Origin of the sequence: Nocardia sp. NPDC059177, assembly GCF_042755165.1 — a bacterium.
In the GTDB taxonomy this organism is placed as follows: domain Bacteria; phylum Actinomycetota; class Actinomycetes; order Mycobacteriales; family Mycobacteriaceae; genus Nocardia.
The window spans coordinates 545,010-602,680 of record NZ_JBHZBX010000001.1; the positions used below are offsets into that span (position 1 = coordinate 545,010).

A 57,671-nucleotide genomic window follows, 5' to 3' on the forward strand; every position below is an offset into this window, starting at 1 on the left:
TCGTCGACGACCAGAATCTTGGGCTTCATAGTCCTATGTTGTCATCTCCCAGGCCAGGATCGGGCCGCCACGCCATTAATGGTGTGAACCCGTCGCCGTATCCAACCTTATCCGGCAAAGATTTCCGTGCAGAGGGTGAGTAGCGCGGGCCTGTCGTCATCGGATCGGTATGTCCACCATCGGCCGTACCAATCCCGGTCGGCCAGCTCACGATAGACCGCGCCGGTGCGCTGCTGCAGACCGCCGTCGCGTTCGTAGGCATCCAGGGCGCGGGTGCCGTCGAGTTCGCCACGGCGGCGGGCACGTTCGGCGGCGACCTCGGTGGGCACGTCGAGCAGCACGGTCAGGTCCGCGGGCGGCAGGGCCAGCCTGCCGAACTCCAGATCACCGACCCAGGAGACGATTTCACCGTCGGCGTCCTGTTCGGCGCGCGCGGCCGAATAGGCGGCGTTGGAGGCGACCCAGCGGTCCAGGACGACGATGTCGTTGGCATCCAACAGGTTCGACAGCTCCGCCGAGGCCGCCGAGCGGTCGAGCGCGAACAGGATGGCCATGGCGTTGATCGAGCCGGCCAGGTCGCCGTTGCCGCCGCGCAGGGCCTCGGCCGCCAGGTCGGCGTGCACGGACCGGCCGTACTGCGGAAACGCCAGGCTGCCCGCCCGCAGACCCTTCCCCCGCAGTTCGGCGATCAGGCCGTCGATCAGCGTCCGTTTACCGGCGCCGTCGAGGCCCTCGACCGCAATCAATACGCCCATGCGCAGCAGATTACCCGCCCTGGACGACCGGGCCCCGCCGACCCGGAGGTCGACGGGGCCACCGCCGTTCGGGGCACTCAGTAGCGGTAGTGCTCCGGCTTGTACGGGCCCTCCACGTCCACGCCGATGTACTCGGCCTGGTCCTTGGTGAGCTTGGTCAGCGTGCCGCCGAGTGCCTCGACGTGGATGCGCGCGACCTTCTCGTCGAGGTGCTTGGGCAGGCGGTAGACCTCGTTGTCGTACTGCTCCGGCTTGGTCCACAGTTCGATCTGCGCGATGACCTGGTTGGAGAAGCTGTTCGACATGACGAACGAGGGGTGGCCGGTGGCGTTGCCCAGGTTCAGCAGGCGGCCCTCCGACAGCACGATGATGGCCTTGCCCGAGTCGAAGGTCCACAGGTCGACCTGCGGCTTGATCTCGAGGCGGGTGGCGCCGCAGCGCTCCAGGGCGGCCATGTCGATCTCGTTGTCGAAGTGACCGATGTTGCCGAGGATGGCCTGGTCCTTCATCGCCTTCATGTGCTCGAGGGTGATGATGTCCTTGTTGCCGGTCGAGGTGATGACGATGTCGGCCTGGCCGATCGCCTGCTCGACGGTGACCACGTCGTAGCCGTCCATCAGCGCCTGCAGCGCGTTGATCGGGTCGATCTCGGTGACCTGCACGCGCGCGCCCTGGCCGGCGAGGGACTCCGCGCAGCCCTTGCCGACATCGCCGTAACCGCAGATCAGCACCTTCTTGCCGCCGATGAGCACGTCGGTGCCCCGGTTGATGCCGTCGATCAGCGAGTGGCGGGTGCCGTACTTGTTGTCGAACTTCGACTTGGTGACCGAGTCGTTGACGTTGATCGCCGGGAACACCAGCTCACCCGCGGCGGCGAACTGGTAGAGCCGCAGCACGCCGGTGGTGGTCTCCTCGGTGACGCCCTGGACCGAGTCGGCGATGACGCTCCACTTGGTCTTGTCGGCCTCGAGGCTCTCGCGCAGCAGGTTGAGGAACACCTTGTACTCGGCCGAGTGGTCGTCGTCCTCGGGCGGCACGACGCCGGCCTTCTCGAACTGGGCGCCGCGCAGTACGAGCATGGTCGCGTCGCCACCGTCGTCGAGGATCATGTTGGCCGGCTCGTTCGGCCAGGTGAGCATCTGCTCGGCCGCCCACCAGTACTCCTCCAGCGTCTCGCCCTTCCAGGCGAAGACGGGGGTGCCCTTGGGCTCGTCGACCGTGCCGTGGGGCCCGACGACGATGGCGGCCGCGGCGTGGTCCTGGGTGGAGAAGATGTTGCACGAAGCCCAGCGCACCTCGGCGCCGAGGGCGACGAGGGTTTCGATCAGGACGGCGGTCTGCACCGTCATGTGCAGCGATCCGGAGATGCGCGCGCCCTTCAGCGGCTGCACCTCGTGGTATTCGCGGCGCAGCGCCATCAGGCCGGGCATCTCGTGCTCGGCGAGGCGGATCTCCTTGCGGCCGAATTCGGCCAGCGAGAGATCTGCCACCTTGTAATCGATGCCGTTGCGGACGTCAGCGGTGAGCTCGGTGCGCGCGGGAAGTTCTGAGGTCGTCATCAGCCTCTCCTGGTTGTGAGTACCGAGGCAAGGCTACCGTCTGTGGGCGCGCTCGTTCCCCGGTCGTCGGTGGCCGCGGCTCAGGCCGCGGCGCGGTTTCGGGCCAGCAAACGTCGCGGCTTGGCGGGCGCGACATTGGCCAGGGTCAGGTCGCCACCGTAGTGGGCGGCCACCCGGGGATCCATCACGGCCCGCCACAGCGGCGGGACGGCGGCGAGCAGGATCATGGTGGCGTAGCCGGCCGGCAGCTGCGGTGATTCGCTGCTGCTGCGCAGCGTCTGATAGCGGCGGCCGGGGTTGGCGTGGTGGTCGCTGTGGCGCTGCAGATGGAACAGGAAGATGTTGGTGACCAGGCGATCGGAGTTCCAGCTGTCGCGCGGGGAGCAGCGCTCGTAGCGGCCGTTGGGCTTGCGCGCGCGCAGCAGTCCGTAGTGCTCGACGTAGTTGACGGCTTCGAGCAGCGAGAAGCCGATGACCGCCTGCAGCGCCAGCCACGGCACGATCGATGGCCCGAAGGCCAGGATCAGCGAACCGAACAGCACCGCGCTCATCGCCCAGGCCTGCAGGATGTTGTTGCGGGTGCTCCACCAGCCGCGACCCTGCCGGTGCAGGCGCGCGCGCTCGAGGTACAGCGCCGAGGAGAAGCCACCGATCACACTGCGCGGCAAGAACTCCCACAGCGACTCGCCGAGCCGGGCACTGGCCGGATCCTCGGGCGTGGCGACCCGCGCGTGATGGCCGCGATTGTGTTCGACGAAGAAGTGCCCGTACCCCGACTGGGCGAGCGCGATCTTCGACAGCAATCTTTCAGCACGTTCCACCCGGTGGCCCAATTCGTGGGCCGCGTTGATGCCGATGCCGCTGACGAAGCCGACCGTGGCGGCCAGCCCGAGCTTGTCGACGACGTCGAGATCGTCACCGGCCCACATCGCGCAGGCGATGCCGAGCCCGAGCAGCTGGACCGGCAGGAACAGGTAGGTGCACCACCGGTAGTACCGGTCGTTGGACAGTGCCTCGTAGTCCTCGTCGCGCGGATTGTTGCCGTCCTCGCCGACGATCCAGTCCAGCACCGGAATGGCGATGAGCACGATGACCGGGCCGATCCACCAGAACACCTCGGCGCCGGTGCGGTACACGAGCTGGGAAGGCAGCAGCGCGGTCGCCGGGGCGATCAACCCCAGCGCCCAGAGATACCGTTTGGGATCTCGGAAACCCCCCGGTTTGCCAACCGTTTGCACACACGCTCCGCTGTAAAAAGACCATTCGCCGACCGAGTGAAATACTGACAGACCGTAGGCGCGTTACACAGCGGCAGCTTCGCAAACGTGGTGATGGTTACACAGTGGCGAATCAGAGCTCATGAGATGTCTCAGTGATCCCGTTCACCACTTGGGTCGCGCATTCCCCGTACCTGCACGATCGCCTCGACATATGGGCTGAGCAACGCGCTCATCTCCGCGGGGGCGTCGCGCTCGGGCACCGGCGGGTTCGGGATGTAGCTGAGCGCGAGCCGCACCAGCGCGTGGGCCAGCACATCGCTCTCGTCGTCGGTGGCGTCGACCCAGCTGTGCTGGAAGATCCCGGCCAGTCGCGCGGTGGCGTGTTCGAGCAGCGGGCCCGCGTCGAGGGTGATCAGGCGCAGCAGGTCCGGTTTCATCTCCCCGCCCAGCAGCGAGCGGACCAGCGGGTCGGCCGCGGCGGCCAGGAAGAAGCCGGTCATCCCGACCCGGATGGCGGCGCGGGCGTCACCGATATTGGCGTCGAGGGCCTCACGGACATGGTCGACCAGTTCGTCGGCCAGTCGCATGGCGTAGGCCTGGGACAGGCCGGAGCGCGAGCCGAACTCGTTGTAGAGCGTCTGCCTGCTGACTCCGGCCCGCGCCGCGACGTCACCGAGGGTGATCTTGGACCAGTCCCGTTCGGTGAGCAGTTCGCGCATCCCGTCCAGTACCGAGGTGCGCAGCAGTTCGCGTGCCGCCTCCTGGTACGGGATGCGCTGACCCGTCCGCGGCGTCCCCGCCACACTCACGAACGTTCGATCTCGACCATGAAGAAGTCCGACTTGGCGGCACCGCAGTCCGGGCAGGTCCAGTCGTCGGGGATGTCGTCCCAGCGGGTGCCCGGCGCGATGCCGTCGTCGGGCCAGCCCTGTGCCTCGTCGTATTCGAATCCGCACTGGGCACACTGGTAGAGCTTGTATTCGGTCACCGCGAAACTCCTACTGCCTCGAAGTCGATCTTCTCCCGCACCCCGCAGTCCGGGCAGCACCAGTCGTCGGGCACCGAAGCCCACGGCGTGCCCGCCGGAAATCCCTCCCGCGGGGCTCCTTTCGTCTCGTCGTAGACATAATCACAGACGGGACACCTGAACGCACTCACGGCTGCTCCTCCGTTCCGTACCGCGCCAGCACCTTCGCCCGGCGCTTGGGCTCGATATTGGCGCGGGTGACATCGCCGTCGTAGTGGGCGAGCACGCGCTTGTCCATCACCCGCCGCCAGATGGGCGGGAAGTAGCCGATCAGGATCATGCTGGCGTAGCCGCTGGGCAGGTTGGGCGCGCCGTCCCAGCTGCGCAGGGTCTGGTAGCGCCGGGTCGGGTAGGCGTGATGGTCGCTGTGGCGCTGCAGGTGGTAGAGGAAGATGTTGGTGACGATGTGGTCGCTGTTCCAGCTGTGCGTCGGCGCGGGCCGCTCGTAGCGTCCGCTGGGCGTCTTCTGCCGGACCAGGCCGTAGTGCTCGAGGTAGTTCACCGATTCCAGCAGGCTGAAGCCGACCACCGCCTGCAGGATCAGATACGGCAGCACCTCGATGCCGAACACCGCGATCAGGCCCAGCCACAGCACCACCGACATCGCCCAGGCGTTGAGCACGTCGTTGCGCAGTGTCCACGGGCTCTTGTCGAGCCGGGCCAGCCGTTCTTTCTCCAGATGCCAGGCCGAGCGCAGGCTGCCCCAGACGGTGCGCGGCCAGAACGCCCAGAAGGTCTCGCCGAGACGGGAACTGGCCGGGTCCTCCGGTGTGGCGACGCGGACGTGATGGCCGCGGTTGTGCTCGATGTAGAAGTGGCCGTAGAAGGACTGGGCCAGCGCGACGCGCGAGAGCCAGCGCTCCAGCTCGACCTTCTTGTGGCCGAGTTCGTGCGCGGTGTTGATGCCGATGCCGCCGATCATCCCCACGCTGATCGCGATGCCGATCTTGTCGACCACGTTCGCCCCGCCGGGGAAGCCGAGCCAGTGCAGGTTGTCGGCGGTGATGATGTAGCAGGCGAAGATCAGCGAGGCGTACTGGAACGGCAGGTACAGGTAGGTCAGGTAGCGGTAGTACTTGTCGTTCTCCAGGTACTCCATCACCTCGTCGGGCGGGTTGTCGCCGTCGGGGCCGAAGAACAGGTCGGCGACCGGGATCACCAGGTAGACCAGCACCGGGCCGAGCCAGAACGGCACTTCGGCCAGGCGATGCCAGCCGAGCTGGTTGAGACCCCAGATGAGTGGGATCGCGATCGTGAACAGGCCGGTCGGGGCGAACAGGCCCCACAGCCAGAGATAGCGCTTGGAGTCGCGCCACTGCGGCGGCGCGACCCGCTGCTCGGACGCGTTGGCATCGGTCGACATCGTCGTCTCCTTCTGAGGCACATCTCACAGCTGTGATGTGCGTTACTCTCTGTCACAGACGATATGTCCTGAATTGTCCGGCGTCTAGACAAATTTCCGGATTTGTAAAGATGCAACGGTGGGATAACGAAAAGACGGTCGCGCCCGGGTGGGCGCGACCGTCTTCCGGTGCCGGTCAGCGGCTGGTTACGAAACGAGCAAGACGTCGGCGCCGGCCGGTAGCCCATCCACCGGCCACCAGCGCAGATCCGTCGATTCGGCACTGCGGACGGGGACCGCGCCGGGCGGTGCGACGATCTCGAACAGCAGGTCCAGATGCCGGGTCGGCACCCCGAGCGAGCAGGTGATCGGATGCGCCTGCGCGCCGTAGAGCCCGGGCCGCAGCTCGAGATCGGCGATGCCGGACTCCTCCACCGCTTCGCGCAGCGCGGCGTCGGCGACCGACTCGTCGCCCGGCTCGCAGTGCCCGCCCAGCTGGATCCAGCGCCCGACGCGCGGGTGCAGTGTCAACAGCACTTCACGCCGATCGTGCGAGAAGACGATGGCCGAGGCGGTGATGTGGCCGGGCGCGTGTTCGCGCAGACAGCCCATCGGGGCCGAGCCGAGGAAGGCGAGCATCGCCTCACGCAGCGAACGGTCCTGGCCCGCCTCGGGTTTCCACGCGGTGAGCAGTTCGGTCGCCGAGGCGTGCAGCGATTCGGCACTCATCGCACCACCCGCCCGGTCGCATCGCACGCGTGCACAGCTCCGCGGACCGGCGCCGGCGCAAGGCGGGCCGTGTCGCGCGTGCTCACAGCTCCACCAGGCCAGGGCCGGGCGCACCCATCGTGCGCGGGGTGGGTTCGTCGAGTGGATGACCGATCGCGATGGCGCCCAAGGGGTTCCAGTCGGCGGGCAGGTCGAGGACCTCGCGGGTGAGCTCGGGGGCGAAGATCGTCGAACCGATCCAGCAGCTGCCCAGACCGTCGGCGGCCAGTGCCACCAGCAGGCCCTGCACGGCCGCGCCGACCGCGACGGTGAACATCGTCCGCTCGGCGGCCTGCCGTCGCGCGTCGGGGTAGTCGTGCGCGCCGTCGGGCACGCAGAACGGGATGATCACTTCCGGCGCGTCGAACAGGATCCGGCCGCGCGCCACGCGGCGCTCGACTCGCTCGGGGTCCAGGCCGTCGGCGGTGAGGTCGGCACGCCACTTGCCGGCCATCGCTTCGAGCAGCGCGGCGCGCTTGTCCGCGTCACGCAGCCAGACGAAGCGCACCGGACGGGTGTGGTGCGGCGCGGGCGCGGTCAGGCCTGCCGCGACAGCTGCCCTGATCCGCTCCGGGTCGACCGGCTCAGCGGCGAAAGCGCGCACCGAACGACGCAGGGGCACAGCCTCTTTGCGGCCCATCTCGATCGACTCGGCGGTGCCGAGCCAGAACAGGTCGTCGATGCCGCCGCGCAGCAGCGCCGCCGCGCTCGACCCGTCGTCGTCGATCGGCAGCCCGCGCACCACCGCCACCGGGACCCCGCCGAGCTTGCCCTTGACCAGGTCGGCCGCGGCGGCCAGCTCGTCGGCGATCGCCACCTGGGTGACGAACAGTTCGTTGCCCTGCCCGTCGACCGCGCCGGCGTAGTCGTGCAGCACCCGCAGACCGGCGGCGCCGATGGCCGCGTCGATCTGGCCGTTGCGCCAGGCCCGGCCCATGGTGTCGGTGATGACCACAGCCACGTCGACCCCGAGCTTCGCGGCGAGCGCGGCGCGCAGCGCCTTGGCGCTGGCGTCCGGATCGGCGGGCAGCAACACCAGCTCGCCCTCGGCCACGTTCGAGCCGTCGACACCGGAGGCGGCCTGCACGATGCCGAGCCGGTTCTCGGTGATGAGGGTGCGGCCCTTGCGCGCGAGCACCCGCACCGCTTCGGAGTCGACGAGCTTTCGCCGGGCGGTGTCGCGCTCCTCCGGGTCGGTCGGCGCGGTGACGATCTGCCCCTCGGCCTTGGACACGATCTTGCTGGTCACCACCACGACGTCACCGTCGGCGAGCCATGGCGCCTGTGCCGCAAGATGTTCGGCGATATCGTCACCCGGCCGGAACTCCGGCAACCCGGTGACCGGCAGAATCCGCAACTCCCCCGCCGCGTGATCAGGCAACACACTCATGCTGTGCACATCCGGCATGCTCGGGCGGCCTGCGTGGTCACGCTCCGCTGCCGCCTCCGGCCGCTGACCGCTCATGCCTTCACTCCCGCCAGTTCCAGTGCGGCGCGGGCCATTTCGGCCGTCGCCTCGGGATCGGTCATCAGCAGCGGCACACTGCGCACCTCGACGCCGGGCACCTCGGCGGTGTCGGTGGAGTGCACCAGCCAGCCGTCGAGGATGCCGGTGGCCGAGCGGGCACCGTAGTGGCGGCCGATCGCCTCGGCGGTGGATTCCACGCCGATCACCGACAGGCATTCATCGGCCATGCCGCGCAACGGCTTTCCGTCGATCACCGGCGAGAGCCCGATGACCTTGGCCTCGGTGGTGCGCAACGCGCCCCGGATGCCGGGGACGGCGAGGATGGCGCCGATGCTCACGACGGGGTTCGAGGGGGCCAGCAACACCGCGTCTGCGGCACTTATGATTTCGGTCACATTCGGGGCCGGAGCGGCCTGTTCGGCGCCGATCGAGGCGAATCCATGGGTCGGCAGCGCCGCGCGATACCGTACCCACCACTCCTGGAAGTGGATCGCGCGACGTTCGCCGGCATTGTCGGGATCGCTGACCACGACGTGGGTTTCGCAGCGATCATCGGTCGCCGGGATGAGTGTGACGCCCGGCTGCCACCGCTTGCACAGCGCCTCGGTGACCGCGGAGAGCGGGTATCCGGCGCGCAGCATCTCGGTGCGGATGAGGTGGGTGGCGATGTCACGATCGCCCAGCCCGAACCAATCGGGCTGGGCGTTGTACTCGGCCAGCTCCTCTTTCGCGTGCCAGGTCTCGTTCGCGTGGCCCCAGCCGCGCTCGGTGTCGATGCCGCCACCGAGGGTGTACATGCAGGTATCGAGGTCGGGACAGATCCGCAGACCGTGCATCCACACGTCGTCGCCGACATTGACGACAGCGGAGATGTCGGCGTCGGGCAGCAGCTGCCTGACACCCTGGAGGAACCGTGCACCGCCGACGCCGCCGACCAGAACGGCGATCTTGGGCTCGCGCACCGCGTGTTGTGCAGTCACGAGCACAGCCTAGTGAGTGGGCGCCGACCGATATCCGGCGGCGAGGACAAGCGAAGTTGCTGGTCATTTGCCACAGCACATAACAAGATCAAAACGAAAGGCAGGTCCGGAGTGTAACGGAAGGGTGACGGCGGGTTGACCACGCGCAAGTGCGGCGTGTCTAATCACAGACATGTCATTCCGGTCACCGCGAGAGGGCATGACGCGGGGGCGTTTGCGAGAGGGTGTTGGCTCGCCGAATGACAGGTTCGGGGAAGCCCGCGGGACTACGTCGCGGTGTTGGGCCGTCGGGATTCGAGTTCGTCCGGCGGAAAGAATCATTCTGCGCTAACACATAGTGAGGAGGCGGAACGATGACCGAAGAAGACATGGTCTCGCCGACCGATTCCACAGCAGGCGCAGCTCATGCTGTCTGCGCCGAAGCGAGCTGGCAGGAACCGGACGTAGTCACCGAAGTAGCGGCACCCCGGTTGAGCCTGATCGTGACGGGCTTCGACGAGATGTTCGAATCCATCGAAGAGCAGTGGCAGGAACGTGCACTGTGCGCTCAAACCGATCCCGAGGCGTTCTTCCCCGAAAAGGGCGGCTCGACACGGGAGGCCAAGCGCATCTGCATGGGCTGTGAAGTACGTGACCAGTGCCTGGAATACGCACTGGCGCACGACGAACGCTTCGGAATCTGGGGCGGTCTCTCGGAACGAGAACGCCGCAGGCTGAAGCGCGGAATCGGTTAGCGAATAGTTCGAAAGTAGACTCTGAGGCCAGGCCCGGAGCACACGCAGGCGCAGTACGTCGGTGTCTCCGGGCGAACGCCCAGCAGTCGCGTCGCAGGTCTTCGGCGCCGGCGCGGGTACCACCAGTACACGCGAGAGAGGCGGCAAGACGATGGCACGCTCCCGGCGTCATCTCCCGGCACCCACCGCACGATCGGTGACCCGCCGCGGCCGTGGTGTCCGAGGTCCCATGCTCCCGCCGACAGTGCCCGCGTGGCGCACCAGGGGGCAGAAATTCGACCGGCTGGTGCTCGAGGCCTTCGCACCGCTGGACACCCGCTGGCACGACCGGCTCACCAAGCTCGATATCGCCGTCGACGACGTGCCGAAAATCCGTCCGCTGCATCCTGATTCGGTCACCTGGCCGGACGAGGTGGTCGCCGACGGGCCGGTCCCGCTCTCGCGGCTGATTCCCGCCGGTGTCGACCGGCACGGCGCGGCCACCCGCGCCCGCGTCGTCCTGTTCCGCAAACCGCTGGAATTGCGCGCCGCCGATCCGGACGACCTCGTGGAATTGCTGCGCGAAGTGCTCGTCCAGCAGATCGCCACCTATCTCGGTGTCGACCCCGATCTGATAGATCCGGAACCCGAATAAGGGCGTGTCCATATCCCCTTTTACCGGCCGGAGGGTTAACCTCGACGTCGTGATCCCCATGCGTCGTTGCTGCCGACCCGGCTGCAAGAACCCGGCTGTAGCGACGCTGACGTATGTGTACTCCGACTCGACCGCCGTCGTCGGACCACTGGCCACCGTCGCCGAACCGCATTCCTGGGATCTGTGCGAAACCCACGCCTGCCGCATCACCGCCCCCAAGGGCTGGGAACTGGTCCGCCACGAAGGCGGGTTCTCCTCGAGCACCCCCGACGACGACGATCTGACCGCGCTGGCCGAAGCCGTCCGCGAAGCCGGCCTGCGCCGCCGCCCCGCCGACCCCGACCAGCCGGGCTACAGCGAGACCGCTCCCCCACGCACCGGCCGCACCGGCCGCCGCGGTCACCTACGCGTGCTGCCCGACCCGTAGCCGGCGTCCGCGCGAAATGCGCTCGGGTGGGTGCCTGGTCACTATCAGGTCACTACGCCGTTTAGGCTAGGTGTCATGACGACTGTCGCGCGCTCCAGCGAACTCGTGAACGCCGTGATCAAGGCTTATGACGTCCGCGGGGTGGTGGGCGAGCAGATCGACGCGAGCTTCGTCGCCGATGTCGGCGCCTCCTTCGCCCGGTTGATGCGGGCCGAGGGCGCCACCAGGATCGTGATCGGCCACGACATGCGCGAGTCGTCGCCGGAGCTGTCGCAGGCCTTCGCCGACGGCGTGCAGGCCCAGGGCCTCGATGTGGTGCACATCGGCCTGGCCTCCACCGATCAGCTCTACTTCGCCTCCGGCAGGCTCGGGTGTCCCGGCGCGATGTTCACCGCCAGTCACAACCCGGCCCGTTACAACGGCATCAAGCTGTGCCGCGCCAACGCGCTGCCGGTCGGGCAGGACACCGGCCTGGCCACCATCGCCGCCGAGATCGTCGCCGGCGTGCCCGCCTACGACGGCGCACCCGGCACCGCGACCAGCACCGACCTGCTCGCCGACTACGCGAGCTTCCTGCGCGAGCTGGTGAACCTCGACGAGATCCGCCCGCTGACCATCGCGGTCGACGCGGGCAACGGCATGGGCGGCCACACCGTGCCCGCCGTGCTCGGCACGCTGGGCCCGGTCACCATCGTGCCGCTGTACTTCGAGCTCGACGGCTCGTTCCCCAACCACGAGGCCAACCCGCTCGACCCGAAGAACCTGGTCGACCTGCAGGCGCTGGTGCGCCGCAGCGGCGCCGACATCGGCCTGGCCTTCGACGGCGACGCCGACCGCTGCTTCGTCGTCGACGAGCGCGGCGAGCCGGTCTCGCCCTCGGCGATCACCGCGCTGGTGGCCCAGCGCGAGCTGGCCAAGGAGCCGGGCGCGACGGTCATCCACAATCTGATCACCTCGCGCGCGGTGCCCGAGCTGGTCGAGGAGCTGGGCGGCAAGCCGGTGCGCACCCGCGTCGGGCACTCGTTCATCAAGCAGGAGATGGCCTCGACCGGCGCGGTGTTCGGCGGCGAGCACTCCGCGCACTACTACTTCCGCGATTTCTGGGGCGCCGATTCGGGCATGCTGGCCGCGCTGCACGTGCTGGCCGCGCTCGGGGAAGGGCAGCGCCCGGTCTCGGAGCTGATGGCCGCCTACGACGTCTACGCGGCCTCCGGGGAGATCAACTCGACCGTCGCCGACGCCGCCGAGCGCACCGCGGCGGTGCTGGCCGCCTTCGCCGACCGCACCGAATCGGTGGACCGGCTCGACGGGGTGACCGTGGATCTGGGCGCGCACGCCTGGTTCAATCTGCGCGCCTCGAATACCGAACCGCTGCTTCGGCTCAATGTCGAGGCCGGATCGCAGGCCGAAGTAAACGCCATCGTGACCGAGATCCTGAGCATCGTTCGCGCCTGACTGGGAAAATGGAACCAGTACAGGTGGAATCGCATGGTCGGTCCCGGGAATCTCACCATCGTCCGCGCCTGACTGCAATAGTGGAATCACAGACGAGACGGCGCGATGAGGGGAGGTGGACTCGGCGATGATCGCTGGAACACCGGTATTCGACCTCGACGATGCCGCGTCGCTGGAGGCGGCCGACACCGGCGGTGCGCTGCGGTCGGCGGCGTCGGGCGGTGCGCAGGTCCGCGCGACGGCGGCCGCGGTCGCCGAGGCCGCGCTGACCGAACGGCTGGGCGATCTGCGGCCGCGCAGTCTGGTGCTGGTCACCGGCTCGGGGCGGGCCGCGCGGGCCGCCGGGCTGCTGGTCGCCACCTTGGGTGACCGCGCCGGCCTGCCGATCGTGCCCGTCACCTCGCTGCCGCCGTGGGTGGGACCGCTGGACGTGGTGCTGGTCGCCGGCGACGACGCGGGCGACCCACGCCTGATCGACGCGGTGGACCGCGCGCTGCGCCGCAGCGCCGAAGTGGTGATCGCCGCGCCCAACGAGGGACCGCTGCGCGCGGTCGCCGCGGGTCGCGCGATCGTGCTGGAGCCACGGGTGCCCGTGCTCGACTACAACCGGCTGCTGCGCTTCCTCGCCGTCGGCATCGCCGTCCTGCGCGCGGTCGACGCCCAGCGCAGCGTGCCCGCCACGCCCGAGCTGAGCGCGCTGGCCGACATGCTCGACGCGGAGGCGCTGCGCGACGGCCCGCACAACGAGGTCTTCCACAACCCGGCCAAGACCCTGGCCGCCCGCATGCACGGGGTCGGCGTCGTCCTCGCCGGTGACTCCCCCGCTGCCGTCGAACTGGCCGGCCACGGCGCCGAGGTGCTGCTGCAGTCGGCGGGCAAGCTCGCCGCGGCCGCCGACCTGGCCGATGCCGTCGCCGCGGCAGGCCGGCTCACCGAGGCCGCGGGCACCGCGGCGCCCGGCTTCGACCCGCTGTTCCACGACGAGGAACTCGACGGGCCCGCGCCGGTCGACCGGGTCCGGGTACTGGCCTTGAGCGTGCACCCCGACCAGGCGGCCGCGCGCCGCAAACTGGCCGTGTTCGACGGTGCGGGCGCCGGTCTGGTCGACGCCGATCTGGTGCACGCCGATGTCGACGTCCTGCAGTCCCAGCTCGCCGAGCCCGGCGCGGCCCCCACCCAGGACAGCGGCGCGGCCACTTCCGCCGCCGGCGGCGGACACGGCAGCGAGATCGAGCAGCTGGCCGTGCTGGCCTTACGCCTGGACATGGCCGCGGCCTATCTCCGGCTCCTCGGTACGCGCGGCGCGACCGCGCCCGACCCGGACCGATTCCACGACGGGGGACGCTACTAGTGCAGGAACTCGTTGGTGCGCTGCGTTCTTACGCTTGGGGATCGCGCACCGCGCTCGCTCAGCTGTGCGGCAGGCCGGTGCCCTCGGCCCATCCCGAGGCCGAACTCTGGTTCGGCGCGCACCCGGCCGACCCCGCCCACATCAAGACCACCGACGGCAACCAGTCGCTGCTCGCGGTGGTCACCGCCGACCCGATCCGCGAGCTCGGTCCGGTCGCCGACACCTACGGCACCCGGCTGCCGTTCCTGCTGAAGATCCTGGCCGCCGAGGAGCCGCTGTCGTTGCAGGCGCATCCCAGTTCGGCGCAGGCCAAGGCCGGGTTCGAGCGGGAGAGCCGCACCGGGGTGCCGCTGGACTCGCCGATGCGCAACTACCGCGACGACAGCCACAAGCCCGAACTGGTCGTCGCGCTGGACCGGTTCGAGGCGCTCGCCGGGTTCCGCGACCCCCATCGCACCGTCGAGCTGCTGCGCGGCCTCGACGTGCCCGGCCTCAATGTCTACGCCGAACTGCTTGCCGCCCAGCCCGATTCGGCCGGGCTGCGCACGCTGTTCACCACCTGGATCACGCTGCCGGCCGCCGCGCTGTCCACCCTGCTGCCCTCGGTGCTCGAAGGCTGCGTGCGGTATCTGTCGGCGCCGGGCCCGCGCGCCTTCGCCGCCGAGGTACGCACCGCGCTGGAACTGGCCGAGGTCTACCCCGGTGACGCGGGCGTGCTCGCCGCGCTGCTGCTCAACCGGCTGACCCTCGAACCCGGCCAGGGGCTGTTCCTCGATGCCGGCAATCTGCATGCCTACCTGCGCGGGGTCGGCGTGGAGATCATGGCCAACTCCGACAATGTGCTGCGCGGCGGGCTCACTCCCAAGCACGTCGACGTGCCGGAACTGTTGCGCGTACTGGACTTCGAGCCGATCGACCTGCCGGTGATCGAGCCCGAACCCGGCACCGACGGCGCGGTGCGCTACCGCACCCCTGCCCCCGAATTCGCGCTGTGCCGTTTCGATCTGGCCGACGGCGCCGAACCCGTGGAACTCGCCGACGCCGGACCGGGCATCGTGCTGTGCACCGCGGGCACCGTCGAGCTGTACCAGGACGGGCGCATACTCACCGTCGCCTGCGGCAGCGCGGCCTGGATCTCGGCGGCCGACAGCGATATCCGCGCTCGCGCGATCCGCGGGCCCGCGCAGCTGTTCAGCGCCTGCGTGGGTACCGCGCCCTGAGCCGGGGCGCGCATTCCGGCGCGCGCCGCCTAGGCTGTTGCGGGGCACGAACGTGTTCAGCAGAGCGGAAGGGCGGGCGACATGTCGGCTGGTGGTGGTAAGAAGGCGATCGTCGCCGCGTTGACGGCCAACGCGGGCATCGCGGTGGCGAAGTTCGTCGGTGCGGTGATCACCGGATCGGCGTCGATGATGGCCGAGGCGGTGCACTCGGTGGCCGACACAGCCAACCAGGGTCTGCTGCTGTTCGGGCAGCGCGCGGCCGCCAAGGACGCCGACGAACTGCACCAGTTCGGGTACGGGCGCAACCGTTACTTCTACTCCTTCGTCGTGGCCCTGGTGCTGTTCACCCTCGGCTCGGTGTACGCGATCTACGAGGGCATCCACAAGGTCCAGCATCCCGAGGAACTGAGTCAGCCGATCGTCGCGATCGTCATCCTGGCCATCGCGATCGGGCTGGAGACCTACAGCTTCCTCACCGCGGTCCGCGAGTCCCGGCCGCTCAAGGGTTCGGCGAGCTGGTGGCGGTTCATCCGCAACTCGCGCAGCCCCGAACTGCCGGTGGTGCTGCTCGAGGACACCGGCGCGCTGATCGGTCTGCTCATCGCCTTCGCCGCGGTCGGGCTGACGGTGCTCACCGACGACCCGATCTACGACGGCATCGGCACCCTGGCCATCGGTGTGCTGCTCGGCATCATCGCGATCGTGCTGATCGTGGAGATGAAGAGCCTGCTCATCGGCGAGAGCGCCACACCGGACGAGGACCGCGCCATCCGCGAGAACCTGGTCGACGGCACGCTGATCACCTCGGTGATCCACGTGAAGTCGGAGTACATCGGCCCGGAGGAGCTGCTGGTCGCCGCCAAGGTGGCGATCGCGCCTGACCTGGATATCGCCGGGATCGCCGGGGCGATCGACGCGGCCGAGATGCGGGTGCGCGCCGCGGTACCCAACGCCCGCCTGATCTACCTGGAACCGGATCTCTACCGAACGCTGTGACATGGCGGCTGGTGCCGCGGTTCTCGGCCTTTAACCGCCGTCTCTTCCCTCCCTCCGGGCACTCCTTCGTCGCACCCTCCGGTCAGTCCAGAGACGACGGGCGGGCCGAGAACGACACACGATCAGGACCGCCCGGGTAGGGGTGCGTGGCGGGTAGCGTGCCCGGTATGGCCGAGGGTGGAGACAGCCGGATCGCGATCCTCGCCGCGCTGGGCGCGAATACCGGCATCATGATCGCGAAGTTCGTGGGCGCGTTCATCACCGGCTCGTCGGCGATGCTGGCCGAGGCGGTGCACTCGGTGGCCGACACCGGCAACGAGGCGCTGCTGCTGCTCGGGCGCAAACGGGCCGATCAGCCGCCGGACACGCTGCATCCGTTCGGATATTCGCGCAACCGGTACTTCTATTCGTTCGTCGTGGCGCTGGTGTTGTTCACGATGGGCTGCCTGTTCGCGGTGAACGAGGCGATCCACAAGATCCGGTTCCCCGAGCAGCTCGATTCACCGTCGGTCGCGATCGTGATCCTGCTGGTCTCGATGGTGCTGGAGGGTGCCAGTTTCCGGACCGCGCGCAAGCAGTCGGCGCCGCTGAAGGGCAAGCAGTCGTGGTGGCATTTCATCCGCCACACCCGCAATCCGGAACTGCCGGTGGTGCTGCTCGAGGACGCGGGCGCGTTGATCGGGCTGGTGTTCGCGCTGGCCGGGGTCGGGCTGACGATGCTCACCGGCAATGCGGTCTGGGACGGTGTCGGCACCCTGCTCATCGGTGTGCTGCTCGGCTGCAACGCGATCGTGCTGATCGTGGAGACCAAGAGCCTGCTCATCGGCGAGGGCGCGACCACCACCGACGACACAGTGATTCGCGCCGCGCTGCTCGCGGACGCGCGGATCGTGCGGGTGGTGCGGATGCAGACCCAGTACCTCGGCCCCACCGACCTGCTGGTGAACGCCAAGATCGCGATGCGGCCCGGCCTCGACATCGCCGAGGTGGGCGCGGTCGTCGAGGCCGCGGGCGGACGCATCCGGCGTGCGGCGCCGGTGGTGTGCGCGGTGTATCTGGAACCCGATGTCGTCCGGCCCGAGAACGCGGGCGCGCCTTCCTGATTCGCCGGTCAGCGGGTGCGGCGATAGGCGGGGGCGGCGCCGCGCAGCAGGTCGAGGGGGTCGGTGACGATGCCGAAGCGGGTGCGCAGCATGTGCCGGGCGGCGTGCAGTCCGGCCATGCCGTGCACGCCGGGGCCGGGCGGGGTCGACGAGGAGCACAGGTAGGCGCCGGGGATCGGGGTGGCGTAGGGGTTCCAGCGGGCCAGCGGGCGGAAGGCGGTCTGTCGCAGGGTCATCGCGCCCGCGGAGATGTCGCCGCCGACATAGTTGGCGTTGTGGTCGGGCATGAACGCGGCCGGACGCACATGGGTGGCCAGGATCAGCTCGCGGAAGCCGGGGGCGAACCGTTCGACCTGGGCGATCACGGTGTCGCTGATATCGCGGCCGGAGCCGTTGGGCACGTGGGCGTAGGTGTAGAAGGTGTGCTGCCCGGCGGGCGCCCTGGTGGTGTCGACTACGCCGGGCTGGATGGCCAGCACGTACGGGCGGTCGGCGAATCGTCCTGCGGCGACCTGTTTTTCGGCGTGCATCGCTTCCTCGCGGGTGCCGACCAGGTGCAGGGTGCCCGCCAGCTCGGCGCCCCGCGCGGTCCACGGCACCGGGCCCGACAGCGCGAAATCGACCTTGCAGGCGGCCCCGCCGTAGCGGAATCGGCCGAGCGCGGTCCGGTAGCGCGCGGGCAGGCGGTCACCGGCGATCCGGAGGAACTCTGCGGGCGAGGTGTCGAACAGGACGGTGCGGGCCTTGGCGAGTTCGGCGAACTCGTCGACGCGGTGGCCGGTGATCACCTCACCGCCGAGCCGTTCGATCTCGGCGATCAGCGCGTCCGGGATCGCCTGGCTGCCGCCGCGCGGGATGACCCAGCCGCCCGCGTGCGCGAGCGTGCCGAGCAGCAGACCCGCGCCGACCGCGGGCAGCGCGCGCGGCTGGGTGATGGCGTGGGTGGCGACGCCGGTGAGCAGGGCGGGCGCGACCGGTTCGCGAAAGCGGTTGTTCCACAGCGGGGATCCCTGTTCCAGCAGCCGCAGCCCGAACCGGACGGCGGTCGGGATCCGGACCGGCGGATGCCGCAGGTCCGACATGGCCAGCTCGACCACCTCGGGCCAGTGCTCGACCAGTGGGGCGAACAGCGCGCGCCAGGCCGGGCCGTCCACGCCGAGATCGGCCACGGTGGATTCGAGGTTGCGCCAGGCGAGTCCGGCGCTGCCACCGTCGAGCGGATGGGCGTAGGAGATCGTGGGCGCGAGCAGTTCGACGCCGTGCGCGGGAAGGTCGAAGGCACGGAAGAAGGGCGAGGCCAGGGCCATCGGGTGCGCGCCCGCGCACACGTCGTGATGGAAACCGGGCAGGGTGAGCTCGGCTGTACGCGAGCCGCCGCCCGCCTGTTCCTGGGCTTCGAGTACGCGCACCGACAGGCCGGCGCGCGCCGCGATCACCGCGGCGGCCAGGCCGTTCGGACCGGACCCGACTACTACGACCTCCGCCATCGCCGTCCTTCCGCCATCGCGCCTGCTGCTGTCTCCAACCTACGCGGGGACCGCCGCCGCGCCGAGGAGTTGTGGATCACCCCTCAGGACAGCGCCGACCACATGTCGACCAGTAGTTCGATGCGGCGCTCGCGCAATTCGGGCCGCAGCCGGCCTGCCCGGTCGAGGGTGACGATGCCGTGCAGGGCGCTCCAGGCGTCCTCGGTGCGCGCGCCGAGTTCGTCGCCGGTGGCGTTCGGGCGGAACATCACCTCGAGGCAGGCGAAGGCCTCGCGCAGCGGCTGGGGTGCGTCCAAGCCGAAGGTGAGGTCGGTGGTGAGCACGAACATGGCGTCGTAGCGGGCGGGGTTGGCCGAGGCGAAGTCGAGGTAGGCGCGGGTGACGTTCTCGATCACCGCGCGGTGCGTGCTCGCGGCATCGTGGGCGCGGCGCAGTTCCTCGGCGAGGTCGACGCAGCCTTCCAGCGCGACGGCGCCGACGATGGCGGCCTTGCCGGCGAAGTGGCTGTAGAGCACCGGCTGGCTGTATTCGATCTTGTCGGCGAGCTTGCGGATGGTGACCGCGTCCCACCCGTCCGCCTCGGCGAGTTCCCGGGCGGCGTCGACGATGCGCTGCCGCCGCTGCGCCCGTTCCCGTTCCTTGCGCAGTTGCGTACTCATGCTCGTAATTCTAGCAGCGCTAGAGATCTTTGGGCATTCGGCGGGCAACGGGGCCATTATCGACACGGAGCGTCGCGATGCAGTACCAGTGGGTAAGGTCGCGTTTCGAGTATGTCGAGGAACGAGGTCGGACGCACGATGCGACGAGGACGGCTGTCGCTCGCTGGGCAGGCCTTCGTCTGGCAGCTGGTGGTGCTGGCGCTGATGATCGGCACCGGAGCGGTGCTGGCGGTGCTCGATGCCCGCCACGACCACGATGTGGCCACCGAATTGCAGGTCAGAGACGTGGCGGTGACGGTGGCGCGAGCACCGTCCACACTGGCCGCGGTGAACTCGCCCTACCCGAGCGGGCTGCTGCAACCGACCACCGAGCGCATCCGCGCCGACACCGGCATGGACTTCATCGTGGTGATGGCCCCGGACCGCACCCGCTTCACCCACACCACCCCCGAGATGATCGGCAAGCAGTTCATCGGCAGCATCGACAAGGCACTGGCCGGGCAAACATTCACCGAGACCTACACCGGAACGCTCGGGCCCTCGATTCGCGCGGTCACCCCGGTGATGGACAACGGCCGGGTGGTCGCACTGGTCTCGGCCGGGGTCACCCGGGCCCGGATCGGCACCCAGGTCACCTCGCAGATCCCGGTGATCCTCGGGGTGTCGGCGGCCGGGCTGGCGCTGGCGGCGTTCTCCTCGTTCCTGCTCAGCCGCCGGTTGCGCCGCCAGACCCACGGACTGGCGCCCGACGAGCTGCGCTCGCTCTACGAACACCACGACGCGGTACTGCACTCCGTGCACGAGGGGCTGGTGGTGTTCGGGGAGATCCTCGGCCCGGCCGAGGTGGTCAACGACCAGGCCCGCACCCTGCTCGACCTGCCCGACGGGCCGGTGCACCGCAGCGACCTGCCGACCTCGCTGCGGCAGATGCGCTGGGGCGTGGTGCGCGACGAGACGCACGTGACCACCGACCGGGTGCTGCTGGTCAACCAGGACGTCGTCACCTGGGAGGGCAAGGCCATCGGCACCGTGCTCACCATCCGGGACCAGACCGAACTGCGTGCGGTGCTCGGCGAGCTCGATTCGGTGCGCGGCTTCGCCGAGTCGCTGCGCGCGCAGGCGCACGAGGCGGCCAACCGGCTGCACACCGTGGTCACGATGGTGGAGCTGGGCCGGCCCGAGGAGGCCGTCGCCTTCGCCACCGCCGAACTTCAGCTCTCGCAGGTACTGATCGACCGGCTGCTGGCCGCCGTCGGCGATGCCGCCCTGGCCGCGCTGTTGCTGGGCAAGGTCGACCAGGCCGCCGAGCGCGGGGTGAGCCTGGCCATCAGCGAGGACACCGCGCTGGACTCCACCGATCCGCTCTCGGCCCAGGAGACCGTCACCCTGGTCGGCAACCTGGTCGACAACGCCATCGACGCCGCCGCGGGGACCGTGGACAAGCGCGTCGAGGTGTCGGTCTGTCACCGCGACGGTGACCTCGTCGTCCAGGTCGCCGACAGCGGACCCGGCATGTCCGCCCAGATGTTCGTGCGCGCCGCCGAACGCGGCTACACCACGAAGTCCGACCATGCCGGGCTCGGCCTGGCGCTGGTGCACCGCCTCGTCGATCGGCACGGCGGCGCCATCACCACCACGGCCGCACCACACAGCGCGGTCATCGTCGAGATTCCGCTGAGGGAGACCCCATGATCCGCGTCCTGATCGTCGAGGACGAGCCGTTGATCGCCCAGGCCCACCGGGCCTATCTGGAACGCCTCGACGGTTTCGTCACCGGCGGGGTCGCCCACACCGGCCACGACGCGCTGACCCTGGCCGCCGAGGCCATCGCCGACGGCAAGCCGTTCCACCTGGTGCTCATGGACATCGGGCTGCCCGATATCAGCGGACTCGAGGTCGCCGCCGCGCTCAACAGCCTGGAACCGCGACCGGATGTCATCGCGATCACCTCCGCGCGCGAGCTCACCATGGTGCGCAACGCGGTGGCGCACGGCGTCGTGCTGTATCTGCTCAAGCCGTTCACCTTCGCCGCCTTCCGCGAGAAGCTCGAGCGCTACCGCGATTTCGACACCGCGCTCCCCGCCGGCGAGGCCGCGCTGTCGCAGTACGACATCGACCGCGCGCTCGGCGCCCTGCGCACCGCCGATCAGCGCGCGGGCGCGCCCAAAGGCGTGGTGCAGCACACCCTCGAGGAGGTGTCGCGGGCGGTGCGCTCGGCCGAGTCCGGGATCACCGCCACCGACGCGGCCGCGGTTGTCGGCGTCTCCCGCATCACCGCGTGGCGCTACCTGGAGAAACTCGCCGACGACGGCCTGGCCGAGCGCCGCGCCGACTACGGCCGCGCGGGCCGCCCGAAGACCCGCTACCGCTGGCGCGCCGGCGCGTAGTTCCGCGCGCACTTCACCGCCGAGCTACGAGCCACCCCCGAGTCCGCGTCAGGCCGGTTGGGCGGAGTCGGCGAGGTCGTCGGGGGCGCTGGTGCGTGTGACCGGGCCCAGGTCGACCGGCATGTGTTCGTAGCCGTGCAGTGTGAACAGCTTTCGCCGCACCGGCGTCCCGCGCAGGCGCAGGTCGGGGAAGCGGGTGTAGAGCGCGCGCAGGGCGTACTCGGCTTCCATGCGGGCCAGGCTCGCGCCGAGGCAGGCGTGCACGCCGCTGCTGAAGGCCACGTGGTCCTTGGCGTTCGGGCGGGAGATGTCGAAGCGATGCGGGTCGGGGAAGACGTCGGGATCACGGTTGGCGCCGGCCAGCGACACGATGATCGTCGCGCCCGCGCGTAGCCGCACGCCGTCGAGTTCGAGTGGCTCCAGAACCTGGCGGGCGGTGGTCTGCACCGGTGGGTCGAAGCGCAGGGTCTCCTCCACCACGTCGGCCCAGCGGTCGGGATCGGCCTGGGCGATGGCGAGCTGGTCGGGGTGGGCCGAGAGCGCGGCGACGGCATTGCCGATCAGGTTGACCGTGGTCTCGAAACCGGCGCCCATCAGCAGACTCGCGCTGGCCTGCAGTTCGGGCAGGCTCAGATCGCCCGAGCGCACCAGGGTGGACAGGATGTCCTCGCCGGGTTCGCGGCGCAGCTTCTCGATGTGGGCGGCCAGGTAGTCGTCCATCACCTCGATGGCCGCCATCGCGGCCTTGAAGGACTTCCACGGGGTGCCGATGTCTAGCAGCGGGGTCACCTTGTCGCCCCACTCCAGGAACAGTTCGCGGTCGGCGGCGGGGAAGCCGAGCATCTCGGCGATGATCGCGATCGGGACCCGGGCGGCGAAATCGGTGATCAGGTCCACTGATCCGTTCGACGGCATCGCGTCGAGCAGTTCGGTGGTGACCACCTCGACCCGATCACGCAACCGGCCGATGGCGCGCGGGGTGAACGCCGAGGCCACCGGTTTGCGCATCCTGGTGTGCTCGGGTGGATCGAGCACCAGCATCGACGGCGGTTCGACCGGGTTGGGCGGCACCGGCACCCGCTCGGCGGCCATCCGCACCGGGACGGGTAGTTCGTCGCCGATGGCGGGGCGCACGCCGAAGCGGCTGTCGCGCAGGATCGAGCGCACCAGCGCGTGGTCGAAGGACACGTAGGCCAGCGAGGTCTTCTGCAGTCCGCCCGGCCCGCGCAGCTGATCGATCAGCGGATACGGATCGTGCAGGCCCTGCTGCCCGTTGAGCAGGACGGCGAACGGATCGCGGCGCCGGACCTGCCAGCGCAGCACCGCCCGTGGTGTTCCGTGTTCGCCCGCCCAGCGCATCCAGTACCGCGGAATCATTCGCCACCCCTTTGTGCCGCTCTGCCGAAGGTCCACTTCCACAGTACGGACCGGCTGTGACACGCGACACGTGCCCGGGACGGACGACGGTCTCCTACCGCGGTAGGAGACGCCGCGCTCAGCGCCGGACGGTCACCCGCTCGGTGGCGACCCGATGCTCCACCGCGCCCGGATCGGGATTGACGACCTGCACCAGCGACGCACCGGCGGTCAATACCGCGATGTACCCGTCGATCAGTTCGGCCACCGATTCCCACGGCGTACTCGACAGCACCCGGTCACCGGCGGAGATCCCCTGCAGCTGCGCCGATTTCCGGGCCGCGTCGAGCACCTCGCCGACCGAGAGCCCGTCCAGGGCCGCCCGGAAACCGCCGGGCAGGAACTGATCTCCGTGCACGCGCACCGCGGTCGCGAAATCGGTGACACCCACCGGCAGCTCACGCACGGGGGTGCCCATCGCGTCCAGTGACAGCACCGCCACCTCGCCGACACCGTCGGCGTCGTCGAGCCGGTCGGGGGTGACCAGCGCGAGATCGGCGTCGGGGTCGGGGGTGAGTACCACCTCGGTGCCTGCCCACCAGCACCCGAGCAGCACCGCGGCGGTCTGCCAGTGCGCGGGCAGCAGCACCGCGACCCGGGCGCCGGGGCTGAGCGCGAACTCGTCGCGGATCAGGTTGGCGGTCTTGGCCGCCCAGTTGGCCAGCGTCAGCCCGGACAGTTCGATCCGGGCGCCGGTCGCGTCGTCGTACCAGGTGACCCGGGGTCCGGCGGGTTCGCGTTCGAGGATCGGGTCGAGAAGGGCGTCGGTCAGCGTCGAATTCGGCTCACGCATTGATCAATTCACACATTTCGGTCCGTTCTGGCCTGCGTCGATCGGCGGGGCGGGCGGTACCGGCGTCGCGGTCGCCGAGGACGAGGAGTCGAAATCGAACATGCCCGCCGCGGTCGAGCCCGGACCAGAATAGTCGCTCGCCAGGACAACGCTCACCGTATCCGCCGACAGTGACGAATCCGCGACGACGGTGAGACCACCGAGTGCCTCGGCCACCGCGGCGGCCTTCGGGTCGCCGGAGTCGGCGGCGAGCACGCGGCTCGAGCTCACGCTGCCACCGGTGTAGTTGGCCACGGTGCCCGCGCCGAAACCCTTGCCCACCAGGGCCGTGGACACCTTGCCCGCCAGTCCGGCGCTGCCGCCTGCGTTGTACACGTCGACGGTGACCGTCGACGGGTCGAGCTTCGGCGCCTGCTCGGCGGGCTCGTCGTCCTCCTCGCCGACCAGCCCGCTCACATAGGCCTGCACGGTCTTGGGCTCGACCCGCACCACCGATTCACCGGCCGAGGTCATGCTGTTGAGATCGGCGACCGGGATCGTGTCGAATTCCACCTCGCCGCCGGAGAGATCCTTGAGCTGCTGCAGGAACGCCAGCACGTCCCAGTCCTCGTCGAGCACGACGGTGCGCCCGACCGCCTCGCTGATATCGCTGAGTTTGCCCGGGTTGGCCAGGATCCTGGCGTTGAGCAACTGCCCGACGAGCTGGGCCATGAACACCTGCTGGCGCACGATCCGGTCGATGTCGCCGCGCTGGAGCCCGTGGCGCTGGCGCACGAAGCTCAGCGCCTGCTGCCCGTCGAGGCGCTGCTGCCCCGCGGGGAAGTCCGCGCCCGACAGCGGTTCGTCCACCGCCTCGTTCAGGCACACCTCGACGCCGCCGACGGCATCGGTGAGCAGCACGAAGCCGAGCAGGCTGACCTCGGCGTAGTGGTCGACGGTGATCCCGGTGAGGGTGGCGACCGACTTGATCAGCGCCTGCCTGCCCGCTTTGGTCGACGCACGTTCGGCCTCGGCCTGGGAACTGCCCTTGTCCAGCAGTTTCGCGCGTTCGGTCTCTTTGGTGGCGCCGTAGGCGGAGTTGATCTTGGCCTTGCCCTGGCCCGGCACGTCGACATAGGAGTCGCGCGGGATGGAGATGGCGGTGGCCGAGCGGCCGTCGTTGGGCACCCGGACCAGCACGATGGTGTCGGTATTGGTGCCGACTTCGTCACCGGCGTGCAGCATGTTGCGTTCGGCGGTGGTGAGCGGATTGCCGTGCGCGTCGGTGCGGCTGTCGACGCCGACGAGCAGGATGTCGACCGCGCCGTCGCGTCCACCACCCAGGCCGAGATCACCGATCCGGTCGATATTGGCGATCAGGTTGTCGACACTGCGCCAAGCGAATCCGGTGAGCGCCAGCACCAGCACCGCCGAGATCGCCACCATGAGCTTCGCCGGACCGACCGTACCCATGGGCGTGCTGACCGCCGGTGACCGTGTCGACTCTCGCACTCGTGCATCCTCTCGACGAACTCCGCGCCCGGTTCCGCACCATCCTCAGAAGTGAAGCTAACCAACAGTTACCACAGTCGAGCCGGACTTCGGGTGCCCCGGCGTGCCAGACTGGCCGCGTGAACGCCGATTTCCCCGCCCCCGCTCGCCTGATCGTAACGGGCGCAGGTGGTCTGCTGGGTCGAGAAATACTGCGACTCGCCCCCGAGTCGGTGGGTTTGGGACGCAGCGAACTCGACATCACCGACCGGGCCGCCGTCGATGCCGTGCTGACTCCCGGTGCGGTGGTGCTGAACTGCGCGGCCTACACCGCCGTCGATGCCGCCGAGACCGACCGCGACGCCGCCTTCGCCGCCAACGCGACCGGCCCCGCCGTGCTGGCCACGGCCTGTGCGGCGGCCGGCGCGCGACTGATCCACGTCTCCACCGATTACGTCTTCCCCGGCACCGCGCGCACGCCCTACGAACCCGGCGACCCGACCGGTCCGGCCACCGTCTACGGCGCGTCGAAGCTGGCGGGCGAACAGGCTGTGCTCGCCGCGCACCCGGGCGCGCAGGTGGTGCGCACAGCCTGGGTGTACTCCGGTGTCGAGGGGGATTTCGTCGCGACCATGCGCCGCCTCGAACGCGAACGCGACACCGTCACCGTGGTGAACGACCAGCTCGGCTCCCCCACCAGCGCCGCCGATCTGGCCGCCGCGCTGCTGGAACTGAGCACCCGCCCGGATGCTCCGCGGGTGCTGCACGCCACCAATTCCGGCGCCGCGACCTGGTTCGACCTGGCCGTCGCGGTGTTCACCGAGCTCGGCGCCGACCCGGCCAGGGTGCTGCCGTGCGACTCCAGTTCCTTCCCCAGTCGCACGCCGCGCCCTTCCTATTCGGTGCTCTCCCCGGCCGCCTGGAACGCGGCCGGGCTCACCCCGCTGCGGTCCTGGCGGCCCGCACTCACCGACGCACTCGGCCGCTTGTCCGGCTAGGCTCCGCAGTCGTGAACGCAGCCGACGCAGCCGATTCTCCAGCCCCCGCGAGCCTCGCGGTCGTCACGGTGACCTATTCGCCGGGCGAGCACCTCGAGCACTTCATCACCACCCTGGCCGACGCCACCAGCGAGAAGCCGCAGGTGATCCTGGCCGACAACGGGTCCACCGACGGTGTGCCCGAGCTCGTCGCCGAGGCCAACGCGCACGTGCGACTGCTGCCCACCGGCGGCAATATCGGCTACGGCGGCGCCATCAACCGCGCCGTCGCCGAGATCGACCCCTCGATCGAATTCGTGATCCTGGCCAACCCGGACATCCGCTGGGGCGTCGATTCCATCGACAAGATGCTCGCGGCGGCCCAGCGCTGGCCCCGCGCGGGCGCGATCGGGCCGATGGTCCGCGAGCCCGACGGCAGCATCTACCCGTCGGCGCGGCGCGTCCCCGGCCTCGCCGACGGCGCGGGCCATGCCGTGCTGGGCAGCATCTGGCCGAAGAACCCCTGGTCGGTGCGCTACCGCCAGGAGAACGAGCAGGTCTCCGAGCGGATCGTTGGCTGGCTGTCGGGCTCGTGCCTGCTGGTGCGCCGGGCCGCCTTCGACACCATCGACGGTTTCGACTCCCGCTACTTCATGTACATGGAGGATGTGGACTTCGGTGACCGCATGGGCAAGGCGGGCTGGCACAATGTGTTCGTCCCCGACGCCGAGGTGACCCACGCCAAGGGTCACGCCGCGGGCAAGCACCCGGAACTGATGCTGCCCGCCCACCACGCGAGCGCCTACCGCTTCCAGGCCGACCGGCATCCGCACTGGTGGCAGGCGCCGTTGCGGGGCGCGCTGCGCGCCGGACTTGCGGTTCGCTCCAGGATTGCGGTTCGATCGGCGCTGCGCGAGAAAGCGCGAACCAACTCCTGAGTAGGGGTCGGTCCACTGTGAACAGGGGAAACTCGATGGCAGGCAATGCAGGCACCGACGCGGTCATCCTCGTCGGCGGACAGGGCACGCGGCTGCGTCCGCTCACCCTCTCGGCGCCCAAGCCGATGCTGCCGACGGCCGGGCTGCCCTTCCTGACCCACCTGCTGGCCCGCATCGCCGAGGCCGGGATCACCCATGTGGTGCTGGGCACCTCGTTCAAGGCCGAGGTGTTCGAGGAGCACTTCGGTGACGGCGCCGAGCTCGGGCTCGAGCTCGAGTACGTCACCGAGACCGAGCCCCTCGGTACCGGCGGCGGTATCCGCAATGTGCTGCCCAAGCTGCGCGCGGACAATGTGATGGTGTTCAACGGTGACGTGCTCGGCGGTACCGACCTGGGTGCGATCCTCGACACCCACGAGAAGTCCAACGCCGATGTCACCCTGCATCTGGTCCGGGTCAGCGACCCGCGTGCCTTCGGCTGTGTGCCGACCGATGCCGACGGGCGGGTCACCGCGTTCCTGGAGAAGACCCAGGATCCGCCGACCGACCAGATCAACGCGGGTTGCTATGTGTTCCGCCGCGAGTACATCGAGAAGATCCCGACCGGTCGCCCGGTCTCGGTCGAGCGCGAGGTCTTCCCCGCGCTGCTGGCCGAGGGCGCGCGGGTGCAGGGCCATGTCGACGCCTCCTACTGGCGCGATATGGGCACCCCGGAGGACTTCGTGCGCGGTTCGGCCGACCTGGTGCGCGGCATCGCGCCCTCGCCCGCGCTGCCGGGCCAGCGGGGCGAGTCGCTGGTGCATCCCGGTGCGGGTGTCGCGCCGGGCGCGCTGCTGATCGGCGGCACGGTGGTCGGACGCGGTGCCGAGATCGGTGCCGGTGCGCGGCTGGACGGCGCGGTGATCTTCGACGGCGCGGTCGTGGAGGCGGGCGCGACGGTCGAACGCTCGATCGTCGGCTTCGGTGCCCGGATCGGTCCGCGCGCGCTGGTGCGCGACGGCGTCATCGGTGACGGCGCCAATGTCGGCGCGCGCTGCGAACTGCTGCGCGGGGCCCGGGTGTGGCCGGGTGTGGAGATCCCCGACGGCGGCATCCGCTTCTCGACCGACGTGTAGCCGGCCTCAGACCGGAGTGAGCCGCGCCGCGACGGCGCGGTGGTCGGGGCCGGGCAGGCGCAGCACCGACGCGGTGCCGACCGCGAAGCCACGCACCAGGATGTGGTCGAGGCGGGTCAGCGGGAGCGCGGCGGGCCAGGTGAAGTTCGCGCCGGGGGCGGCGATGTCGAGGGTGCGCTGGTAGCCGGGGGCGAAGCCGGGCCAGTTCCGGTCGGTGCTCGCGGTGTTGAAGTCACCGGCCACGATCACCCGCGCGGCCGGGTCCGCGTCCAGTTGCCGGGACAGCGTGCTCAGTCCCCGGTCGCGGGTGCCGGTGTCCCACGGGCGGATCGAGGGCAGGTGCACGACATAGACCGCCAGCTCACCGTCCGGTATCCGCACCTGGGCGCGCAGCCCGCGATCCCAGTCCAGGCCGACGTCGGCGACGCTCGTGCCGGTGATCGGGTATCTGCTCCACAGCGCGACGGTGCCCACCTCGGTGCGATGCGGGTAGGCCGCGTCGAGTACGCGGCGTACCTCGTCGCGGCTCTCGCCGGTGAGTTCCTGCACGCCGATCAGGTCGGCGCCGGTGGCGGCGAGGGCGTGCGCGGTGGCGGCGGGGGAACCGTTGGCGGCGAACAGGTTCTGGGTGACCACCCGGATCTGTCCCGGCTCGGGTGCCGCGCGGACCGCGGGCGCCACCCACGCTCCGAACAGCTGCGCCCAGGCCAGCAGCGGAATCACCAGGGCGGCCACCCCGCCCGGGCAGCGGCACACCAGGGCGACCAGCGCCAGTAGCGCGACCGGGATGCCGAGCCATGGCGCGGCGATGGCCAGCACGACGCCGAGGCCTCCGGGCACGACGCCGTACCCGAGCAGCGCGGCGGTGCACAGCGCTGCCACACCGGCGAAGGCCAGGGTGCGCGGTGATCGTCTCGTTCTCATGATGCTCACGCTGGTCGGCGCGGATGAGAGCTGGATGAGAAAAGCGCAGGTACGCGCGCCGTATGATCCGGAACGTGCGGGTACTGGTGGTCGACGACGAAGCCGCGGTGCGGGACGCACTGGTCCGGGCGCTGACCGCCGAGGGATACCAGACGCGCTCGGCCACCGACGGCGGCGCCGCGCTGGAGACGATCGCCCGATGGCTGCCGGAGGTGGTGGTGCTCGATGTGGCGATGCCCTTCACCGACGGGCTGAGCACCTGCCGGACCCTGCGGGCGCGCGGCGACCGGACCCCGATTCTCATGCTGACCGCCCGGGACGCGGTGGCCGACCGGATCGCCGGTCTCGACGCGGGGGCCGACGACTATCTCGTCAAACCCTTCGACCTGGACGAACTGCTCGCCCGGGTACGCGCTCTGGTCCGCCGCACCTATCCCGAGGACGACGCGGTGCTGTCCGCGGGCGACCTGGTCATGGATACCGCCGCGCATACGCTGCGCCGGGGAACCCGCGACATCGACCTCAGCCGCACCGAATTCGCGCTGCTCGAGGTGCTGTTGCGCAATGCCGGGCAGACGCTGGCCCGCGAAACGCTCATCGACCGCGTCTGGGGCAGGCAGTCCTCCAATTCGCTCGAGGTCTACATCCGCTACCTGCGCCGCAAGGTGGAAGCCGAGGGTGAGCCGACGCTCATCCACACCGTGCGCGGTGTCGGCTACCGGCTCGGTGGCGGATGAGGCGGCTGGGCCTGCGCGGCCGCATCGCCGTGTTCTTCGTGCTCGCCATGACGGTCGCGCTGGCCGGGATGGGGGTCGCGGCCTATGTGGTGGTCGGGCACGAACTCGACAGTGCGGTGGATCTGGGGCTGCGGCGCCAGGCCACCCGCATCGTGCGGCAATATCCGGTGGAGCCGTCGGTGGCGGCCATGCCGGACTCGTGTCAGTACCTGACCGCGCCCAGCTGTGTGCAGGTGGTGGCCGCGGACGGCACCATCGAATCCGCGGGCGAGCCGGGATTCACGCTGCCCGTCGACGCCGGAACGCAGGCGGTGGCGGCGGGGACGGCGCCGGCATTCTTCACCGATATCACCCTCGACGGCCACCGCATGCGCATGTACACCACCGCCCTGGCCCCGGGCAGCGCGGTCCAGGTGGCGCAACGTTCGGAGACGGTCGACACCGGGCTGCGGCGAGTCGGTATCGCCCTGCTCGCCGCCGCGGCCGCGGGCACGCTGCTGGCGGCGGGACTCGGGCTGATCCTGGCCCGGCGCGCGCTCGCGCCGGTCGTCACGCTGACCGAGGCCGCCGAGCGGGTGGCGCGCACCAGGGATCCGCAGCAGCACATCGCCGTCTCCGGCGCCGACGAGGTCGCCCGGCTCGGCGCCACCGTCAATACGATGCTCGATGAGCTCGACGCGGCCCTCACCGCCGAACGCGACGCGCGCGCGGCCCAGCGGCGGTTGATCGCCGACACCTCCCACGAACTACGCACCCCGCTGACCGCGCTGCGCATGAACATCGACCTCCTGCGCCGGACCGAGCCCGCCTCCGAGACGACGGCCGCGCTCCGCGTGCAGGCCGAAGAACTGTCCGGCCTGGTCACCGACCTGATTGACCTCGCCCGCGCCGACGACCCGGCCGCCCAGCGGGAGACCCTCGAGGACCTGCGCCTGGACACCCTCGTCGAGGAATGCCTGTCCACCGCCGGCAGACATTGGCCCACCGTCGATTTCCGGACCCAGCTCGAGCCGACCACCGTGCGCGGCGCCGCGGCACGCCTGTCGCGAGCCGTCACCAACCTGCTCGACAATGCCGCCAAGTTCAGCCCATCCGGCGAGCCGGTGCGCGTGCGGCTGACCGACCGCAGGCTCACCGTCCGCGACGCCGGACCGGGCATCCCCGCCGCCGACGCGCCGCACGTCTTCGACCGCTTCTACCGCTCCCCCACCGCGCGCACGACTCCGGGCCACGGACTGGGTCTGGCGATCGTCGCCCAGGTCGCCGAGCTGCACGGCGCGCGCGTCGGCGTCGACTCCGTGCCCGGTGACGGCGCGGAGTTCTTTCTCGCGTTCCCCGACCTCAGCTGAAGCCGACCGCCTGATCGCCCCAGGCCGAGTGCAGGTCGGCGTCGGGGTTGTCGACGACGCGGTCGATGGTGTCGATGAGCAGGGTGGTCCGGTCGGCGGGGCGGTAGTGCGGCCAGTGCTTGGAGCCGTCCAGGGCGGCGGGCACGCCGTGTTCGGCGAAGGCGAGCCAGCGCCGCTGCATCCGTCCCGACACCGCGACCGAGGCCTTGCGCCCGCCGAGCCAGAAGGTCGGGTCGTGGTTGAGGGTGCCGAAATTGCCGAAGACGTACGGCAGTTCGGTGGCGTGCCCGGCGCCGACGCGGGCCGCCTTGAGCATCGGCGTGGCGTAGTCGAAGCGGTACATCCAAGTCGGTGAGTGCTGGGCGTGCGCCTCGGCCACCCAGGCGGCAGGCATCCGGAAGGCCGCGTCGGTCGACATTGCCAGCGCGCCCCGGGTTTTCGTGAGATCCGGGTAGGCGGAGGTGATCTCGGCGATCCGCTCGGGTCCCAGCTCCGGATGCGAGGCCGCGACATCGCGCAGCATCGCGTTCACCGCGTCGGGTGTCACCGGCATGATCGGCGAGCGCAGCACCCGGAACAGCGAGGCTTCGTCGCGATTGGTCCCGATCAGCAGCGGCACCCGGTGCGAGCGTCCCTGCTGGAAGCGGTCGATCGGATAGCCGGGCAGCAGCTCACCGTCGACGACCGGCGCGGCGGCGAGCCTGCCCGGTTCCTTGATCGGTACCTCGTCCAGCAGCACGGCACCGATCTCGACGAGCCGCTCGACCGGCAGTTCCAGCAGCCGGTCGACGTCGCCGGGACCGAGTTCGAGCAGTTCCAGATACCGCTGGGCGACCAGCGCGGCCCGCTCCTGCCCGAACACCGTGGTCGCGGGCGGGCTCTGCGCGATGGCCTTGTGGAACAGGCCGGCCGCGGCGGGCGCGGTGAGCAGGGCGGTCACGCAGCCCGCGCCGGAGGATTCGCCGAAGACCGTCACATTGCCCGGATCACCGCCGAACGCGGCGATATTGTCGCGAACCCAAGCCAGTGCGGCGAGCTGGTCGTGCAGGCCCAGATTGGCGGTGAACCGGTCACCGAACGACGACAGGTCCAGGAACCCGAAGACGCCGAGCCGGTAGTTGACCGAGACCACCACCACCTCGCCCGCCTCGGCGAGTTTGCGGCCGTCGTAGATGGTCTGCGCGGCGGTGCCCAGGCAGTAGGCGCCGCCGTGCAGCCACACCATGACCGGGCGCGGTTCGGCGTCCGGATCGGGCCGCGGCGACCAGACATTGAGCCACAGGCAGTCCTCGCCCATCTGCAGATCCGAGTCGACGGGCACCATCGCGCCCATGGCCTGCGGCGCGATGTCACCGGAGACCACACAGTCGCGCACGCCATCCCAGGGCTGCGGCGCACGGGGCCTCGCGAAACGGTGCGCTCCGGTGGCCGGCGCGGCGTAGGGGATGCTGCGCCACACCGCGACCGGGCCGTCCCAGCTGCCACCGACCGTGCCGTACTGGGTGCGCGCCACCGGGTCGGACTCCCTGGACTGGACCTCGGGCTCGATATCGGGCTGAATGCTCATCGCACACCTCCTCGCCGGCGCGACCACGCGGGTACCTGTGTATTTGCTCCCGCAGGTCGCAGCACCTGGTGACTCACTACGAGCGTACGTGCGCCCACCCCCGATAGGCCCCCAACGCACCATTTCCGCAGGTAACAGTTACTCCGTGGAACACCCCGAAGCCGCTGGACACGACGCTGCCCAGCGGTCACGAAGTGGATTCGGCCACCCCTGCCCGCGGCGCCGGTCCCCGGACGGCGACGACCTCGGCCGAGGCCCGGAAGCGCCTCCGGGCCTCGGCCGATGCATCGAGAGTTAGCTGGATATGCGCTGTGTCTCCGCGCCGACGTAGGCGGTCCACAAGCGCCGGTACGGGCCGTCCACGGCGAGCAGCTCGGCATGGGTACCGACCTGCACGAGCGTGCCCGAACCGACCACCGCGATCAGATCGGCGTCGGCGGCGGTGGCCAGGCGATGCGCCACCACGATGGTGGTGCGACCGGCGGTCAGCACGTCGACGGCGGCGCGCACCCTGGCCTCGGTGGCCAGGTCGAGGGACGCGGTCGCCTCGTCCAGGATGAGGATGTCCGGGTCGATCAGCTGGGCCCTGGCCAGCGCGAGCAGCTGCCGCTGCCCGGCCGAGAGGCTGCGCCCGTGCGCGCCGATGGACTGCTGGTAGCCGTGTTCGAGCGCGGCGATCATCTCGTGCGCGCCGACCGCCCGCGCCGCCCACTCGATCTCGGCGGGCTCGGCCCCGGGACGGCCGTAGGCGATGGCCTCGCGCACGGTGTCGCCGAACAGGAACGGCTCCTGTGGCACCACGCCGAGCCGTGTGCGGTAGTCGCGCAGCCGGAACTCCCGGATGTCGACACCGTCGACGAACACCGCGCCCTCGGTCGGGTCGTAGAACCGGGCGAGCAGCTTGACCAGCGTCGACTTGCCCGCACCGGTCTCACCGACCAGCGCCACCTTCTGCCCGGGCGCGATCCGCAGGTCGATGCCGTCGAGCACGGTGCGCTCGCGTGCGGCGTAGCCGAAGCTCACCCTGCGCAGCTCGATCTCGCCGTCGAGCCGGGTGACCGGGCGTGGCTCGGCGGCCTCCGGTGTGTCGACCGGGGTACGCAGCAGCTCACCGATCCGGTCGACGCCGACCACCGCCTGCTGATAACTGTCGAACACCTGCGAGAGCTGCTGGATCGGGGCGAACAGCAACTCGATGTAGAGCAGGAAGGCGATGAGCGTGCCCGCGGTGAGCAGGCCGTCGCGGACCTGGTGCACGCCGACAGCAAGTACCGCGGCGGTGGCGAGCACCGACATCAGCTCGATGCACGGAAAGAACACCGCCATCAGCACCTGCGAGCGCAGCCGGGCCGTGCGGTAGGCCCAGGACCGGCGTTCGAACTCGGACTGGTTCACCGCTTCCCGGCGGAACGCCTGGGTGACGGTGATGTTGTCGACGTTCTCCTGCAGATAGGCGTTGACCGCGCTGACCCGTTCCCTGGCCAGGTTGTAGGCCGGCACCGACGCGCGCCGGAAAGCCACAGTCGCCACCGCGAGTACCGGCAGCAGCGCGAGCACCACCAGGGCCAGTCCCGCATCGATCACCAGCAGCGCGGCGACCACGCCGGCGATGGTGACGGTGCTGGTCAGCGCCGTGGCCAGGCCGGTCTGCAGAAACGCCGACAGCCCGTCCACATCGGTGGTCATCCTGGTCATGATCCGGCCGCCGAGCTCGCGCTCGTAATACTGCAGGCCCAGGCGTTGCAGATGCGCGAAGGTCTTCACGCGCAGCCCATAGAGCAGCCGCTCACCCGCCCGCCCGGTGACGCGCACCTGGGCGACACTGATCGCCCAGTCGAGCACCACCACCGCGATGGCCAGCGCGGCCGCGCCCAGCACCACGTCCCGCGCGCCGGCGAGCACGCCGTGGTCGATGCCGTAGCGCACCAGGAACGGGATCAGCACCTGGGCGACGGCGTCGAGACCGACCAGGCCGAGCCCGGCCAGCAGCGGCCAGGTGAACGGCCGCAGCAGCCGGGGCAGCGAGAACGCGGTGTCGGGAGTGTGTGAGAAGGACTCGTCGACCTCGGGTTCGCCGGTGGCCGGCGGCAGCTTGTCCAGCAGCGCGACGATGTCGCCGCTGGGTGGTGCACCGGCCAGCATGCCACCGCCCGCGCCACCACCCGGTCCGGCCGGTGCGCCCGCCGACCGGCGGGCGAACGCCTTGGCCAGATGTTCCATGGTGCGGTCGTCGTCTTCGTCGACCTCCGGCGCCACCCACAGTTGCGCGGTGGCCACGCGCGCGGTGCCGGGCTGGGGGTCGGCGCCGATGCCGACCACTTCCGGTGGGGTGAACAGCGCGCCGAACAGTTCGCCGGAGTCCTGGAGTTCGCGCAGCGTCCCCAGTTCGGCGACGCGGCCGCCGTCGAGGACGGCGACCCGGTCGGCCAGGGCCAGCGTCGAGATCCGGTGCGCGACCACGAGGGTGGTCCGCTGCCGCAGTTCGGCCCCGATGCGCTGGTAGATCAGTTCCTCGACCTGGGCGTCGATGGCGGAGGTGGCGTCGTCGAGTACCAGCACCGGCGCCTCGGTGAGCAGGGCGCGCGCGAGGGCGATGCGCTGGCGCTGGCCACCCGAGAGCCGTTGTCCGCGTTCGCCGATGGGGGTGTCCAGGCCGTGGGGCAGCGCGGTGACGAACTCGTCGGCGGCAGCCAGATACAGCGCGTGCCAGACCTGGTCGTCGTCGGCGTCCGGCCTGCCGTAGGCGACATTGGCGCGGATCGAATCGGCCATCAGATGGGTGTCTTCGAAGACCATCGCCACCTGGGCGCGCGGATCGGGCAGCGCGCGCAGGTCGATGCCGTCGAAACGCACCGCGCCCGAGTCGGGGTCGAGCAGGGCGGGCAGCAGGGAGACCAGGATGGTCTTGCCGCTGCCCGCGCCGCCGGCGATGGCGACGGTCTCGCCGGATTCGATCCGCAGGTCGAGCCGGTCCAGGATCGGGGTGGCGTCGAAACCGAAGCTGACCGAGTCGAATTCGATCGATGGCGGCGCATCGGGGAGGTCGGTCGTCGGGCTCTGCGGCGCGTTCCGAAGACCTTCGGCATGGGTGTCCGGCACGACGCCGGTGCTGCGGCTCGGGAGCACGCCGCCGCCCGGTGCCGTCTGGGCCCGCCCAGCGGCGCCCGGAGTACCGGCCGCCGGTGGCACCGAATCGGTGGCGGGCGCCTCGATCACCTCACGCACCCGGTCCAGCGACGCCTTGCCCTGTTGACTCACGGTGAGCAGCATCGAGAACTGCCGCACCGGCCCGACGAACGCGCTCAGATAGGTCATGAACGCGAGAAACGTGCCGAGCGTGATGGCCTGACGCAGCGCGAGCAGGCCGCCGACGATCAGGATCAGCGCCTGCCCGGCCGCGGGCACGGCTTGCACGAGCGGGGTGAACCGGCTGGTGATCCGGGCCACCCGCAATCGCGACCGGTACAGCACCCTGGCACTGGCGCCGAGCTGGTCGAGCTCGTAGCTCTCCTGCCCGAAACCCTTCACCACCCGCACCCCGGCGACCGCGGCCTCGACCCGCATAGCCACCTCGGCCGCGCGCGCCTGCGCGTCCCAGTTCGCCGGGAACAGCTGCCGCTGGCTGCGCCGGGTGACGATCCACAGTCCGGGCAGTACCAGCAGCGCGATCACCGTCAGCGCCGGCGACATCGCCGTCATCAGTACCAGCACCGCGGCCAGCAGCGCCACATTGCCCGCGATCATCGGGATGAGCTGCAAGAACATCTGGATCAGCGTCACATCGGTGATCGCCCGGCTGACCACCTGCCCGGTGCGCAGCTGCGCCTGCTCGCGCCCGTCCAGGCGCAGCAACGCGGCGAACAGGTCACGGCGCAGGTCGTGCTGCACCCCCAGCGACAGTTCCGAGGACGCGACCCGCCGCGCGAACGACGCCGCGAAGCGCGCGGCGCCGAGCACCAGCAGGATCGCCACCCACGGCGCCACCGACGCGGCGGTGGCGCCGAGGGTGTCGACCACATGGCGCACCACCAGCGGCAGCGCCGCGGTGAGCAGCGCCGCCGCCAACGCACCGGTGTAGCTGACGATCACCAGCCGCCGGTGCTCGAGACAGCGCCGGACCAGGTAGCGCAGCCAATCCGAGCTCATCGGGCGGCCACGAGCGTGTCCGCGGTGTCGAATTGGTTGGCGGGCCGGGCGAGACCGTAGTGGCCGCGCAGGGTGGTCTCGGTGTAGTCGGTGCGGAACAGACCGCGTTCCTGCAGGATCGGCACCACCTCGTCGACGAAGCGCTCGAGCCCTGACGGCAGTACGGCTGGCATGATGTTGAACCCGTCGGCCGCGCCCTGGCGGAACCAGTCCTCGATGGCGTCGGCGACCTGCGTCGCGGTGCCCGCGAAGGTGCGGTGCCCGCGACCGCCACCCAGTCGCGTGATCAGTTCGCGCAGCGTGAGACGTTCGCGGCGAGCCAGATTCACGATGAGGGTGAAGCGGCTCTTGGCGCCCTCGATGTCGTCCTCGGTGGGCAGATCCTCGGGGAGTTCGCTGTCCAGGTCGAGCTCGTCGATCGACAGTTTGAACCGTTCGGCGAGCTGCTTGCGCGCGTACTCCGGCGAGATCAGGCGGGCCAGTTCGGCGTCCAGGGCCTTGGCATCGGCCTCGGTGTCACCGATGATCGGGACGATGCCGGGCAGGATCTTGATGGTCTCCGGGTCGCGGCCCGCGGCGACGGTGCGGGCTTTGAGGTCGGTGTAGAAGGCTTTTGCGTCGTCGAGGGTCTGCTGCGCGGTGAACACCGCCTCGGCGTAGCGGGCGGCGAACTCCTTGCCGTCCTCCGACGAACCCGCCTGCACCAGCAGCGGATACCCCTGCGGCGAACGCGGCACATTCAGCGGGCCGTCCACCCGGAAGTGCTCACCGTGGTGGCCGATCTTGCGCACCTTGGCCGCGTCGGTGTGGATGCCGAGTTCCTTGTCGGCCAGCACGGCGTCGTCGTCCCAGCTGTCCCACAGTTTCGTGGCGACCTCGACGAACTCGGCGGCCTTCTCGTAGCGCAGCCTGTGCTCGGGGGTGTCGTCGAGGCCGAAGTTGCGCGCGGCGTCACCGCCCGCGGTGGTCACGATGTTCCAGCCGGCCCGGCCGTGGCTGGCCCAGTCCACCGAGGAGAACCGGCGGGCCAGATTGTAGGGGTCGTTGTAGCTGGTCGAGGCGGTGGCGATGAGACCGATGCGGCTGGTCTGCACGGCCACCGCGGTCAGGATGACTGTCGGTTCCAGTTTGCCGCTCGGTCTGCGGCCCGGATCGCCCATCAGCACCGGGCTGTCGGCGAAGAAGATCGAATCGAGCTTGCCGCGCTCGGCGGTCTGCGCGAGCTTCACGTAGTAGTCGATATCGGTGTGCGCGTGCGGGTCGCTCTCGGGCAGCCGCCAGGCCGCCTCGTGGTGACCGACCGACATCAGGAAAGCGTTGAGGTGCAGGCGTTTCGACATGAATGTGCCTTTCGGGCCGCGCCGTCGAACGATCAGGCAACGGTGGCGGTTTCGAGAACGGCGTCGTCGGCGACGCCGAGCGCGGTGAGCAGGGTGCGGCGAATGTGCTGGAAGCCGGGCAGACTCGGATCGCGGCGGCCGGGCAACTCGATCAGCGTGTCGACGGCGAGCTTGCCCTCGTCGAGCACGATCACCCGGTCGGCCAGGGCCACCGCCTCGTCCACATCGTGGGTGACCAGCAGTACGGTCGGGCGATGCCGGGCGATCAGATCGCGCAGCAGTGCGTGCATCTTGATCCGGGTGAGCGCGTCGAGCGCACCGAACGGCTCGTCGGCCAGCAGCAGATCGGGCTCGCCGACCAGCGAGCGGGCCAGCGAAACCCGTTGCTGCTCACCGCCGGACAGCTCGCTCGGCCAGGCGCGTTCGCGACCGGCCAGGCCGACCTCGGCGAGCACCTGTTCGGCGGCGGGCCTGCGCGAGCGCGGCTGCCCGTAGAGCACATTGGCCAGCACCCGCTGCCAGGGCAGCAGCCGCGAATCCTGGAACACCACCGAGGTTTTCGCCGGCACCCGCAGCGTGCCGCCGCCCTCGACGTCGTAGTCCAGCCCGGCCAGCGCGCGCAGCAGAGTGCTCTTGCCCGAGCCGCTGCGTCCGAGCAGGGCGACGAACTGGCCGGGCGGAATAGTCAGGTCGATGCCCTGGAGCACGGTGCGGTCACCGAACCGGCGGGTCAGCGAACGGACCTCGAGCCCGGTGACTTCGGGGGCGGCGGGCTTGTCTACCCCGCGATGGTGCGTCGCCATGACAGAACCTTTCGTTCCAGCAGCCGGATCAGCGAATCGGAGATCAGGCCGAACACGCCGTAGACGACGAGCCCGACGAGAATCACGTCGGCCTGTCCGTAGTTCTGGGCATTGGTCATCATCTTGCCGAGACCGTCGGTGGCATTGACCGTCTCGACGACGATCAACACCAGCCAGGCGCTGGTGACCGACAGCCGCAAGCCGAGGAAGAAGCCGGGCAGCGAACCGGGGATCACGACGCTGCGGATGAACTCCGCACGCGAAACCCCTTGGATCTCCGACAGTTCCACGAGTTTCTGATCGATGGTGGTGAGCGAGGCGTGGGTCTGGATGTACATGTGCACGATCACGCCGAGGGTGATCAGCACGATCTTGAACTGCTCGCCGATACCGAGCACCAAGATCAGCAACGGGATCAGGGCGAGGGTCGGGATGGCGCGCTTGACCTGCACCGGGCCGTCGATGATCGACTCACCGAGCCGGGAGAGCCCGGAGATCAGCGCCAGCGAGGTACCGATGACCAGGCCGATGACCAGGCCGGTCATCGCCCGTTGCAGGGACACACCGAGGTCCGCGAGCAGCGGGCCGTCGACCAGCAGCTCCCACCCGGTCTGCAACACGGTCCACGGCGCGGCCAGCTTGCGCGGATCGATGAGGTCAGCGGCGGACCCGATCGCCCAGGCGGCGACCACGAGCCCGACGCCGAGCAGGCGAGCCGCCGGAATGGCTTTGCGCAGACCGAGCCTGCGCAGCGTGCGGCGTTCGGTGAAGCCGTCGTCGGTGGGTGCGGCCACCGTGACCGCCCCTCGGGGCAAGGCGATGGTCATCATGCCCCCTTGTTCCGGTACGGCGCGGCGACGGCGTCGAAGGCGATCTTCTCGAAGCGGCGGTCGAACAGGTCCTCGGCCGGGAACGAGTTTCCGAAGAAGCCGGCGCTGGTCACCAGGTCGATCGTCTCCTGCTCCCACGCGATGGCCTCGTCCCAGTTCTGCGGGAAGTACGGCTGTTCGACCGTGGTCAGGATGCGCTTGCCGTCCTCGACCGATACCGCCTGGTCCTTGACGTAGTAGGCGTCGATCCACTCGTCGGGATGCTCCCAGGCCCAGGTTTCCCCGCGCGCCCAGAACTTCACGAATTCGACGATCGCCGCGGTCTTGCCGGGATCACGCAGGATCTCGGTCGGTGCCCACAGCACGCTGAGCGCGTCGACGGCGGGGGTGACCACACCGTTCGCGCCTTCGGAGGCGTACTGGTCGAGGTACTTGGTCAGTGTCGGCTCAGCGAGCGGGGCGACATCGAGTTCCCTGGCCTGTAGCGCGGTCAGGAATTTGGTGCTGGGCAGTTCGACGAGTTGCACCTCGTCGGTGCCGATCCCCGCGGCCTTCAGGGTGCGCAGCACGACCAGCCCCTGCGCCTGGCCGGGCGAGAAGGCGATCTTCTTTCCGCGCAGGTCATCGAGGCTGTCGATACCGGAACCGGGTGCGGTGGCCAGCTTGTACAGCGGCGTGGTGCGCACCTTGACACCGACGATCTTGGCGTCGAACCCCGTGGCGTGGGCGTGAATCGGCGGGATACCCGCATTGGTGGCCAGGTCCACGGAGCCACCACGGAAGGCCTGGATGACATCGGGACCGGCGGAAACGGCGGGCCAGGACGAGACGGTGAACGGCAGCTTGCCCAGCTCACCGGAGGCGGTCAACGCCACCTTGGCGGTATTGGCCGCGATGGTCAGCGCGACACCCGGCGGCACCTCGGCAGGCAGCGGGTCGGTCAGCGCGGCGCCGCCACCCTCGTCGGTGGCGCAGGACACCGCCAGCAGCGATGCCGCCGCGGCGAGCAAAGCTATTCGTCGAATACTTTTACGCATGATGATTTCCCGGATCGAATCGAAGGACTGATGCTGAGCGAATTCGAACCGCGACAACACCGGCCCGGCATATCCCGGACGAGGCCGGTGTGCATTGTGTTCATGCCAGTAACTATCTCTTTCCACGACTGTTCCGGTCAATATTCGACCGCTTTAAAATAACCACGAATGAAACCGCGGGAACTACGCGCCCTTGGTGCGGTAGGCGGCGGGCACGGCGTCGAAGGCGATCTTCTCGAAGCGGCGGTCGAACAGCGCCTCGGCCGGGAACGGGTCACCGAAGTAACCCGCGCCGGTCACCAGGTCGATCGTCTCCTGTTCCCAGGCGATCGCCTCGTCCCAGCTCGCCGGGAAGTACGGCTGTTCGGTGGTGGTCAGGATCCGCCGGCCGTCCTCGACCGATACCGATTGGTCCTCGACGTAATAGGCGTCGATCCACTCGTCGGGATGCTCCCAGGCCCAGACCTCGCCGCGCGCCCAGAACTTCACGAATTCCACGATGGCCGCGGTCTTGCCGGGGTCACGCAGCACCGCGGTCGGCGCCCACAACACACTGAGCGGGTCGACGGCGGGGGTGTCCACCGCCGTCGCGCCTTCGGAACCGTATTTGTCGAGATACTTCGTCAGGCTCGGCTCGGTCAGCGGGGCGACGTCGATTTCCCTGGCTTGCTGGGCGGTGAGGAATTTCGGGGTGGTGAGGTCCACCAATTCCACCTCGTCGGCCCGGATACCCGCTGCTCGCAGCGTGCGCAGGACCACGATGCCCTGCGCCTGGCCGGGCGAGAAGGCGATCTTCTTACCGCGCAGGTCAGCCAGACTGTGGATATCGGTGCCGGGCGCGGTGGCCAGCTTCAGCAGCGGCTTCGTGCGGACCTTGACCGCGACGATCTTGGCGTCGAAACCCGTGGCGTGGGCGTGAATCGGCGGGATACCGGCATTGGTGGCCAGGTCGACGGACCCACCACGGAAGGCCTGGATGACATCGGGGCCCGCGCCCACCGCGGGCCACGACGACACCGTGAACGGCAGCTTGCCGATCTCGCCGGAAGCGGTCAGCGCCACCCGCGCGGTATTGGCCGCGATGGTCAGTGCGACACCTGGGGGCACCTCCGTCGGCAGCGGGCCGGTCAGCGCTGCCCCGCCGCCGTCACCGGTGGCGCACGATACCGCCAGCAGCGAGGTGGCCGCGGTGAGCAGAACTGTCCGTCGAATACTTTTACGCATGATTATTTCCCGGATCGAATCGGTGGAATGACTGCTATTAATTCCCGCCGGGACAACACCGCAGGCCAATTTCTTTCATGCCGATTACTGTCGCTTTCCGAGCCCGGTCCGGTCAATATTCGACCGTATTGAAATAACCACGAATCAAACCGCTCGGGCGATCGGCGTGGCCAATGGATCACCGAACAGCTCGTGCAATACCACCCCGGCCGCCGACATCGACAGGATCTGGCCGGTGAATGCCGACGGGGTGATCAGCTCGACCGGATCAGCGCCGGTCACCGAATGCGCGCGCACCGCGTCGTCGTAGGCCTCGCGCAGACCGGCGAGCCGGCCGAGGCCGCGATCGACGAGCACCAATGCCTCGGGATCGAACAGGTCGATCAGCGCCGCCGCGACCGCGCCCATCAGCGCGGCCCGTTCGAGGAAATACGCGCCTTCCGGCGCACCGGCCGCCACGGCGTCGAGTAACTCGGGCACGGTGCCGTAGGCGCCCGCCCGGGTCAGCAGGGCATGGTCGCCGAGCTCGTCCAGGGCCGTCGCCGAACCCGTGGTGGCACTGAGCAATCGGGCGATGGAGCCCGCGCCGGAGTGCGGTCCGTAGTGCACCCGCCCGTGCACGGCGAAGGCGGCGTCGATGACATTGCCGACGAACAGCACGATCGAACTCGTCGTCCCGCGCAGCCGGCCGTAGAGCTGTTCGGCGTGCATGAGCGCGCGGGTATGACTGTCCACCCGCGTCGGCAAACCGGTTCGGGTGGCGAAGTATTCGCGGAGGGGGACATCGCGCCAGCGCAGATAGGAGTGATCGACGACCGAGCCGGTGGTGTTGTCCACGCGGCCGCCGATCGCCACGCCGAGGCCGCGCACCCGCACATCCGGGTCCAGGCTCGCGGCCACGGCGTTCACCCGCTCGACCGCGGCGTCGAGGATCTCGTAGGGCGCCCGGCTGCGATGCGGGAGCTGCTCGGAACGGAGCACGGTGCCGGCGATGTCGACCACCGCCACGGTGCTCTGCGCGGCCGCGATGTGCACGGCGAGCACCACATTGGCCGCGCTGTCCAGCGCGATCGGGCTGTGCGGCCGGCCGACGCCGCCGGGCCCCGCCGTCTCCGGGAGTTCCCGGAGCAAGCCCGCCTCGAGCAGTGCTTTGCTCTGGCAGGTGACCGTCGCCGGGGACACCCCCGCGCGCTTGGCCACGATGCTGCGAGGTGCCGGACCCAGTGCGAGTACCGCCTGGAAGACCGCTCCCGCACTGCTGTTCGTCATCTGCCACACCTCGCCGTCGTACTGACCGATCACGCTACGGAGCAGGCCCCGCCAGGCGAAGGCTTCAACGCACGCTGATCGGAACCGGTGCTTACACTGGGCCGATGCCGAACTACAGCTTCCGCTGCCGCTCCTGCGGCGACACATTCGAGGTCAGCCGCCCGATGGCGCAATCCTCGGACCCAGCGTCGTGTCCGGCCGGTCACGCCGACACGGTCAAACTGCTCACCACCTTCGCCGCGGTAGGCCGCAGCACGGCCCCCGCACCCGCACCCCGCCCCGCCGCCGGCGGCTGCTGCGGTGGCGGCGGGTGCTGCTGAGAGTACGTCCGGCTACACCGCGAAACACCGGCTGGAGCTGCCGCGCGCGGTGATGTCATGGCGGGGGTGTCAGTCGCGACGGTGGTGTCAGCCGCGACGGCCAGACCAGCCACGACGGAGGCGTCAGCCACGACGGCCAGACCAGCCACGACGGAGGCGTCAGCCGCGGCAGCCAAGCCAGTCACGGCGGGCGCGCTAGCCACGGCAGGCGTGTCAGCCACGGCCGCCAGGCCACACGGCAGGCGTGTCGGGCGGGGCGGGCGTTCAGTTGCGGCGGCGTGTCATTCGCGGCGGTCGACGTGGCCGAGGTCGCGGTCCGGGGCTATGCGGTCGCGGACACGCTGCTTGAGGACGGCGATATCGGGAAAGCCGCCGTCGGCTTTGCGTTCCCAGAGCTGCTCCCCGTCCAGGGTGATCCGGAAGACCCCGCCCTCACCAGGCACCAGCGCGACTTCCCCCAGCTCGGTGGCGAAAGTGCTCAGCAACTCCTGCGCCATCCAACTCGCGCGCAGCAACCACCGGCACTGCGTGCAGTACTCGATCGCGATCCGCCTCATCCGAGCAGTATCCCCCACCTTGTCCTGGACGGTTGATCACCAGGCCATGAGGGAGATCGCCTCTCGGCAGTTGTCTCCCTCATGGCCTGGTGATCACCTGTCCAGGCGGCTGGGGGGTCAGAAGGTGCCGTCGAGGTAGACCCAGGCGTTGTTGTGGCGGGTGAAGGTGCTCACTTCGTGCATCTCGTCGCGGGTGCCGTGGAGTTTGTAGTGGGCCACGAATTCGACGATGCCGTTGTCGTCGAACGGGCCACCGCGTTCGGTGCGCACGATTTCCAGGAACAGCCATTGCTGCCCGGGATCGAGCGCCAACTCCTCAGGGCGCGTGCCGGGGTGCCAAGAACGCAGCAGGTAGTCCACGTCACCCATCACATAGGCGGTATAGCGCGACCGCATCAATGTCTCGGCAGTCGGGGCCGACCGCTCCCCCGCCAGAATCGGACCGCAACAGAGGTCGAACTGTTCGCCCCGCCGACACGGACACGGTTTCGGATCACCCATGGTGGTCATCCTGCCCGGTCCGGCCGCCGGTGCGTCGCGCAGCCTCCGGGATACCGCTCACCCGCGCGGTCTCACGGTCAGCCGAATGGCTGGTGGGCCAAGGGGACCAGTTCGAGGGCAGCGGCGAGGGCGGCGGTTTGTTCACGCCAGCGGCTCAGGTCGGTGACGCTGGGTGCCATCTCGTAGTCGAGGTGGTGGGCGGCCCTGGACAGCGCGGCCCACAACGCACCCACCTGACCAGCGGTTTCCGGTCCGGCATAGACGCGCAGTGCGAGCAGCTGGGCCCGCATCGGGCAGCGCATGAGCTCCGGGGCGATCTGGGCCCACAACTCGTCGACCGCCTGTTCGAGCGCGAGCCGCAGAATCCACGCCACCGCCCGCGACCACACCCCACCGGCATCCGGCACCGCCCCCGACAACAGATGCTCGGCCGCCTCCAGCCGCTCGGCCACCGACGGCCGCCGAGTGAACCTAGCCCGCCGCGACCCACCCCGGCGGTTCACCGATACCCCGAGCCAGCCGAAAGCCCCGCCACCACCGCCGCAAAGCCATACGCGACAGACCACAACAGAACAGCGAGACCCTGCGGCACAACAGACCCCAACGTCGACCTGTCACCACCGAACACGGATCGCGGGACCTCAGCACCACCCCGCGACCCCCGACACCGCGAGAGCACGACGGCGCTCGAATGCGCACAGCCGCCGCCGGATCGAGTGACCACAGCCCTACCCCGCAGCCCGCAAGAGCACTGGAACATGAAGGCGCTCACGCGCACACTGTCATCCTCTGATCGCGCGAACACAGCATCACCCGCGGCCCGCGACTCCGCGACGGCGCTCGAATGCGCACCGCCACCGGCGGATCGAGTGAGCACAGCCCACCCCGCGACTCGCTGGACCACTGGAACACGAAGGCGCACACTGTCATCCCCTGATCGCGCGAACACAGCACCTCTGCGCAACCCGCGAGACCGTTGGATCGTGACGGCGTTCATGTGCGCACCGTTGCCGGCTCGTGTTCGCGGAGCCAGGTGATGAAACGTTCGGTGTCGCTGATCAATTCGCGCATGGGGCGGTCGATGGGAACGTGCGCGCCCGCGGTGGCGTCGCGCAGGACACCGACGAGCCAGCGTCCGCCGACGGTCGTGAGGTGTTTGTTGAGGTCGTCGACGCGGGCGCGAGGGCCCATGATCGCGAGAGTGAGCATGGCGCGGGTGGTGTGGGCATTGCGGACGCGGCGCTCGACTTCGGCATGGTCGAGACCGCGGGCGAGCAGTTCGTAGCGGGCCTTGGCCAGCCCGGCCGCCTCGATGGCCGAGCGGCAGCAGGTGGCGACGAGTTCGTCGGCGATGGCGGGCGGCAGCTGCGGGGTGCGGACCAGGGAGCGGGCGTCGTCGAGATAGCGGCGGACCGGGTCACCGGTCACCCTGACCTCGACCAGCGAGCGTTCCCGGCGCTGCACCTCGAGCACGGTGGCGTCGAGTTGCATACGCCGCACCGCTTCGGCGAGACGCTCGTCGTGGGTGAACACCACCACCTGGCGAGTGGCCGCCACCTCGGCGAGCACGCGCGCGAGCCCGTCGACCTTGGCCGGGTCCATCGCCTGCACCGGGTCGTCTATCATCACGAACCGGAAGGGACTGTGCGCCACCGTTGCTCGTGGTAGGAACAGCGAGAGTCCGAGCGCGTGCAGCTCTCCCTGGCTCATCACCCCCAGCGCGGCGCCGTCCACCTCGTCGACCGTCACGTCCAGCAGCACCCGCCGCGCCGTCCCGGCACTCCCCTGCAACCGGATCGCCCCGAGCTCGACATTGCTCTGCTGACGCAGCGTGCTCCACACCCACCGCGCCGTGCTCTCCAGCGGCCGCATCCGCTCACCACGAATGGTCGCGGTCGCCGACTTCAGCCAGTCGGCCGCCCTTTTCACCACCCGCAGTTCCTCCGCGTCGGCCGACACGGCACGCGCCGGATCGAGCCAGGCGAGAATCCGCGGCACCAGCGGCGACCACACCGTGTCGAGGCGGTCGAGCTCGATCCGCGTATCGCGTTGCAGAGCCGCCAATTCGGTGGACAGCCGCGCGTAGGTTTCGCGAATTTGCACGGCGACAACGTCACCGCTCGCGGGCCGCGCACCGGGCCCGAGGTCACCCTCTCGCACTGCCGGACCATCGACTCCACCGAGTTCGGCCCACACGGCCCAGCACCGCCGCACTGTCGCGAGGCGCGTGCGAAGACCGACGTTTCCCTCGCCCCGACCGGGCATTTCGTGGTCGCCCCTGATCACATCACGCACCGAATCCGGCACGGCTGGACCACTCGATGCGGTACCTCGATCCGCGGGAACAGAGGCTGCGCAGTACGCACCACCACCCTCAGCGACGAGACCCACGGCACCGCCACCGATCTCAGCTCGACCCACCGGGCCCGCGCCCGGAATCGTATCCACGTTCTTGGGCAGGCCAGTCGCGCCGTGCGCCTCGCCGGCCATTACAACGGCGACATCGCCAGCAGCAGCAGCCGCCGCATCACCCCGCTCCATCACGGCAGCATCGCCCGGCACAACCACAGCAGCACCGCCCCGCACCACCGCAGCAGCATCGCCCGGCACCACCGCAGCAGTATCACCCGGCGGCACCGCAGCAGTATCACCCGGCGGCACCACAGCAGCACCGCCCCGCACCACCGCAACAGCACCGCCCGGCACAACCGCAGCAGCATCACTACCTGCCGCCTCACCAATCGCGACGGCGGCATCGTGCGGTGATGCCTCAGCAGCGGCGACCAGCTGTGTCGCCACTGGATTCGGTTCGGCGAGTTCAGCCGGTATCGGTGTGAAGAGCGCGCGTGCGGCGACTTGGGCCGCGTCGAATTCGGTGCGGGCGGCGCGGAAGGCGGCGAGTTGGGTACTGCGGTGGGTGATCTCGGTGTCGGCGGCGGTCAGCCAATCGGGGTCGAGGGTGCCGCTGCCGCAGACGGGGCATGGGCAGGTTCCGCTCGCGGTGACGTGGTCGCGGGCTCGGGTCAGCAATTCGAGGACGCGCAGGTCGGCCTCGGCGTCGGTGGTCGCCCGGCGGGTCAGGTCGGTGGCGGCCTCGGCTAGCCGGTCGGCCGCCACGGCGACCTCCGAGGGGTCGGGCAGGGTCAGGCGCAGGATCGCCCGCAGGCCGTCGGGTCCGTCGACGCCGAGTACCGAGCCCGCCACGGCGGCCGCTATCGCGTCGAGATCGGGTTCCGGGGTGTCGAGGAGAGCGGCGACACGACGGGCGCGATCGTCGTCGACGTCGGCGAGTTCGGCTAACAGGTCGGTGCGGGACTGCCGCGAATCCTTCACGGCGCGTTCGAGTTCCAGTTTGCGCAGGCGGATGCGTTCGGCGGCGGCGGCCAGTTCGTCGAGGCCGAGCAGGCGGTGCAGGGCGTCGAACAGGTCGCTGGGTTTGCCGTCGACGAGGGCGCCGAGTTCGCTGTAGGACAGGAACGGCCGGTACAGGTCGAGGCGCTGTCTGCGGGTGCGCGGGTCGATCGGGGCGGGCGCGCCGGTGCCGCGGCGTTCGGTCCAGCGGGCGGCGGACAGGTCGGCGCCGGGCGCCCAGTAGGTCGCGATCGTGCGATCCGGTTCCTCGCCCGCGGTGAGCAGATCCACCTCTATCCGGGCCAGGTCCGGCTCGTGCAGATTGCGCCAGCCCTCCCGCCAGGCGGTGGACCGGCCGTCCCAGCGCCGGTTCCCGCCGGTCAGCGCGAACTCGGCCGCCTCGGCGAAACTGGACTTGCCGCTGCCGTTGCGCCCGACAACCAGGGTCAGTCCCGGTCCAGGATTCAGGCGCAGGGTGGCGGTCGGACCGATGCCACGGAACCCGTGCACGGTGATCGCGCGCAGGAAGACACCGGTGTCGCCCGCCTGCGCGGCGCCCTGATCACCATCGACCTCGGTGAGCGCGGCGAGCACGCATTCGCCGACCCGGTCCTCCACAGCCGGATCGGCGGCGAGCTCGCGCGCGACCACCTCGGCGATCCGATCGGAGCACACTTGCGACAACCCCCTTCGCGCCCGCGCGCAACGCGGCGACCAGGTTGCCCGGCCGCCGAGACCCTGCCGGAAACGCTACCCGATCGCCGGGCGTTCGCCCAGGGGATGCCTTGGCCCCCAGCGAATCTGCCCGCGGGAGTGGAATGGCCATCGTGGTGCCGCGGCGGGCCTCGATGTCCACCCCTCGCCCACCCCGGCGGGCAGCTCGATGAGGTGCTCACACCCGCGATACGCTGCGTTGAGCGGCGCGGGCGGTCCGGGCGAGCCGAACAGGTCAGAATGCCAGACATCGTTGTTCACGGCAAGTCCGGTAGCGCGAATCCGCCATGGCACCAACGTTTTCCAAGTGCTTCCCCGCGGCGACAGGAACTTGTCGGTGCCCTCCGGTAGATATTTCGGCGACAGAGAACGGGGGAACCGATGACCGATCGACAGCCGCGCTGGACCGAGGACCAGGTCCGCGCGCTCGCACCCGACGCGAGCTCGCTGACTGCCGCACGCAAGCTGGCCGGTCGCTGGCGCGAGACCGGCGGCACCGAGGACGCGGTGTGGGGTCTGTGCCAGGGCAGCGGGTCCAAGCCGTACCAGACGATCGTCGATCTGACCGGTCCCGCCTACAAGTGCTCGTGCCCGAGCCGCAAGTTCCCGTGCAAGCACGCGCTGTCCTTGCTGCTCAGCTGGGCCACTGGTGCGGTGCCGGTGGCGGCGGCGCCCGCCGATTTCGCCGCCGAGTGGCTACTCGGGCGCGCGGTGAAGGCTGCCACCCCGGCCAAGCCCAAGGCCGCCGCCAAGCCGTCGCAAGCGACGATCGAACAGCGGCGCGGGCGGGTGTCCGCCGGGCTGACCGAGCTGGAGGTCTGGCTCACCGACCAGATCCGCACCGGCCTGGCGCAGACGGATCGCTCGTTCAGCGCCTACGAGAAGATCGCGGCCCGCATGGTGGACGCCCAGGCCCCGCGTATCGCCGAGGCACTGCGCCGGCTGCCCGCCGCGGTGGTGACCACTGAGCACTGGCCGGAACTGCTGGTGCGCGAGTATGCCCGGCTGCACCTGCTGGTGCGGGCCCATCGCTCGCTCGACGCGCTGCCCGAGCCACTCCAGGCCGGCGTCCGCACCCATGTCGGCTATCCCGTGCAGACGGAATCGGTACTGGCCGAGCCCGCGGTGCGCGATCGCTGGTCGGTCCTGGGGATGCGGGTGAGCGAGGAAGAACGCGTGCACACCCGGCGCACCTGGCTGCGCGGTCGCGGCAGCGGACGCTGGGCGCTGCTGATAGAGCATTCCTTCGGCAGCCCGAATTTCACCGGCGAGGTGCCTGCCCCGGGCAGTGAGGTCGACGCCGACCTGCACTTCTACCCCGGTCCGGCACCGCTGCGCGCGCACTGGGGCACCCGCCACAGCGCACCCGAACCGTTCACCACCGTGCCCGCGGTCGGCGGCACCGGCATCGATGACGCACTCGACGCCTACGTCGCCGCGCTGGGCGCCGACCCGTGGCTGCGGTCCTGGCCCGCGGTGCTCGCCGAGGTGGTGCCGGTGCTCGACGAGCACGGCTGGCAGCTCGTCGACACCGACGGCATCGCGCTGCCGCTGCCCGCCGGAATGCGGCCGTGGCGGCTGGTCGCGGGCGCGGGCGGTCATCCGGTGACGGTGATCGGTGAGTGGCGGGCCGAGGGATTCGACCCGGTGTCGGTGCTCAGCGCGGGCGAGGTGACCGATCTGGAGACCGAGTTCCCGTCCGAGACCACCGCGACTCCCGAACTGGCCGAGCTGGTTTCGGCCGCGCTGATGGGCACCGCCCGCCGCGGTATCGACGGCATCCGGCTGGACGCGGCGGTCACCGACGCCGTCCCGCAGCGCACGGGCGAACCCGCCACCCGGCTACTGGACACCGCCGCGCTACAGGATCTCTACCTGCGTGCGGGCCGCCTGCCCGGCACCGCACCGAAACCCGCTCCCGCCATGGATGATCCACGTCTGCTGCTGCCACGCCTGGCCGCAGCCCGGTTGAGCCGGCTGCTCGCCGACAAGTCGCCGTTCCTGCCCGAATGGTTCGCCGCCGCCGCACCGTTCGACTACCGGCTGCCCGATGTGCTGTGTGTGCAGGCGCTCTCGGCCGCGGCGGCCGATGCGAACTCGCGCGGTCAGCTGCTGCGCATGGCAGGCCGGCGTGGCCGCTGGCTCGCGGCCCGCAATCCCGCCTGGACCAAGCTCGCCGACGAGTTCCCGATCGACCGGGAGCTCGCCGATGCGGAACTGACGGCGGCTGGAAGTCCCGCCGGCGGTACGGTCGCCGTGCCGAGCACAGACATCAACACGCCGACGATGGGCACTGCACCCAGCGGCACCGGCACCGGCACCGGCACTGTGCCCAACACCGGCACCATTCCTGGCACCAACACCGTGCCCGACACCGGCAACGTTCCCGGCTCCAACACCGTTCCCGACGCCGACACCATCCCCGGCACCAGCACCATGCCCGACACCGGCAACGTTCCCTGCACCAGCATCGTTCCCGACGCCGACACAAGCACCATTCCTGGCATCAGCACTGTGCCGGGCTCCAGCTCGGGGTCGGACGCAGCCGTAGACGGGGCGCAGTCCGGCAAGGAGGCCGGCGAACCGATGCCGGGAGCGACCGATGTGCCTGCCGGGCAGGACATCTGGCTGTTTGGTACCGCCGGTGAACGCAAGGACTGGTTCGAGCAACTGCGCCGTTCGGATGCCGCCGCCGCGCTCGCGGTGCTCGATGCCGCGTGGGCGAAGGAGTCGGGGCCGGTCAAGGCCGAGCTCCTCGAACTGTTGCGGATCGGGCTCGGTGCCGCCGACGAGCCGCTGCTCGAGCGTGCGCTCGACGATCGGCGCGGCGATGTCCGGCGAGCGGCGGCCGAACTGCTGACCCGCCTGCCCGGCTCGGCCTTCGGCGAGCGGATGGCGGCGCTGCTCACCTCGTGGGTGCGCATCGGCTCCGACGGCGGCCTCGAGGTCGACGTACCCGCCGAGGTCGACGCGCAGACTCGCCGCGACGGCATCACCGACAGCCGGGAACAACCGAAACTGCGCTGGGACACTGTCGATGCCACCGTGAAGACCCTGCACCAGGTGGTCGCCGCGACGCCGCTGACAGCCTGGACGGCCATCCTCGGCACGACCGGCACCGACACCGCGGCCGCCGCCCTGTCGATGCCGTTGCCCGCCCGCTACGCCAAGGCGATCGTCGACGGCTGGGTCGATGCCGCGCTCGCCGCCCGCGACAGCGTCTGGGCACGCGAACTGTTCAGCCGCGCGACGCCCACGGAACAGGCGGTCCTGCGCCGCCGCGAGCTGTTCTCCCTGCTCGACACCGCCGACCGGATCGACCACGTCCTCGATCTCGACGCCCACCAGCTCACCGAACTGCACGCCATCCTGCCCGGCCTGGACCATCCGTGGCCGGAACCGGTGGCCGCCCATGTGGTGCGGCTGCTCGGCGAACGCGCCCGCACCACCGCCCGGCAACCGCACGCCAGGGCCGGGGTGTACGTCGATCGGGCCCTGCTCACCGCGGCGGGTGTCCATCTGCCCGTCGACCTGGCCGCTCGGATCACCGCGCTGGCCGAGGCCACCGACGACCCCGCCTGGCAACAGGTCTTCCACCAACTCGCCCACGATCTCACCGACCGCGCGACCATGCTCGAGGAGCTCCGATGACCACGACCGACGCCACCACCACGCTGCTGCGCCCGCACGCCGAACAGGCCTTCGCCGACGAACTGGCCGCGCTGGCCCGCGTCGACGACCGGCCGCGCCCGCCCTCGTGGCGGCTGTCACCGTGGGCGGTGGTCACCTATGTGCTGGGTGGCACGCTCGACGACGGCACGGTGATCACGCCCAAGTACGTCGGCCCGCGGCGGCTGATGGAGGTCGCCGTCGCCACCCTGGCGACCGATCGTGCTCTGCTGCTGCTCGGCGTGCCCGGTACCGCGAAAACCTGGGTGTCGGAACATCTCTCGGCGGCGGTCAGCGGCGAGTCCACCCTGCTGGTGCAGGGCACTTCCGGTACCGCCGAGGAGGCGATCCGGTACGGCTGGAATTACGCCCGCCTGCTCGCCGAGGGCCCCAGTGACGCCGCGCTGGTTCCCTCGCCGGTGATGACCGCCATGCGGACCGGCGCGATCGCCCGGATCGAGGAGCTCACCCGCATCCCGTCCGACGTGCAGGACGCGCTGATCACCGTGCTGTCGGAGAAGACGCTGCCGGTGCCCGAGCTCGGCGCGGAAGTGCAGGCGGCCAAGGGCTTCAATGTGATCGCGACTGCCAATGATCGCGACCGTGGCGTCAACGATCTGTCCTCGGCGCTGCGCCGCCGCTTCAATACGGTGGTGCTGCCGCTGCCCGCCGACGAGGATTCCGAGGTCGCCATCGTCAGCCGGCGGGTCGAACAGCTCGGCGCCGCACTGGAACTGCCTGCCGTGCCCGCCGCGGCCGAGGAGGTGCGCCGGGTGGTCCGGGTCTTCCGGGAGCTGCGCTCCGGGATCACCGCCGACGGCCGCACCAAGCTCAAGTCGCCTTCGGGCACGCTGTCGACCGCCGAGGCGATCTCGGTGATCACCAACGGCCTCGCCCTGTCCGCGCACTTCGGTGACGGTGTGCTGCGCGCCGCCGATATCGCGGGCGCGGTCCTCGGCTCGGTGATCAAGGACCCGGTCGCCGACTCGGTGATCTGGACCGAGTATCTCGAAGCCGTCGTCCGGGAACGTCCCGACTGGGCCGATTTCTACCGCGCCTGCCGCGAGATCGCCTGATCCCGGACCGCAGGGGAGGACGGAACACACCGCACACATGGGGTTTCGATGAGTGAACACACAGCGGGCGAGGCCGGCGCACCGGACGCGCACCGATCGGCCACCGAGCCCAACGACGCCGCACGCGAGCAGGCATCCACCACGTCCGGCAGCGTCACTGCCACACCGTCCGGCAGCGTCGCAACGCCGTCCGGCAGCGTCGTCGCAACGCCGTCCGGGACCGGGTCGAAGCACCCGCGCGCCGATCGCCGCACGCCCAGCGAACCGGACACCGCGGGCGAACCACTGACGCGGGTGTTCGGCATCCGGCACCACGGTCCTGGCTCGGCACGGTCGTTGCGGTTGGCGCTCGAGGAGTTCCGGCCCGACGCCATCCTCATCGAGGGTCCGGCCGACGCCGACCCGCTCGTCGGGTTCGTCGCCGCCGACACGATGACCCCGCCGGTCGCCCTGCTCGCCTATGTCCCGGATTCGCCTGCCCGCGCGGCCTTCTGGCCGTTCGCGGTGTTCTCCCCCGAATGGCAGGCCATGCGCTACGGGGTCGACCACGCCGTCCCCGTCCGCTTCTGCGACCTGCCGGCGAGCCAGGTCCTCGCCGCCGACGAGGCCGACCGCGGCGACCGCACGGACCCTCTCGGCACCTTGGCCGCCGCCGCGGGCTACGACGACGCCGAACGCTGGTGGGATGCGGTCGTCGAATCCGTCCCCGACAGCACCGCTTTCGACGCCATCACCGAGGCGATGTCCGCCCTGCGCGAGGACCACCTCGGCGCACCCGGGCCGGCTCCCGGTGACGGCGAGGCATCCGAACAGGCTGTGATGGTAGATGTTCCGTTCGCGGTCGGTGGCGATGGGGACGGGAGCGGTTCGGCGACAGCCGGATTCGCTCCGCTGGTGGTCGATCAGCACACCTTGCGACGGGAAGCGCACATGCGGCAGACGATGCGGCAGGTGCTCAAGGGTGGGGCGCGGCGGCTGGCGGTGGTGTGTGGGGCGTGGCATGCGCCCGCGCTGGCCGGGCCGTTGGGGCCCGCGGCGCCGGACACGCGGCTGCTCAAGGGGCTGCCGAAGACGAAAGCGGCGCTGACCTGGGTGCCGTGGACGCATTCGCGGCTCGCGGCCGGGTCGGGGTACGGCGCCGGGGTCACTTCGCCGGGCTGGTATCACCATCTGTTCACCGAGACCGAGCGGCCGGTGGCGCGGTGGCTGACCAAGGTCGCGGGCGTGCTGCGGGCGCACGATCTGCCGGTGTCGAGCGCACACATCATCGAAGCGGTGCGCCTCGCCGACACCCTCGCGGCACTGCGCGGCAGGCCGCTGGCCGGCTTGTCCGAGGTCACCGAGGCGGTGCGGTCGGTGATGTGCGGGGGCGACGAGACCGTGCTGCGGTTGGTGATCGACGAGCTCGTCGTCGGCGAGACGCTCGGCGGGGTACCCGAGGACACCCCGACCGTGCCGCTGGCCGCCGATCTACGGGCCAGGATCAAAACCCTGCGGCTCAAGCAGGAAGCCCTCGCCCGCACCGTCGATCTCGACCTGCGCAAGGAGCGCGATGTCGAACGCTCGCATCTGCTGCACCGGCTCCGGCTACTCGGAATCGACTGGGGCACACCGACAGTCGGCGAAGCCCGCAACACCGGAACCTTCCGGGAGACGTGGGCGCTGCGCTGGGAACCGGAGTTCGAGGTCCGCATCGTCGAGGCCGCGGTCTGGGGAACGACGCTGCGCACCGCGGCCGAGGCCAAGATCCTCGACACGGCGAGCCGCGAGGACGTCACCGTCGCCGCGCTCGCCGACGCGCTCGAGCTGGCGTTGCTGGCCGAGCTGGGCGGCGCCACCGACGGCCTGATCGCCCGGCTCGAGGCGGCCGCCGCCCTCGACCACGACGTCACCCATCTGCTCACCGCGCTGCCCGGCCTGACCAGGACATTGCGCTACGGCGATGTCCGCGGCACCGACACCAAGGCACTGGCGCACGTGGCCGACGGCCTGCTGGTCCGCATCTGCGCCGGCCTGCCCGGCGCGGTCACCGGACTCGACACCGATGCCGCCGAAGCGCTGCGCGCCCAGATCGACGCCGCGCACACCGCGATCAGCACCCGCGACGACGACCACGCCAGCACCGAATGGCTGGCCACCTTGCAGCGCATCGCCGACCGCGACGACGTGCACGGCGCCATCGCCGGCCGCGCGGTCCGGCTGCTGTGCGACGCCGAACGCATCGACGACGCCGACTCGGCCCGCCGCCTGGCCGCCGCGCTGTCGATCGGCAACACTCCCGCCGCCAAGGCCGCCTGGATCGACGGCTTCCTCGGCGGACGCGGATTACTGCTGGTGCACGACCGGGAACTGTTGCGGCGCATCGACGAATGGCTCCGTGACCTCGCCGAAGACCAGTTCGTCGCCACCCTCCCCCTGCTGCGCCGCACCTTCGGCTCCTTCGAATCCGGCGAGCGCCGCGCCATCGGCCAAGCCCTGCGCGACACCGGCTCCACCCCGCCCACCCCCGCCGGCGCCACCCCCATCGACCCGGCCCGCGGCCGACTGGCCCTGCGCGCCGCCACCACCGTCCTCGGCGCCGCCGGATGAACGCCCCGGCAGCGGCACCGTGCGGCCGGCGATCCGCGCACATCTCGACGACGATGTGCCCCACCATCACAGCCATCAGCCGAACCAGCCACCATCACGAACCCGCCGGCCTGACGCCGGCCGGTCGCACTGCTGTGGTGCGCGCCGGATCGCACCCACTCCGTTCTCCCCGCTCGACGACCAGGAGCACCGCATGACCGATTCCGACGAAACCCAGTCGCGCCGTTGGCGGCTCGTGCTCGGGACCGCCGCGCAGGAACATCTCGGCGAGCTGTCCGCCGGGGCCGACCAGGAGATGGATCAGGCGCTGGCCGCGCTGTACAACACCGGGGAGGCCGGTGGGTCGCCGAAACGGTCCGGTGGGCTGGGTGGTTCGGCGCCGCGGGTGGCGCGCTGGCTGGGGGATATCCGCACCTATTTCCCGGCGACCGTGGTCGAGGTGATGCAGCGCGATGCCGTGCAGCGGCTGAACCTCACCCAGCTGCTGCTCGAACCCGAACTGCTGGAATCGGTGGAACCCGATGTGCACCTGGTCGGCACGCTGCTGGGGCTCAACCGGGTGATGCCCGAGACCACCAAGGCCACCGCGCGCATGGTGGTCGAGAAGGTGGTGCGCGAGATCGAGCAGCGCATCGCGGCCAAGACCGTCGCGGCGGTGTCCGGCGCGATCAACCGCGCCGCGCGCACCCATCGGCCGAAGCTGCGCGACATCGACTTCGACCGCACCATCCGCAAGAACCTCGCCAATTATCTGCCCGAACAGCGGACCGTGGTGCCCGAGCGGCTCGTCGGCTACGGACGCAAAGCGCAGGCGATCCAGCGCGATGTGGTGCTGGCCATCGACCAATCGGGGTCGATGGCGGCCAGCGTGGTCTACGCGTCGGTGTTCGGCGCGGTGCTGGCCTCGATGCGCTCGCTGAAGACCTCGCTGGTCGTGTTCGACACCGAGATCGTCGATCTCACCGAGCAGCTCAGCGATCCGGTGGAGGTGCTGTTCGGTACCCAGCTCGGCGGCGGCACCGACATCAATCGCGCCATCGCCTACTCGCAGTCGCTGATCACCCGGCCCACCGACAGCCTGTTCGTGCTCATCTCCGACCTGTACGAGGGCGGGGTCCGCGAGGAGATGCTGCGCCGGATGAACGCGATGAAGGAGGCGGGCGTGCAGGTGGTGGTGTTGCTGGCGCTGTCCGACGAGGGAGCACCGGCCTACGATCACGAGAACGCGGCCGCGCTGGCCGCACTCGGCATCCCGGCCTTCGCCTGTACACCGGACAAATTCCCGGATCTGCTGGCCGTCGCGCTCGACCGCGGCGATCTCACCCGGTGGGCCGACACCAACGCCCCGGCCGTGTAACCCAGCGATTTTCGCTAGGCTGCACCGCGA

The 57,671-nt window shown here is 70.1% G+C and carries 49 protein-coding genes (1 of these 49 only partly in view); 20 read left to right on the top strand and 29 right to left on the bottom strand.

The annotated features are described in order from the left end of the window. From mtrA to cofD, 11 genes are all read right to left on the bottom strand, one after another. On the bottom strand, positions 1–29 hold the start of the coding sequence (gene mtrA / locus ACFXK0_RS02505) for an MtrAB system response regulator MtrA (protein ID WP_067491393.1). The gene continues 649 nt to the left of window position 1, outside the view; 29 of the gene's 678 nt are visible here — the first part of the coding sequence; it begins with the start codon at positions 27–29; its stop codon lies off the left edge, out of view. Between the two features lie 78 nt (positions 30–107). Further along, entirely contained in the window at positions 108–755 is a 648-nt protein-coding gene (locus ACFXK0_RS02510) for a dTMP kinase (protein WP_379407892.1), read from the bottom strand. 77 nt (positions 756–832) lie between these two features. Next, positions 833–2,314, bottom strand: coding sequence for an adenosylhomocysteinase (gene ahcY, locus ACFXK0_RS02515; RefSeq protein ID WP_379407894.1), 1,482 nt, complete (start codon positions 2,312–2,314; stop codon positions 833–835). Positions 2,315–2,394: 80 nt separating this feature from the next. Next, positions 2,395–3,489, bottom strand: a complete 1,095-nt coding sequence (locus ACFXK0_RS02520; RefSeq protein WP_379407895.1) for an alkane 1-monooxygenase — start codon at positions 3,487–3,489, stop codon at positions 2,395–2,397. A 194-nt stretch (positions 3,490–3,683) separates the two neighbouring features. Next, complete coding sequence (locus tag ACFXK0_RS02525) at positions 3,684–4,343, bottom strand: TetR family transcriptional regulator (protein WP_379407897.1); 660 nt, start codon at positions 4,341–4,343, stop codon at positions 3,684–3,686. Then, positions 4,340–4,522, bottom strand: coding sequence for a rubredoxin (locus tag ACFXK0_RS02530; RefSeq protein ID WP_379407898.1), 183 nt, complete (start codon positions 4,520–4,522; stop codon positions 4,340–4,342). The genes ACFXK0_RS02525 and ACFXK0_RS02530 overlap by 4 nt, the downstream gene beginning before the upstream one ends. Next, positions 4,519–4,692 carry a rubredoxin gene (locus ACFXK0_RS02535; protein ID WP_110036493.1) on the bottom strand — a complete coding sequence of 58 codons (174 nt, stop codon included), beginning with the start codon at positions 4,690–4,692 and terminating at the stop codon, positions 4,519–4,521. Before ACFXK0_RS02535 ends, ACFXK0_RS02530 begins: the two co-directional genes overlap by 4 nt. Beyond that, complete coding sequence (locus tag ACFXK0_RS02540) at positions 4,689–5,924, bottom strand: alkane 1-monooxygenase (RefSeq protein WP_379407899.1); 1,236 nt, start codon at positions 5,922–5,924, stop codon at positions 4,689–4,691. Before ACFXK0_RS02540 ends, ACFXK0_RS02535 begins: the two co-directional genes overlap by 4 nt. 186 nt (positions 5,925–6,110) lie before the next feature. Next, positions 6,111–6,632 (bottom strand): NUDIX hydrolase, encoded by a 522-nt coding sequence (locus ACFXK0_RS02545; protein ID WP_379407900.1) that lies wholly within the window; start codon positions 6,630–6,632, stop codon positions 6,111–6,113. Positions 6,633–6,714: 82 nt separating this feature from the next. Then, the gene (locus ACFXK0_RS02550; RefSeq protein WP_379408070.1) at positions 6,715–8,079 is read right to left on the bottom strand and encodes a coenzyme F420-0:L-glutamate ligase; all 1,365 of its coding nucleotides are present in this window, start codon (positions 8,077–8,079) and stop codon (positions 6,715–6,717) included. A 53-nt stretch (positions 8,080–8,132) separates the two neighbouring features. Further along, positions 8,133–9,119, bottom strand: coding sequence for a 2-phospho-L-lactate transferase (gene cofD, locus ACFXK0_RS02555; protein WP_379407902.1), 987 nt, complete (start codon positions 9,117–9,119; stop codon positions 8,133–8,135). 500 nt (positions 9,120–9,619) lie between these two features. Between cofD and ACFXK0_RS02560 the strand changes: the two genes are divergently transcribed. The 8 genes from ACFXK0_RS02560 to ACFXK0_RS02595 all read left to right on the top strand — a co-directional run bounded on the left by ACFXK0_RS02560 (position 9,620) and on the right by ACFXK0_RS02595 (position 17,039). After that, positions 9,620–9,853, top strand: a complete 234-nt coding sequence (locus ACFXK0_RS02560; protein ID WP_085999665.1) for a WhiB family transcriptional regulator — start codon at positions 9,620–9,622, stop codon at positions 9,851–9,853. A gap of 151 nt (positions 9,854–10,004) precedes the next feature. Next, entirely contained in the window at positions 10,005–10,487 is a 483-nt protein-coding gene (locus tag ACFXK0_RS02565; protein ID WP_201449895.1) for a metallopeptidase family protein, read from the top strand. Between the two features lie 58 nt (positions 10,488–10,545). After that, positions 10,546–10,914, top strand: a complete 369-nt coding sequence (locus ACFXK0_RS02570; protein WP_379408071.1) for a DUF3499 domain-containing protein — start codon at positions 10,546–10,548, stop codon at positions 10,912–10,914. A gap of 75 nt (positions 10,915–10,989) precedes the next feature. Beyond that, complete coding sequence (locus ACFXK0_RS02575; RefSeq protein ID WP_379407903.1) at positions 10,990–12,369, top strand: phosphomannomutase/phosphoglucomutase; 1,380 nt, start codon at positions 10,990–10,992, stop codon at positions 12,367–12,369. A 127-nt stretch (positions 12,370–12,496) separates the two neighbouring features. Further along, a complete protein-coding gene (locus tag ACFXK0_RS02580; protein ID WP_379407904.1) occupies positions 12,497–13,720 on the top strand; it encodes a tobH protein in 1,224 nt (407 codons plus the stop codon). Further along, on the top strand, positions 13,720–14,940 hold the full coding sequence (gene manA / locus ACFXK0_RS02585) for a mannose-6-phosphate isomerase, class I (RefSeq protein WP_379407906.1): 1,221 nt from the start codon (positions 13,720–13,722) through the stop codon (positions 14,938–14,940). The genes ACFXK0_RS02580 and manA overlap by 1 nt, the downstream gene beginning before the upstream one ends. An 81-nt stretch (positions 14,941–15,021) precedes the next feature. Next, positions 15,022–15,936, top strand: a complete 915-nt coding sequence (locus ACFXK0_RS02590) for a cation diffusion facilitator family transporter (protein ID WP_379407907.1) — start codon at positions 15,022–15,024, stop codon at positions 15,934–15,936. 167 nt (positions 15,937–16,103) lie between these two features. Next, positions 16,104–17,039: a cation diffusion facilitator family transporter gene (locus ACFXK0_RS02595; RefSeq protein WP_379407908.1), complete on the top strand. Its 936-nt coding sequence runs from the start codon at positions 16,104–16,106 to the stop codon at positions 17,037–17,039. Between the two features lie 8 nt (positions 17,040–17,047). On the opposite strand, the gene ACFXK0_RS02600 is transcribed toward ACFXK0_RS02595, so the two are convergent. Further along, positions 17,048–18,526 (bottom strand): phytoene desaturase family protein, encoded by a 1,479-nt coding sequence (locus tag ACFXK0_RS02600; protein ID WP_379407910.1) that lies wholly within the window; start codon positions 18,524–18,526, stop codon positions 17,048–17,050. Positions 18,527–18,609: 83 nt separating this feature from the next. Then, positions 18,610–19,185 carry a TetR/AcrR family transcriptional regulator gene (locus tag ACFXK0_RS02605; protein ID WP_379407911.1) on the bottom strand — a complete coding sequence of 192 codons (576 nt, stop codon included), beginning with the start codon at positions 19,183–19,185 and terminating at the stop codon, positions 18,610–18,612. Between the two features lie 138 nt (positions 19,186–19,323). Between ACFXK0_RS02605 and ACFXK0_RS02610 the strand changes: the two genes are divergently transcribed. After that, positions 19,324–20,877, top strand: a complete 1,554-nt coding sequence (locus tag ACFXK0_RS02610) for an ATP-binding protein (RefSeq protein WP_379407913.1) — start codon at positions 19,324–19,326, stop codon at positions 20,875–20,877. Further along, a complete protein-coding gene (locus tag ACFXK0_RS02615; protein ID WP_379407914.1) occupies positions 20,874–21,572 on the top strand; it encodes a response regulator in 699 nt (232 codons plus the stop codon). Before ACFXK0_RS02610 ends, ACFXK0_RS02615 begins: the two co-directional genes overlap by 4 nt. A gap of 48 nt (positions 21,573–21,620) precedes the next feature. Here the strand turns inward: ACFXK0_RS02615 and ACFXK0_RS02620 are convergent, their stop codons facing one another. From ACFXK0_RS02620 to ACFXK0_RS02630, 3 genes are all read right to left on the bottom strand, one after another. Next, positions 21,621–22,949 (bottom strand): cytochrome P450, encoded by a 1,329-nt coding sequence (locus ACFXK0_RS02620; protein ID WP_379407915.1) that lies wholly within the window; start codon positions 22,947–22,949, stop codon positions 21,621–21,623. Between the two features lie 118 nt (positions 22,950–23,067). Then, a complete protein-coding gene (locus tag ACFXK0_RS02625) occupies positions 23,068–23,781 on the bottom strand; it encodes a TIGR03089 family protein (protein ID WP_379407916.1) in 714 nt (237 codons plus the stop codon). A gap of 3 nt (positions 23,782–23,784) precedes the next feature. Continuing rightward, complete coding sequence (locus ACFXK0_RS02630) at positions 23,785–25,233, bottom strand: LCP family protein (protein WP_379408072.1); 1,449 nt, start codon at positions 25,231–25,233, stop codon at positions 23,785–23,787. Between the two features lie 158 nt (positions 25,234–25,391). Between ACFXK0_RS02630 and rfbD the strand changes: the two genes are divergently transcribed. The 3 genes from rfbD to ACFXK0_RS02645 are packed head-to-tail and all read left to right on the top strand — an operon-like array spanning position 25,392 to position 28,281. After that, positions 25,392–26,249, top strand: a complete 858-nt coding sequence (gene rfbD / locus ACFXK0_RS02635) for a dTDP-4-dehydrorhamnose reductase (RefSeq protein WP_379407917.1) — start codon at positions 25,392–25,394, stop codon at positions 26,247–26,249. An 11-nt stretch (positions 26,250–26,260) separates the two neighbouring features. Next, the gene (locus tag ACFXK0_RS02640) at positions 26,261–27,166 is read left to right on the top strand and encodes a glycosyltransferase family 2 protein (protein WP_379407919.1); all 906 of its coding nucleotides are present in this window, start codon (positions 26,261–26,263) and stop codon (positions 27,164–27,166) included. A 35-nt stretch (positions 27,167–27,201) separates the two neighbouring features. Further along, positions 27,202–28,281, top strand: a complete 1,080-nt coding sequence (locus tag ACFXK0_RS02645; RefSeq protein ID WP_379407921.1) for a sugar phosphate nucleotidyltransferase — start codon at positions 27,202–27,204, stop codon at positions 28,279–28,281. A gap of 6 nt (positions 28,282–28,287) precedes the next feature. On the opposite strand, the gene ACFXK0_RS02650 is transcribed toward ACFXK0_RS02645, so the two are convergent. Beyond that, entirely contained in the window at positions 28,288–29,205 is a 918-nt protein-coding gene (locus ACFXK0_RS02650) for an endonuclease/exonuclease/phosphatase family protein (protein WP_379407922.1), read from the bottom strand. A gap of 74 nt (positions 29,206–29,279) precedes the next feature. On the opposite strand from ACFXK0_RS02650, the gene ACFXK0_RS02655 reads away from it, so the two are divergent. Together ACFXK0_RS02655 and ACFXK0_RS02660 are read left to right on the top strand one after the other, a co-directional pair. Beyond that, a complete protein-coding gene (locus ACFXK0_RS02655) occupies positions 29,280–29,942 on the top strand; it encodes a response regulator transcription factor (RefSeq protein ID WP_379407924.1) in 663 nt (220 codons plus the stop codon). Further along, complete coding sequence (locus ACFXK0_RS02660) at positions 29,939–31,291, top strand: ATP-binding protein (RefSeq protein WP_379407926.1); 1,353 nt, start codon at positions 29,939–29,941, stop codon at positions 31,289–31,291. Before ACFXK0_RS02655 ends, ACFXK0_RS02660 begins: the two co-directional genes overlap by 4 nt. Here ACFXK0_RS02660 and ACFXK0_RS02665 read toward each other — a convergent pair. From ACFXK0_RS02665 to ACFXK0_RS02700, 8 genes are all read right to left on the bottom strand, one after another. Continuing rightward, entirely contained in the window at positions 31,284–32,858 is a 1,575-nt protein-coding gene (locus ACFXK0_RS02665) for a carboxylesterase/lipase family protein (RefSeq protein WP_379407927.1), read from the bottom strand. The two genes, ACFXK0_RS02660 and ACFXK0_RS02665, sit on opposite strands and share 8 nt — an antisense overlap. Positions 32,859–33,152: 294 nt before the next feature. Beyond that, positions 33,153–37,004: an ABC transporter ATP-binding protein gene (locus ACFXK0_RS02670; RefSeq protein WP_379407928.1), complete on the bottom strand. Its 3,852-nt coding sequence runs from the start codon at positions 37,002–37,004 to the stop codon at positions 33,153–33,155. Further along, positions 37,001–38,344 (bottom strand): LLM class flavin-dependent oxidoreductase, encoded by a 1,344-nt coding sequence (locus tag ACFXK0_RS02675; RefSeq protein WP_379407929.1) that lies wholly within the window; start codon positions 38,342–38,344, stop codon positions 37,001–37,003. The genes ACFXK0_RS02670 and ACFXK0_RS02675 overlap by 4 nt, the downstream gene beginning before the upstream one ends. Positions 38,345–38,376: 32 nt before the next feature. After that, positions 38,377–39,147 carry an ABC transporter ATP-binding protein gene (locus tag ACFXK0_RS02680; protein ID WP_379407930.1) on the bottom strand — a complete coding sequence of 257 codons (771 nt, stop codon included), beginning with the start codon at positions 39,145–39,147 and terminating at the stop codon, positions 38,377–38,379. Then, complete coding sequence (locus tag ACFXK0_RS02685; RefSeq protein ID WP_379407932.1) at positions 39,123–39,974, bottom strand: ABC transporter permease; 852 nt, start codon at positions 39,972–39,974, stop codon at positions 39,123–39,125. The genes ACFXK0_RS02680 and ACFXK0_RS02685 overlap by 25 nt, the downstream gene beginning before the upstream one ends. Then, positions 39,974–41,014: an ABC transporter substrate-binding protein gene (locus tag ACFXK0_RS02690; protein ID WP_379407933.1), complete on the bottom strand. Its 1,041-nt coding sequence runs from the start codon at positions 41,012–41,014 to the stop codon at positions 39,974–39,976. The genes ACFXK0_RS02685 and ACFXK0_RS02690 overlap by 1 nt, the downstream gene beginning before the upstream one ends. 183 nt (positions 41,015–41,197) lie before the next feature. Continuing rightward, on the bottom strand, positions 41,198–42,238 hold the full coding sequence (locus ACFXK0_RS02695; protein WP_379407934.1) for an ABC transporter substrate-binding protein: 1,041 nt from the start codon (positions 42,236–42,238) through the stop codon (positions 41,198–41,200). 144 nt (positions 42,239–42,382) lie between these two features. Continuing rightward, positions 42,383–43,507, bottom strand: a complete 1,125-nt coding sequence (locus tag ACFXK0_RS02700) for an ROK family protein (protein ID WP_379407935.1) — start codon at positions 43,505–43,507, stop codon at positions 42,383–42,385. A 104-nt stretch (positions 43,508–43,611) separates the two neighbouring features. Between ACFXK0_RS02700 and ACFXK0_RS02705 the strand changes: the two genes are divergently transcribed. Further along, positions 43,612–43,827, top strand: a complete 216-nt coding sequence (locus ACFXK0_RS02705) for a zinc ribbon domain-containing protein (RefSeq protein WP_379407936.1) — start codon at positions 43,612–43,614, stop codon at positions 43,825–43,827. Positions 43,828–44,108: 281 nt separating this feature from the next. Here ACFXK0_RS02705 and ACFXK0_RS02710 read toward each other — a convergent pair whose 3' ends face one another. The 4 genes from ACFXK0_RS02710 to ACFXK0_RS02725 form a co-directional block, all read right to left on the bottom strand. Next, positions 44,109–44,384: a SelT/SelW/SelH family protein gene (locus ACFXK0_RS02710; RefSeq protein ID WP_379407938.1), complete on the bottom strand. Its 276-nt coding sequence runs from the start codon at positions 44,382–44,384 to the stop codon at positions 44,109–44,111. Between the two features lie 117 nt (positions 44,385–44,501). Further along, positions 44,502–44,894 (bottom strand): YchJ family protein, encoded by a 393-nt coding sequence (locus ACFXK0_RS02715; protein WP_379407939.1) that lies wholly within the window; start codon positions 44,892–44,894, stop codon positions 44,502–44,504. 68 nt (positions 44,895–44,962) lie between these two features. Continuing rightward, positions 44,963–45,337, bottom strand: a complete 375-nt coding sequence (locus ACFXK0_RS02720; protein ID WP_379407940.1) for a hypothetical protein — start codon at positions 45,335–45,337, stop codon at positions 44,963–44,965. A 541-nt stretch (positions 45,338–45,878) separates the two neighbouring features. Then, positions 45,879–48,911, bottom strand: coding sequence for an AAA family ATPase (locus ACFXK0_RS02725; RefSeq protein WP_379407941.1), 3,033 nt, complete (start codon positions 48,909–48,911; stop codon positions 45,879–45,881). 420 nt (positions 48,912–49,331) lie between these two features. On the opposite strand from ACFXK0_RS02725, the gene ACFXK0_RS02730 reads away from it, so the two are divergent. The 4 genes from ACFXK0_RS02730 (at position 49,332) to ACFXK0_RS02745 (ending at position 57,641) form a co-directional block, all read left to right on the top strand. Beyond that, entirely contained in the window at positions 49,332–52,601 is a 3,270-nt protein-coding gene (locus ACFXK0_RS02730) for a DUF5691 domain-containing protein (protein ID WP_379407942.1), read from the top strand. Next, positions 52,598–53,695, top strand: a complete 1,098-nt coding sequence (locus tag ACFXK0_RS02735; RefSeq protein ID WP_379407944.1) for an AAA family ATPase — start codon at positions 52,598–52,600, stop codon at positions 53,693–53,695. The genes ACFXK0_RS02730 and ACFXK0_RS02735 overlap by 4 nt, the downstream gene beginning before the upstream one ends. 48 nt (positions 53,696–53,743) lie before the next feature. Continuing rightward, on the top strand, positions 53,744–56,284 hold the full coding sequence (locus ACFXK0_RS02740) for a DUF5682 family protein (protein ID WP_379407945.1): 2,541 nt from the start codon (positions 53,744–53,746) through the stop codon (positions 56,282–56,284). Between the two features lie 193 nt (positions 56,285–56,477). Further along, positions 56,478–57,641, top strand: a complete 1,164-nt coding sequence (locus tag ACFXK0_RS02745; RefSeq protein ID WP_379407947.1) for a VWA domain-containing protein — start codon at positions 56,478–56,480, stop codon at positions 57,639–57,641. The last annotated feature ends 30 nt before the right edge of the window (positions 57,642–57,671 follow it).

Coding starts and splice junctions, on each gene's coding strand:
- ACFXK0_RS02550 (WP_379408070.1), bottom strand. CDS start 8,079: ATGCCGGATGTGCACAGCATGAGTGTGTTGCCTGATCACGCGGCGGGG.
- ACFXK0_RS02735 (WP_379407944.1), top strand. CDS start 52,598: ATGACCACGACCGACGCCACCACCACGCTGCTGCGCCCGCACGCCGAA.
- ACFXK0_RS02575 (WP_379407903.1), top strand. CDS start 10,990: ATGACGACTGTCGCGCGCTCCAGCGAACTCGTGAACGCCGTGATCAAG.
- ACFXK0_RS02665 (WP_379407927.1), bottom strand. CDS start 32,858: ATGAGCATTCAGCCCGATATCGAGCCCGAGGTCCAGTCCAGGGAGTCC.
- ACFXK0_RS02510 (WP_379407892.1), bottom strand. CDS start 755: ATGGGCGTATTGATTGCGGTCGAGGGCCTCGACGGCGCCGGTAAACGG.
- ahcY (WP_379407894.1), bottom strand. CDS start 2,314: ATGACGACCTCAGAACTTCCCGCGCGCACCGAGCTCACCGCTGACGTC.
- ACFXK0_RS02650 (WP_379407922.1), bottom strand. CDS start 29,205: ATGAGAACGAGACGATCACCGCGCACCCTGGCCTTCGCCGGTGTGGCA.
- ACFXK0_RS02565 (WP_201449895.1), top strand. CDS start 10,005: ATGGCACGCTCCCGGCGTCATCTCCCGGCACCCACCGCACGATCGGTG.
- ACFXK0_RS02680 (WP_379407930.1), bottom strand. CDS start 39,147: ATGGCGACGCACCATCGCGGGGTAGACAAGCCCGCCGCCCCCGAAGTC.
- ACFXK0_RS02620 (WP_379407915.1), bottom strand. CDS start 22,949: ATGATTCCGCGGTACTGGATGCGCTGGGCGGGCGAACACGGAACACCA.
- ACFXK0_RS02605 (WP_379407911.1), bottom strand. CDS start 19,185: ATGAGTACGCAACTGCGCAAGGAACGGGAACGGGCGCAGCGGCGGCAG.
- ACFXK0_RS02600 (WP_379407910.1), bottom strand. CDS start 18,526: ATGGCGGAGGTCGTAGTAGTCGGGTCCGGTCCGAACGGCCTGGCCGCC.
- ACFXK0_RS02690 (WP_379407933.1), bottom strand. CDS start 41,014: ATGCGTAAAAGTATTCGACGAATAGCTTTGCTCGCCGCGGCGGCATCG.
- ACFXK0_RS02670 (WP_379407928.1), bottom strand. CDS start 37,004: ATGAGCTCGGATTGGCTGCGCTACCTGGTCCGGCGCTGTCTCGAGCAC.
- ACFXK0_RS02695 (WP_379407934.1), bottom strand. CDS start 42,238: ATGCGTAAAAGTATTCGACGGACAGTTCTGCTCACCGCGGCCACCTCG.
- ACFXK0_RS02590 (WP_379407907.1), top strand. CDS start 15,022: ATGTCGGCTGGTGGTGGTAAGAAGGCGATCGTCGCCGCGTTGACGGCC.
- ACFXK0_RS02595 (WP_379407908.1), top strand. CDS start 16,104: ATGGCCGAGGGTGGAGACAGCCGGATCGCGATCCTCGCCGCGCTGGGC.
- ACFXK0_RS02540 (WP_379407899.1), bottom strand. CDS start 5,924: ATGTCGACCGATGCCAACGCGTCCGAGCAGCGGGTCGCGCCGCCGCAG.
- ACFXK0_RS02715 (WP_379407939.1), bottom strand. CDS start 44,894: ATGACCACCATGGGTGATCCGAAACCGTGTCCGTGTCGGCGGGGCGAA.
- ACFXK0_RS02560 (WP_085999665.1), top strand. CDS start 9,620: ATGTTCGAATCCATCGAAGAGCAGTGGCAGGAACGTGCACTGTGCGCT.
- ACFXK0_RS02685 (WP_379407932.1), bottom strand. CDS start 39,974: ATGACCATCGCCTTGCCCCGAGGGGCGGTCACGGTGGCCGCACCCACC.
- ACFXK0_RS02745 (WP_379407947.1), top strand. CDS start 56,478: ATGACCGATTCCGACGAAACCCAGTCGCGCCGTTGGCGGCTCGTGCTC.
- ACFXK0_RS02675 (WP_379407929.1), bottom strand. CDS start 38,344: ATGTCGAAACGCCTGCACCTCAACGCTTTCCTGATGTCGGTCGGTCAC.
- ACFXK0_RS02610 (WP_379407913.1), top strand. CDS start 19,324: ATGCGACGAGGACGGCTGTCGCTCGCTGGGCAGGCCTTCGTCTGGCAG.
- ACFXK0_RS02625 (WP_379407916.1), bottom strand. CDS start 23,781: ATGCGTGAGCCGAATTCGACGCTGACCGACGCCCTTCTCGACCCGATC.
- ACFXK0_RS02730 (WP_379407942.1), top strand. CDS start 49,332: ATGACCGATCGACAGCCGCGCTGGACCGAGGACCAGGTCCGCGCGCTC.
- ACFXK0_RS02580 (WP_379407904.1), top strand. CDS start 12,497: ATGATCGCTGGAACACCGGTATTCGACCTCGACGATGCCGCGTCGCTG.
- ACFXK0_RS02705 (WP_379407936.1), top strand. CDS start 43,612: ATGCCGAACTACAGCTTCCGCTGCCGCTCCTGCGGCGACACATTCGAG.
- ACFXK0_RS02630 (WP_379408072.1), bottom strand. CDS start 25,233: ATGGGTACGGTCGGTCCGGCGAAGCTCATGGTGGCGATCTCGGCGGTG.
- ACFXK0_RS02645 (WP_379407921.1), top strand. CDS start 27,202: ATGGCAGGCAATGCAGGCACCGACGCGGTCATCCTCGTCGGCGGACAG.
- ACFXK0_RS02710 (WP_379407938.1), bottom strand. CDS start 44,384: ATGAGGCGGATCGCGATCGAGTACTGCACGCAGTGCCGGTGGTTGCTG.
- ACFXK0_RS02615 (WP_379407914.1), top strand. CDS start 20,874: ATGATCCGCGTCCTGATCGTCGAGGACGAGCCGTTGATCGCCCAGGCC.
- ACFXK0_RS02570 (WP_379408071.1), top strand. CDS start 10,546: ATGCGTCGTTGCTGCCGACCCGGCTGCAAGAACCCGGCTGTAGCGACG.
- ACFXK0_RS02740 (WP_379407945.1), top strand. CDS start 53,744: ATGAGTGAACACACAGCGGGCGAGGCCGGCGCACCGGACGCGCACCGA.
- ACFXK0_RS02660 (WP_379407926.1), top strand. CDS start 29,939: ATGAGGCGGCTGGGCCTGCGCGGCCGCATCGCCGTGTTCTTCGTGCTC.
- ACFXK0_RS02700 (WP_379407935.1), bottom strand. CDS start 43,507: ATGACGAACAGCAGTGCGGGAGCGGTCTTCCAGGCGGTACTCGCACTG.
- ACFXK0_RS02545 (WP_379407900.1), bottom strand. CDS start 6,632: ATGAGTGCCGAATCGCTGCACGCCTCGGCGACCGAACTGCTCACCGCG.